Origin of the sequence: Phocaeicola salanitronis DSM 18170, assembly GCF_000190575.1 — a bacterium.
GTDB classification, from domain to species: Bacteria; Bacteroidota; Bacteroidia; order Bacteroidales; family Bacteroidaceae; genus Phocaeicola; species Phocaeicola salanitronis.
Genome location: NC_015164.1, coordinates 3,527,980 through 3,585,650 on the forward strand (window position 1 = coordinate 3,527,980; position 57,671 = coordinate 3,585,650).

40 protein-coding genes (1 of these 40 running past the window's edge) are annotated in these 57,671 nt (G+C 49.3%); 22 read left to right on the forward strand and 18 right to left on the reverse strand.

Annotated features, from left to right (window positions below; all coding sequences use genetic code 11):
• From BACSA_RS15035 to rhaM, 5 genes are all read left to right on the forward strand, one after another.
• On the forward strand, positions 1–132 hold the end of the coding sequence (locus BACSA_RS15035; protein WP_013618888.1) for an exo-rhamnogalacturonan lyase family protein. The gene continues 3,105 nt to the left of window position 1, outside the view; only the last 132 of its 3,237 coding nucleotides appear in the window; the start codon falls outside the window, past its left edge; the stop codon is at positions 130–132.
• A gap of 213 nt (positions 133–345) precedes the next feature.
• Positions 346–3,294: a glycoside hydrolase family 2 protein gene (locus BACSA_RS15040; RefSeq protein WP_394358869.1), complete on the forward strand. Its 2,949-nt coding sequence runs from the start codon at positions 346–348 to the stop codon at positions 3,292–3,294.
• 162 nt (positions 3,295–3,456) lie between these two features.
• Positions 3,457–4,776, forward strand: coding sequence for an alpha-d-galacturonidase (locus BACSA_RS15045; RefSeq protein ID WP_245546604.1), 1,320 nt, complete (start codon positions 3,457–3,459; stop codon positions 4,774–4,776).
• Positions 4,777–4,855: 79 nt separating this feature from the next.
• On the forward strand, positions 4,856–6,445 hold the full coding sequence (locus BACSA_RS15050; protein WP_085929113.1) for a rhamnogalacturonan acetylesterase: 1,590 nt from the start codon (positions 4,856–4,858) through the stop codon (positions 6,443–6,445).
• Between the two features lie 266 nt (positions 6,446–6,711).
• Positions 6,712–7,026, forward strand: coding sequence for an L-rhamnose mutarotase (gene rhaM / locus BACSA_RS15055; RefSeq protein WP_013618892.1), 315 nt, complete (start codon positions 6,712–6,714; stop codon positions 7,024–7,026).
• 99 nt (positions 7,027–7,125) lie between these two features.
• On the opposite strand, the gene fabD is transcribed toward rhaM, so the two are convergent.
• Complete coding sequence (fabD, locus tag BACSA_RS15060) at positions 7,126–8,010, reverse strand: ACP S-malonyltransferase (RefSeq protein WP_013618893.1); 885 nt, start codon at positions 8,008–8,010, stop codon at positions 7,126–7,128.
• A gap of 138 nt (positions 8,011–8,148) precedes the next feature.
• Positions 8,149–8,982: a bifunctional hydroxymethylpyrimidine kinase/phosphomethylpyrimidine kinase gene (thiD, locus tag BACSA_RS15065; protein ID WP_013618894.1), complete on the reverse strand. Its 834-nt coding sequence runs from the start codon at positions 8,980–8,982 to the stop codon at positions 8,149–8,151.
• A gap of 463 nt (positions 8,983–9,445) precedes the next feature.
• Between thiD and BACSA_RS15070 the strand changes: the two genes are divergently transcribed.
• The 6 genes from BACSA_RS15070 (at position 9,446) to BACSA_RS15095 (ending at position 17,061) form a co-directional block, all read left to right on the forward strand.
• Positions 9,446–10,183, forward strand: coding sequence for an NUDIX hydrolase (locus BACSA_RS15070; protein WP_013618895.1), 738 nt, complete (start codon positions 9,446–9,448; stop codon positions 10,181–10,183).
• A gap of 65 nt (positions 10,184–10,248) precedes the next feature.
• Complete coding sequence (locus tag BACSA_RS15075; RefSeq protein WP_013618896.1) at positions 10,249–11,736, forward strand: xylulokinase; 1,488 nt, start codon at positions 10,249–10,251, stop codon at positions 11,734–11,736.
• A 177-nt stretch (positions 11,737–11,913) separates the two neighbouring features.
• Entirely contained in the window at positions 11,914–13,230 is a 1,317-nt protein-coding gene (gene xylA / locus BACSA_RS15080) for a xylose isomerase (protein ID WP_013618897.1), read from the forward strand.
• A 115-nt stretch (positions 13,231–13,345) separates the two neighbouring features.
• Positions 13,346–14,824: a D-xylose transporter XylE gene (xylE, locus tag BACSA_RS15085; protein WP_013618898.1), complete on the forward strand. Its 1,479-nt coding sequence runs from the start codon at positions 13,346–13,348 to the stop codon at positions 14,822–14,824.
• Between the two features lie 196 nt (positions 14,825–15,020).
• Entirely contained in the window at positions 15,021–16,085 is a 1,065-nt protein-coding gene (locus tag BACSA_RS15090; RefSeq protein ID WP_013618899.1) for a mannose-1-phosphate guanylyltransferase, read from the forward strand.
• 64 nt (positions 16,086–16,149) lie between these two features.
• Complete coding sequence (locus BACSA_RS15095; RefSeq protein ID WP_013618900.1) at positions 16,150–17,061, forward strand: DUF368 domain-containing protein; 912 nt, start codon at positions 16,150–16,152, stop codon at positions 17,059–17,061.
• A gap of 247 nt (positions 17,062–17,308) precedes the next feature.
• Here the strand turns inward: BACSA_RS15095 and BACSA_RS15100 are convergent, their stop codons facing one another.
• From BACSA_RS15100 to BACSA_RS15115, 4 genes are read right to left on the reverse strand one after another with little or no spacing between them, the layout of a single operon-like run.
• Positions 17,309–18,700, reverse strand: coding sequence for a glycoside hydrolase family 88/105 protein (locus tag BACSA_RS15100; protein ID WP_013618901.1), 1,392 nt, complete (start codon positions 18,698–18,700; stop codon positions 17,309–17,311).
• 24 nt (positions 18,701–18,724) lie between these two features.
• Entirely contained in the window at positions 18,725–20,662 is a 1,938-nt protein-coding gene (locus tag BACSA_RS15105; protein WP_013618902.1) for a rhamnogalacturonan lyase, read from the reverse strand.
• A gap of 38 nt (positions 20,663–20,700) precedes the next feature.
• Positions 20,701–22,131 (reverse strand): rhamnogalacturonidase, encoded by a 1,431-nt coding sequence (locus tag BACSA_RS15110; RefSeq protein WP_013618903.1) that lies wholly within the window; start codon positions 22,129–22,131, stop codon positions 20,701–20,703.
• Positions 22,128–22,760 (reverse strand): DUF4450 domain-containing protein, encoded by a 633-nt coding sequence (locus BACSA_RS15115; RefSeq protein WP_013618904.1) that lies wholly within the window; start codon positions 22,758–22,760, stop codon positions 22,128–22,130. The genes BACSA_RS15110 and BACSA_RS15115 overlap by 4 nt, the downstream gene beginning before the upstream one ends.
• A gap of 212 nt (positions 22,761–22,972) precedes the next feature.
• On the opposite strand from BACSA_RS15115, the gene BACSA_RS15120 reads away from it, so the two are divergent.
• Positions 22,973–25,033, forward strand: a complete 2,061-nt coding sequence (locus BACSA_RS15120; RefSeq protein WP_013618905.1) for a beta-galactosidase — start codon at positions 22,973–22,975, stop codon at positions 25,031–25,033.
• Positions 25,034–25,729: 696 nt separating this feature from the next.
• Here BACSA_RS15120 and BACSA_RS15125 read toward each other — a convergent pair.
• Complete coding sequence (locus BACSA_RS15125) at positions 25,730–29,749, reverse strand: alpha-L-rhamnosidase (protein ID WP_013618906.1); 4,020 nt, start codon at positions 29,747–29,749, stop codon at positions 25,730–25,732.
• 154 nt (positions 29,750–29,903) lie between these two features.
• Here BACSA_RS15125 and BACSA_RS20290 point away from each other — a divergent pair, with 154 nt between their 5' ends.
• Together BACSA_RS20290 and BACSA_RS15130 are read left to right on the forward strand one after the other, a co-directional pair.
• On the forward strand, positions 29,904–30,056 hold the full coding sequence (locus tag BACSA_RS20290) for a hypothetical protein (RefSeq protein ID WP_169311462.1): 153 nt from the start codon (positions 29,904–29,906) through the stop codon (positions 30,054–30,056).
• A gap of 9 nt (positions 30,057–30,065) precedes the next feature.
• On the forward strand, positions 30,066–34,355 hold the full coding sequence (locus BACSA_RS15130) for a hybrid sensor histidine kinase/response regulator transcription factor (protein WP_013618907.1): 4,290 nt from the start codon (positions 30,066–30,068) through the stop codon (positions 34,353–34,355).
• 147 nt (positions 34,356–34,502) lie between these two features.
• On the opposite strand, the gene BACSA_RS15135 is transcribed toward BACSA_RS15130, so the two are convergent.
• A complete protein-coding gene (locus BACSA_RS15135) occupies positions 34,503–35,633 on the reverse strand; it encodes a glycoside hydrolase family 88/105 protein (RefSeq protein WP_041584067.1) in 1,131 nt (376 codons plus the stop codon).
• 414 nt (positions 35,634–36,047) lie between these two features.
• Between BACSA_RS15135 and BACSA_RS15140 the strand changes: the two genes are divergently transcribed.
• Together BACSA_RS15140 and BACSA_RS20295 are read left to right on the forward strand one after the other, a co-directional pair.
• On the forward strand, positions 36,048–37,382 hold the full coding sequence (locus tag BACSA_RS15140) for a rhamnogalacturonidase (RefSeq protein WP_013618909.1): 1,335 nt from the start codon (positions 36,048–36,050) through the stop codon (positions 37,380–37,382).
• Between the two features lie 31 nt (positions 37,383–37,413).
• Positions 37,414–37,584: a hypothetical protein gene (locus BACSA_RS20295; protein ID WP_169311463.1), complete on the forward strand. Its 171-nt coding sequence runs from the start codon at positions 37,414–37,416 to the stop codon at positions 37,582–37,584.
• A gap of 99 nt (positions 37,585–37,683) precedes the next feature.
• Here BACSA_RS20295 and BACSA_RS15145 read toward each other — a convergent pair whose 3' ends face one another.
• The 3 genes from BACSA_RS15145 to rplS form a co-directional block, all read right to left on the reverse strand.
• Positions 37,684–38,694: a virulence RhuM family protein gene (locus BACSA_RS15145; RefSeq protein WP_013618910.1), complete on the reverse strand. Its 1,011-nt coding sequence runs from the start codon at positions 38,692–38,694 to the stop codon at positions 37,684–37,686.
• A gap of 179 nt (positions 38,695–38,873) precedes the next feature.
• Positions 38,874–39,329 carry an HU family DNA-binding protein gene (locus tag BACSA_RS15150; RefSeq protein WP_013618911.1) on the reverse strand — a complete coding sequence of 152 codons (456 nt, stop codon included), beginning with the start codon at positions 39,327–39,329 and terminating at the stop codon, positions 38,874–38,876.
• 472 nt (positions 39,330–39,801) lie between these two features.
• Entirely contained in the window at positions 39,802–40,152 is a 351-nt protein-coding gene (gene rplS, locus BACSA_RS15155; protein WP_013618912.1) for a 50S ribosomal protein L19, read from the reverse strand.
• 198 nt (positions 40,153–40,350) lie between these two features.
• Between rplS and BACSA_RS15160 the strand changes: the two genes are divergently transcribed.
• The 6 genes from BACSA_RS15160 (at position 40,351) to BACSA_RS15180 (ending at position 48,388) form a co-directional block, all read left to right on the forward strand.
• Entirely contained in the window at positions 40,351–41,106 is a 756-nt protein-coding gene (locus BACSA_RS15160; RefSeq protein ID WP_013618913.1) for a 5'-nucleotidase C-terminal domain-containing protein, read from the forward strand.
• Positions 41,107–41,122: 16 nt separating this feature from the next.
• The gene (locus BACSA_RS15165) at positions 41,123–41,965 is read left to right on the forward strand and encodes a bifunctional metallophosphatase/5'-nucleotidase (protein ID WP_013618914.1); all 843 of its coding nucleotides are present in this window, start codon (positions 41,123–41,125) and stop codon (positions 41,963–41,965) included.
• Positions 41,966–42,007: 42 nt separating this feature from the next.
• Positions 42,008–44,971 carry a glycoside hydrolase family 3 N-terminal domain-containing protein gene (locus BACSA_RS15170; RefSeq protein WP_013618915.1) on the forward strand — a complete coding sequence of 988 codons (2,964 nt, stop codon included), beginning with the start codon at positions 42,008–42,010 and terminating at the stop codon, positions 44,969–44,971.
• Positions 44,972–45,091: 120 nt separating this feature from the next.
• Positions 45,092–45,259: a DUF362 domain-containing protein gene (locus BACSA_RS19495; RefSeq protein ID WP_013618916.1), complete on the forward strand. Its 168-nt coding sequence runs from the start codon at positions 45,092–45,094 to the stop codon at positions 45,257–45,259.
• 311 nt (positions 45,260–45,570) lie between these two features.
• The gene (nagB, locus tag BACSA_RS15175; RefSeq protein ID WP_013618917.1) at positions 45,571–46,362 is read left to right on the forward strand and encodes a glucosamine-6-phosphate deaminase; all 792 of its coding nucleotides are present in this window, start codon (positions 45,571–45,573) and stop codon (positions 46,360–46,362) included.
• A 40-nt stretch (positions 46,363–46,402) separates the two neighbouring features.
• Positions 46,403–48,388 (forward strand): glucosamine-6-phosphate deaminase, encoded by a 1,986-nt coding sequence (locus BACSA_RS15180; RefSeq protein WP_013618918.1) that lies wholly within the window; start codon positions 46,403–46,405, stop codon positions 48,386–48,388.
• Positions 48,389–48,605: 217 nt separating this feature from the next.
• On the opposite strand, the gene BACSA_RS15185 is transcribed toward BACSA_RS15180, so the two are convergent.
• The 7 genes from BACSA_RS15185 to BACSA_RS15215 all read right to left on the reverse strand — a co-directional run bounded on the left by BACSA_RS15185 (position 48,606) and on the right by BACSA_RS15215 (position 57,304).
• Positions 48,606–49,715, reverse strand: coding sequence for a sulfotransferase family protein (locus BACSA_RS15185; RefSeq protein WP_013618919.1), 1,110 nt, complete (start codon positions 49,713–49,715; stop codon positions 48,606–48,608).
• A 91-nt stretch (positions 49,716–49,806) separates the two neighbouring features.
• Entirely contained in the window at positions 49,807–51,312 is a 1,506-nt protein-coding gene (cysN, locus tag BACSA_RS15190; protein ID WP_013618920.1) for a sulfate adenylyltransferase subunit CysN, read from the reverse strand.
• A 111-nt stretch (positions 51,313–51,423) separates the two neighbouring features.
• The gene (cysD, locus tag BACSA_RS15195; protein WP_013618921.1) at positions 51,424–52,335 is read right to left on the reverse strand and encodes a sulfate adenylyltransferase subunit CysD; all 912 of its coding nucleotides are present in this window, start codon (positions 52,333–52,335) and stop codon (positions 51,424–51,426) included.
• 115 nt (positions 52,336–52,450) lie between these two features.
• Positions 52,451–53,053 (reverse strand): adenylyl-sulfate kinase, encoded by a 603-nt coding sequence (gene cysC, locus BACSA_RS15200; protein ID WP_041584068.1) that lies wholly within the window; start codon positions 53,051–53,053, stop codon positions 52,451–52,453.
• 106 nt (positions 53,054–53,159) lie between these two features.
• Positions 53,160–54,725, reverse strand: coding sequence for an SLC13 family permease (locus BACSA_RS15205; RefSeq protein ID WP_013618923.1), 1,566 nt, complete (start codon positions 54,723–54,725; stop codon positions 53,160–53,162).
• The gene (gene cysQ, locus BACSA_RS15210; RefSeq protein ID WP_013618924.1) at positions 54,722–55,555 is read right to left on the reverse strand and encodes a 3'(2'),5'-bisphosphate nucleotidase CysQ; all 834 of its coding nucleotides are present in this window, start codon (positions 55,553–55,555) and stop codon (positions 54,722–54,724) included. The genes BACSA_RS15205 and cysQ overlap by 4 nt, the downstream gene beginning before the upstream one ends.
• Before the next feature lie 90 nt (positions 55,556–55,645).
• Entirely contained in the window at positions 55,646–57,304 is a 1,659-nt protein-coding gene (locus tag BACSA_RS15215) for an amino acid permease (RefSeq protein ID WP_041584069.1), read from the reverse strand.
• Positions 57,305–57,671 lie beyond the last annotated feature (367 nt).

Genomic DNA, 57,671 nt, shown 5'->3' on the forward strand with positions numbered 1-57,671 from the left:
CCTATGACGGTAAGGAAGATCTTGCCTCCCGAAGTGCCTGCTCCGTTGGATGAATGCATGCCGATTAGTACCAATGATGCGGCATTGTGGAGCCTGGACGCCATTTATATGCAGGAAGTCATCCCGCAATAGGTATATTTTTCCTGCTTTTCAGGGTTGCATCCGGAAGGATGCAGCCTTTTGCGGTATGTTATGATTTGCCGTGTACGAATTTCTATATATAAATACAAAAATCCATAGGCAGAACTGATTTTATCCCTAATTTAGCGACGCATAATTTAACCGGACATTGATATCATGAAAATGAAGCGTTTTATTGTAGGCATCGTGTTGTTTGCCGTGGCAATGGGGATACAGGCAAGCGAACGGAAGAAGTATAATTTCAACAGCGACTGGCTGCTGAAGATTGGAGATATGGAACGGGCAGAGTCGCCCAAGTATGCGGATGGAGATTGGGAGAAGGTGACGCTTCCCCATGCGTTCAATGAAGACGAGGCTTTCCGCGTAAATATAAAAGACTTGACCGATACTATCGTGTGGTACCGCAAGCATTTCCGCCTTCCGGCAGAGGCAAAAGGGAGGAAGGTGTTTATCGAGTTTGAAGGGGCACGCCAGGGCATCGACCTGTATGTGAACGGGAAGCTGGTGGGACAGCACGAGAACGGGGTGATGGCTTTCGGATTCGACCTGACACCTTATATTCATTCGGGAGAAAATGTGATTGCCGCCCGTATTGACAACGACTGGGATTATGCGGAGCGGTCTACGGGCGTGAAGTACCAGTGGAGCGACCGCAATTTCAATGCCAACTACGGCGGTCTGCCCAAGAACGTATGGCTGCACGTGACCGGAAAGGTTTATCAGACCCTTCCGCTTTATAGCAATCTGAAAACGACAGGAGTGTATGTCTATGCCGAAGATATCCGGGTACAATCGCGTAAAGCCGTTGTGCATGCCGAATCGGAAGTGAAGAACGAGACAAAGAAGGTGCAGACGGTAGGTTATGAGGTAGAGCTGCTGGACCGTGACGGCAAGCTGGTGAAGCGTTTTTCGGGTAAAGAGCAGACGGTTCCGGCAGGCGGCACAGCAATATTGTCTGCTGAGGCGGAAGTGGGCGGACTGCACTTCTGGAGTTGGGGATACGGGTATCTGTATACCGTGAAGACCGCTTTGGTAATTGATGGGAAGAAAACCGACGAGGTGGTGACGCGTACCGGATTCCGCAAGACCCGCTTTGCCGAAGGCAAGGTGTGGCTGAACGACCGGGTGATTCAGTTGAAAGGCTTTGCCCAGCGTACCAGCAACGAATGGCCTGCCGTGGGCATGTCGGTTCCGGCATGGCTGAGCGACTATAGCAACGGGCTGATGGTGGAAGGCAATGCCAACCTGGTGCGCTGGATGCATGTTACGCCCTGGAAACAGGACGTGGAGTCGTGCGACCGTGTGGGGCTGATTCAGGCGATGCCGGCAGGTGACGCTGAAAAAGACTGTACAGGCGTGCGTTGGGAACAGCGTAAGGCTGTGATGCGTGATGCCATTATTTATAACCGCAACAATCCGAGCATTCTTTTCTACGAGTGCGGCAACGAGTCCATCAGCCGTGAGCACATGCTCGAAATGAAAGCCATACGTGACCGGTACGATTATCATGGAGGCCGTGCCATCGGTTCGCGCGAGATGCTGGATATCCGTGATGCGGAATACGGGGGCGAAATGCTTTACATCAACAAGAGTGCGCACCATCCGATGTGGGCGATGGAGTATTGCCGCGACGAGGGATTGCGTAAGTATTGGGACAATTATTCGTATCCTTTCCATAAAGACGGTGAAGGGAATACGGCATATCATTCGGCTGCTACGGGCAAGACCCAGAAGCATGCCGATGCCAGTGTGTATAACCGCAACCAGGATTCGTTTGCTGTAGAGAATGTCATCCGCTGGTTCGATTATTGGCGCGAGCGTCCGGGGACGGGGCGGCGTGTCAGCTCAGGCGGTGCGAAAATCATCTTTTCGGATACGAATACCCATTTCCGCGGGGTAGAAAACTATCGCCGGAGCGGAGATACCGACCCGATGCGCATCCCGAAAGACTCGTACTATGCCCATCAGGTGATGTGGGACGGCTGGGTAGATACGGAACAGCCCCGTATCCATATCGTAGGGCACTGGAACTACGATGCCGGTGTGGTGAAGCCGGTATATGTCGTTTCGAATACAGACAGTGTCGCCTTGCTGGTCAATGGAAAAGCGGTGGAAGGCGTTCACCGTGACTATCATTTCCTGTTTACCGCCGACAGTGTGGCTTTCGAGGCAGGAACCCTGGAGGCTATTGGATATAATGAAGGCAAGGAAGCGGTGCGTACCCGTCTGGAAACAGCAGGCGAACCGGCTGCAATCAAGCTGGCCGCCATTCAGAACCCGGACGGCTGGAAAGCCGATGGTGCCGATTTGGCTTTGGTGCAAGTGGAGGTGGTCGATGCACAGGGGCGCCGTTGCCCCTTGGCAAATGACTTGATTCATTTCACCTTGGATGGACCTGCCGAATGGCGTGGAGGCATTGCGCAGGGACCGGACAATTATATCTTGTCGGAAGATTTGCCGGTGGAGTGTGGCGTGAACCGTGTGCTGTTGCGTTCGCACACCCGGTCCGGACGAATCGTGCTGAAAGCCGAAGCCAAGGGATTGCAGCCTGCCGAACTGGTATTATCAACTGAAAGCATAGAAGTGGAAAATGGGTTGAGCACATATATACCGGGAGATTGTCTGGCAGGCAGGCTTACCCGTGGCGAAACGCCGGATACGCCTTCTTATCGTGACCGTGCTGTAGATGTGGCGGTTCTCTCTGCCCGGGCGGGAGCTCATACCGAAAAGGCAAGCAACAGTTTCGATGATAACGAATTGAGCGAGTGGCGGAATGACGGGAAAGCTTCTACCGCCTGGATTACTTACCGGTTGGAACGCATCGCGCGGGTAGATGAAGTCTGCCTCAAGCTGACGGGCTGGCGCATGCGCAGCTATCCGTTGGAAATCTATGCCGGAGACACGTTGGTATGGAGCGGCGAAACCGACAAGAGCCTGGGGTATGTGCATCTGAATGTGAAGCCAGTGCCGGCTTCGGAGATAACCATCCGCCTGAAAGGCAGCAGTAAGGAAGACGATGCATTCGGCCAGATAGTCGAGGTTGCCGCACCGGTTGCGAACGAACTGGACTTGTTCAAGGCAAAGGGCGGTGCCGAGACCGGACACGAGCTTCGGATAGTGGAAATAGAATTTAAAGAACATCTGAACCGTTGAACCGTTACAAATTTCCAGTTTTGTACATGAATTTCCATGTTTGCGTATTGATTTTGTTCGTATCTTAGCGGAGTAAATTCGTTTAGTAACTTTAAAGATAATCGTATGAAGAAGAGAAATCTGATTTTATGGCTTTTGGGGATTATCCCGTTTGCGGTTTCTATGGCTGAAGGGCGCTCGTATGAACGGGTACCGGTAGAGGCACCTTTCCCGATGGATTCGGTTACGTTGTGTTCGTTTCCTGACCGGGACTTTGTAATTACAAAGTATGGCGCTTCTCATGCGGATAAGAAGAAGAATACCCGTGCGCTTGCCAAGGCTATCGAGGCTTGTAACCGTGCAGGAGGAGGAAGAGTCGTGGTTCCTGCCGGCGAATGGTTTACAGGACCTGTGCATTTGAAGAGCAATGTCAACCTGTATCTGGAAGAAGGGGCGGTACTGCGCTTTTCTGATGATCCGGCTGATTACCTTCCGGCGGTGATGACTTCGTGGGAAGGTTTGGAATGTTATAATTACTCTCCGTTGGTTTATGCGTTTGAGTGTGAGAATGTAGCCATTACGGGAAAGGGTGTATTGGCTCCTGATATGGATACGTGGAAAATATGGTTCAAGCGTCCGCAGGCGCATTTGCATGCATTGGCACAGCTTTATTCGATGGCGTCTACTGACGTGCCGGTCGAATTGCGGCAGATGGCAAGAGGGGAGAACCACCTCCGCCCGCACCTGATTCATTTTAACCGTTGCAAGCATGTCCTCTTGGATGGGTTTAAGATTCGGCAAAGTCCGTTTTGGACGATTCATCTCTATATGTGCAATAGCGGAGTGGTCCGTAACCTTGACGTGCAGGCTCACGGGCATAATAACGACGGCATCGATTTTGAGATGAGCCGCAATTTCCTTGTGGAGCATTGCACATTCGACCAAGGTGATGATGCCGTGGTTATCAAGTCGGGGCGAAATCAGGACGCATGGCGGCTGAATACGCCTTGCGAGAATATTGTGGTACGGCATTGTGCCATCCGCAAAGGGCATGTCCTGCTGGGTATCGGAAGTGAAATGTCGGGAGGCGTACGCAACATTTACATGCACGACTGTACGGTGCCTGAATCGGTGCAACGCCTCTTTTTCTTGAAGACCAATCACCGGCGCGGCGGATTTATCGAGAATATTTATTTGGAGAACATCGAGGCGGGTGACATGCTCCGTGCCTTTGAAATCGATACCGATGTGCTTTACCAGTGGAAAGACCTCGTGCCGACGTATGAGCGGAAGCTGACACGCATCAAAGGCATATACATGAAAAATGTACATTGCAAGTCGGCAGATGCGATTTACGAACTGAAAGGCGAGAAGGAAGAACCTATCCGGGATGTCTTTATCGAGAATGTAAAGGTCGATACGATCCGCCAGTTCGTCAACCGGATTGAGCATGTAGAAGGCTTGCATGCGAATGACGTAAGCTATGGGGTGATTAAGAATTAAAAGTTAAAAAATAAAAGTGGATAAGATGAAACAATTATGGAAAGGAGGACTGCTGGGCTTGCTTTTGGCTTGCGGAGGCATGGTATGTGCCCAAAATCAAGTGGCAGCTCCGATGGAAGATGTGAACCAGGTAACTGACCTTACCTTGGATAGTTTGAATAAAGCCAATACGGTGCGTCCGGTTCCGGGCTCCAGCCGGAAAGGAGATAATCCGGTTTTGTTCTTAGTGGGAAACTCAACCATGCGTACCGGTACGTTGGGCAATGGGAACAACGGCCAGTGGGGCTGGGGGTATTTCGCCCATGAATATTTCGATGAAGACCGGATTACGGTAGAGAACCATGCCTTGGGAGGTACAAGCAGCCGTACCTTTTATACCAAGTTGTGGAAGGATGTACTGAAAGGCGTGCGCAAAGGCGACTGGGTTATCATTGAGTTAGGGCATAACGATAACGGTCCGTACGATAGCGGACGGGCACGCGCTTCTATTCCCGGTATCGGTAAAGACACCCTGAATGTGACGATAAAGGAAACGGGCGAGAAGGAAACCGTTTATACGTATGGCGAATACATGCGCCGTTTTATCCGGGAAACCAAGGAAAAGGGAGCTTATCCGGTTCTTTTCTCTCTTACTCCGCGCAATGCATGGGAGGATGCCGACAGTACCATTATCACGCGTGTGAATAAGACCTTCGGCCTATGGGCGAAGCAGGTTGCCAAGAAAGAACACGTTCCGTTTATCGACCTGAACGAGATTACGGCGCGCAAGTTCGAGAAGTTCGGCAAGGAAAAGGTAAAGACGATGTTTTATATCGACCGTATCCATACCAGCACGTTCGGTGCGCGGGTCAATGCCGAATCGGCAGCGGAAGGCATCCGTGCTTGCAAGGGACTGGAGCTTGCCAAGTACCTGAAGCCTGTAGAAAAAGATACCGTGACAGGCTCAAGCCGGAAGAAAGGATGCCCGGTGCTTTTCACCGTGGGCGACAGCACAGTGCGCAACCAGGATGAAGACGAGAACGGACAATGGGGCTGGGGCAGTGTCATTGCCGAACTCTTCGACCTCGACCGCATCTCGGTAGAGAATTGCGCAAAGGCAGGACGCAGCGCACGTACTTATTTGGAAGAAGGGCGTTGGGATAAAGTTTATCATGCGCTTCAGCCCGGTGATTTTGTCTTGATTCAGTTCGGACATAACGATGCCGGCGATATCAACACGGGCAAGGCACGTGCCGAACTTCCCGGTGCGGGAGATGAAAGCAAGGTTTTCCTGATGGAAGCGACACGGAAGTACAACGTGGTTTATACCTTCGGATGGTATTTGCGCAAATTCATTATGGATGCGAAAGAGAAAGGTGCTATTCCTATCGTATTGAGCCATACGCCTCGCAACATGTGGGATAACGGCAAGATTCAGAGCAATGCCGATTCGTTCGGAAAATGGACGAAAGAAGCAGCCGAAAGAGCCGGTGCTTATTTTATTGACCTCAATAAGATTTCGGGCGATAAACTGCAGAAGCTGGGTTATGAAGAGGGCTTGAAAGAAGTGATGCCTTATTTCTGCAAAGACCATACGCACACTTCGAAACAGGGTGCGCGCCTGAACGCGAAGAGTATCGTTGAGGGCTTGCAACAGACCGATTGTGCATTGAAAGAATACTTGAAATAATTAACAATTAACAATTAATAATTAATAACGGTGTGTTTCACCACAGATTACACAGATTAAAACAATTAATCATCATAAGTATCCGCATTTTACCCCATTGCCTTGTAGGGGCAGGGTTCGCCTGCCTGAAAACATCTACGTGGATGCATAGGGGTGGGCTGATCCCGCCCCTACATGGGATGTTTGTGGATATTCATTTAATTTTTACTTATTCCAATCTGTGTAATCTGTGGTGGAAAAACACATAAACTTAAAAACGAAGAACCATGAAAAGAGAAGCATTTAAAATGTATCTGAAGCCCGGATGTGAGGCTGAGTACGAAAAACGGCATGCGGCTATTTGGCCCGAAATGAAAGCCTTGTTGGCAAAGAACGGTGTGTTTGACTATTCCATTTATTGGGATAAGGAAACCAATATCCTTTTTGCTTTCCAAAAGACAGAAGGTGAAGCCGGCTCGCAAGATTTAGGCAGTCAGGAGATTGTGCAGAAGTGGTGGGATTACATGGCAGACATAATGGAAGTCAATCCGGATAACTCACCGGTATCCATTCCGCTGAAAGAGGTGTTCCACATGGACTGATATTAAATAAGAATGAGGAATGAAGAATGAAGAAACAACGTTCGGCGTTAGCCAATTCCATGCGGATGAAATAATTCTTCATTCCTCATTTCTCATTTTTTAGATTCCGTGTGCGTTCGCTTCCTTGTTGATTTTCTTAATCAATCCCTGCAATACGGCACCCGGTCCGCATTCTACGAATTCAGTGGCTCCGTCGGCAATCATGTTTTGTACAGTCTGTGTCCAGCGTACCGATGCGGTCAATTGGGCTACTAAGTTGGCTTTGATTTCAGCCGGGTCTGTATGCGGTCTGGCATCTACATTTTGGTAGATGGGGCATTTCGGCGCATGGAATTCCGTGGCGTTGATAGCCGCTTCCAGTTCTACTTTAGCCGGGTTCATCAACGGAGAATGGAAAGCACCGCCTACCTTCAGCGGAAGGGCACGTTTCGCTCCGGCTGCCTTCATCAGTTCGCAAGCCTTGTTGATGCCTTCGATAGAACCTGAGATGACGATTTGTCCCGGGCAATTGAAGTTAGCGGCTACGCATACTTCGCCCTCCTGGCTTACCTGTGCACAGATTTCTTCCACTTTCTCATCGGGCAAAGCGATGATAGCCGCCATGGTAGAGGGTTGCATTTCGCAAGCCTTCTGCATCGCCATGGCACGGGCATATACCAGCTTCAATCCGTCTTCGAACGACAAGGCTCCGGCAGCTACCAGTGCCGAGAATTCGCCTAATGAGTGTCCGGCGGTCATTTCGGGCTTGAACTCATCGCCTAAACACAATGCCGAGATAACCGAGTGCAGGAATACGGCAGGCTGGGTCACCTTGGTCTGGCGCAAGTCTTCGTCAGTGCCGTTGAACATGATATCCGTAATGCGGTATCCTAAGATTTCGTTCGCTTTCTCGAATAATTCTTTCGCCAGTGGAGAGGTCTCGTAAAGGTCTTTTCCCATACCTACGAATTGTGCTCCCTGGCCGGGGAATACAAATGCTTTCATATTGATTGTTTTTTAAGTTAATGTTTGGGACAAAGATAGTGATTTTAATGAAGAATGAAGAAGGAAGAAGGAAGAAACAATGTTCGGCGTTAGCCAATTCCGTGCGGAGAGGGAATACATAAGCCAATTCTTCATACTTCATTCTTCATTTACCCTTAGGGGAACCGGCGCAAAGAAATGGTTCAGCGGTCCGTGCCCTTCTCCGATATGCACGTCTTTTCCCGACAAAATACCTTGATAGACGTATGCCTTGGCTTTCCGGACCGCTTCTTCCAAGGGTTCTCCCAAGGCAAGATACGTGGCAATGGCAGAGGAAAGGGTGCATCCGGTGCCGTGCGTGTTGCGGCTTTCGATTTTGGGCGAAGAAAACAGGTGAGGCCGGTCTTCTTCTTTTATATATAGCACGTCGCACATTTCCGCCTCGTTCAGGTGTCCGCCTTTGACCAGGACCGCCTGGCTTCCGAAGGCGAGCAATTCTTTTGCGGCTTTTTCCATGTCGGGTATCGTGGCGATGCGTTTTCCCGTCAGCACTTCCGCTTCGCTCAGATTGGGCGTGATAAGGGTGGCGAGGGGCATCAGCAAGGAGGTCAGTGCTTCGATGGCATCGTCTTCTATGAGTTTGCACCCACTGGTTGAGACCATAACGGGGTCGAGCACGATGTATTTATAATAAGGTGTAAACCTGTGCAGGGATTCGGCTATGGCACGGATGGTTCCGGCGTCATTCAGCATGCCTATCTTTACGGATATAGGTGGGATGTCCGTCATAACCGCTTGGATTTGCCCTTGGATATAGGTGGGAGGCACGGCGTGGATGCCTGTTACTCCGCAGGTGTTCTGTACGGTGATGGCGGTTATGGCACTTGCCGCATAGGCTCCCAAGGCAGAAATGGTCTTGATGTCTGCCTGTATGCCGGCTCCTCCGCTGCAATCGGAACCGGCGATGGTCAATATGCATGGGTACTGTTTCATGTCTCTGGTGTCTGGATGATTCAGGTTGCAAAGGTAGGAAATTTCCCGTTATCTTGTTCGGACCTGCCTTAAAACGTCTGTCCGGCAGGTTGATATGCCTTATGCAGCAGGCTATGTTTTATATTCCGCCAGCCGGAACGTACATTCCACGGGCTGGAATGTATATTCCATGGGCTGGAATGTACGTTCCATGGGCTGGAATATAAAAGTAAGGTGGTTTCGAAGGGAAATATAGCCGGCTGGCAGGATAAACAAACCTGTCCGAAAGAAGAAACGCGGGAAGCTGGAAGCAGGGTCTCATCCTTTTTGTATTTGATACGATAAAGGTGTGTTTTGTTGTTGTATGGTGTACGAAAACTATTTGTTTGAAGAATAATGTTTTATAACATAATAAATAATCGGATATTTTTGAATATCGTATTGAAAAACAATCTATATTTGCAATGTTGAAAGAAAAAGAACCATGGAAAAGCAAAACGGAAATAATCAGGTGATTGATATCCACGTGTCGGTGGATTGCGTAGTGGTCGGGTTCGATGGCGAGCAGTTCCGTGTGCTTTTGGTCCGGCAGGTCGGCAAGCAGACGGACGGGCAGTTCAATGACTGGAAATTGCCGGGAAGCCCGATTTATGTAGATGAGGATTTGGACGATGCTGCCAAGCGTGTGTTGACGGAGCTTACAGGGCTGAAGAATATCCGGATGAACCAGTTTAAGGCATACGGCTCGAAGGAGCGTACGGCAGATCCCCGTGACGTGATGTGGCTGGAACATTTCCATCTGATAAAGGAAGGAAGGGTGGGGCGGATTGTCACCGTGGCATATCTTGCCTTGCTGAAGATTAACGAGCATAACAAGCATCTTTCCGCCACATACGATGCCCGTTGGGCTCCGGTATCGGAAGTCGGTACGTTGGCTTTCGACCACAATCGGATTCTGAAAGACGCGATTGAGGTTATCCGGCATTATGTGGAAAGTTCCCCTTCGGCAATGTTCGACCTGCTGCCCCGGAAATTTACGGCGTCCCAATTGCGCGTGCTTTACCAGCTGATATATAATAAGGAGTTCGATGTACGCAATTTCCATAAGAAGATAGCGTTGATGCCTTACGTGGTTCCGCTTGAAGAGAAGGAGCAGGGCGTGGCCCATCGGGCTGCAAGGTATTACCGGTTCGACCGGAAAATTTATAATAAGACAAGATGAGCCGGAGCCAGTCCGGCATGCTTTAATTATTGATTATTAATTGTTAATTATTCGTTGTGTGAACTATGTATTTGTTAGGGTATGATATCGGGAGTTCTTCGGTGAAAGCCAGTTTGGTGAACGCCGGGACAGGTAAATGTGTGGCTTCGGCTTTCTATCCCAAGACGGAAGCCGAAATTATCGCCGTTCATCCGGGCTGGGCTGAACAGAAGCCGGAAATGTGGTGGGCAAACTTGAAGTTGGCTACGGAAGCTATCATGAACGAAAGCGGGGCAAAGAAAGAAGAGATTGCCGCCATCGGCATTTCTTACCAGATGCACGGGCTGGTATGCGTAGACAAAGAGCAGCGTGTGCTTCGTCCGGCTATCATTTGGTGCGATTCGCGTGCTGTCCCATACGGTGAGAAAGCTTTTCAGACATTGGGCGAAGAGAAGTGTCTTTCGCATTTGCTGAACTCTCCGGGTAACTTTACGGCTTCCAAGCTGGCATGGGTGAGAGAGAATGAACCCGAGGTCTTCAGCCGTATCTATAAGGTGATGCTTCCGGGCGATTACATTGCCATGAAGCTGACCGGTGAAATCTGTACAACGGTTTCGGGACTTTCGGAAGGGATGTTTTGGGATTTCCAGGCAAACGATGTCGCTCAGTTCTTGCTTGATTATTATGGCATCGACCGCTCGCTGATAGCCGACATCCGTCCTACCTTCTCCGAGCAGGGGAGGGTGAATGCGGTTGCCGCCGCTGAATTGGGATTGAAGGAAGGCACTCCGGTGACTTACCGTGCAGGTGACCAGCCGAACAATGCCCTTTCATTGAATGTGTTCAATCCGGGCGAGATTGCTTCTACCGCCGGCACATCAGGTGTGGTGTATGGCGTGAACGGTTCGGTAAATTACGATCCAAAGTCGCGCGTCAATACGTTTGCCCATGTGAACCATACAGCAGACCAGACCCGTCTGGGCGTGTTGCTCTGCATCAACGGTACGGGTATCCTGAACTCTTGGATAAAGCGTACGGTTGTGCCCGAAGGCGTATCGTATGCTGAAATGAACGACTTGGCGGATCAGGCTCCGATTGGGGCAGGTGGTATCAGTATCCTTCCTTTCGGTAACGGAGCGGAACGTATGCTGCAGAACAAAGAGGCGGGATGTTCCATCCACGGCGTCAACTTTAACCTCCATACACGCAATCATCTTATCCGTGCTGCTCAAGAGGGCATCGTCTTCTCTTTCAAATATGGTATCGACATTATGAAAGGCATGGGAATGGATGTACGGAAAATCCATGCCGGGCATGCCAATATGTTCCTTAGCCCGATATTCCGCAACACGCTGGCTGGCGTAACGGGAGCGGTCATCGAACTTTATGATACCGACGGATCGGTAGGTGCGGCAAAAGGGGCAGGCATGGGTGCCGGTATTTATAAGGACAACAACGAGGCATTCGCTACATTGGACAAGCTGGCGGTTATCGAACCTGCTGAGGCCGATAAGGCAGCATACGAAGATGCATATCAGCGCTGGCTGGAATGGATGCATAAGGTAGGTTTTTAAGTTTTTTAGTTGGATGCTTTTTCGGCATTATTTGTGCATTTTGTTGGTATCATCATCGTAGAGACGATGTGCACACATCGTCTCTACAGAAGGTGCGAATAAGCACTTACAAACTCAAGAACTTACAAACTCACAAACTTAAGAATTCAATATATTAACTTTTAAAATAAAAAGACTATGGCAACAAAAGAGTATTTTCCTGGTATTGGTAAAATCAAGTTCGAAGGTGTAGAAAGCAAGAACCCGTTGGCTTTCCGTTATTATGATCCTGAAAGAGTGGTAATGGGTAAGAAGATGAAAGACTGGTTGAAGTTTTCTATGGCGTGGTGGCACACACTTTGCGCAGAAGGTGGCGACCAGTTCGGTGGCGGTACAAAACAATTCCCGTGGAAAGGAAATCCTGATAAGGTACAGGCCGCTAAAGACAAGGTTGATGCAGGATTTGAATTCATGCAGAAAGTGGGTATCGAGTACTATTGCTTCCACGATGTAGACCTTTGCGATGAAGCGGATACCATCGAAGAATATGAAGCAAACCTGAAAGAAGTGGTGGCTTATCTGAAGCAGAAACAAGCAGAAACAGGCATCAAGCTGTTGTGGGGTACGGCTAACGTATTCGGTCATGCACGTTATATGAACGGTGCAGCTACCAATCCCGACTTTGATGTAGTGGCACGTGCAGCCGTTCAAATCAAGAACGCTATCGATGCGACCATCGAACTGGGCGGTACCAACTATGTGTTCTGGGGCGGACGTGAAGGCTATATGTCATTGCTGAACACCGACCAGAAACGTGAAAAAGAACACTTGGCGCAAATGCTGACTATCGCTCGCGACTATGCACGTGCCAAAGGCTTTACAGGTACCTTCTTGGTAGAGCCGAAACCGATGGAACCGACCAAACACCAATATGATGTAGATACCGAAACCGTTATCGGCTTCCTGAAAGCTCATAATCTGGACAAGGACTTCAAGGTGAACATCGAAGTGAACCACGCTACTTTGGCAGGCCATACCTTCGAACACGAATTGTGCGTAGCCGTAGACAACGGCATGTTGGGCTCTATCGACGCCAACCGCGGTGACTATCAGAACGGATGGGATACAGACCAGTTCCCGATTGACAATTACGAACTGACTCAGGCGATGATACAGGTTATCCGCAACGGCGGATTCGGCAATGGCGGTACGAACTTCGATGCCAAGACCCGTCGTAACTCTACCGACTTGGAAGACATCTTCATTGCACATATCGCAGGTATGGATGTAATGGCACGTGCCTTGCTGAGTGCAGCCAAGATGCTGGAAGAGTCTCCGTACAAGAAGATGCTGGCAGACCGTTACGCTTCGTTCGATGCCGGAAAAGGTAAGGAATTCGAAGAAGGCAAGCTGACACTGGAAGACGTGGTTGCATACGCCAAGACCGTAGGCGAACCGAAACAGACCAGCGGCAAGCAGGAACTGTATGAAGCCATCCTGAACATGTACTGCTAATTGAATGAAGAATGAAGAATTAAGAATGAAGAATTGGTTGACATCAACCATTCTTCATTCCTCATTCTTCATTCTTGTTTTTTAATTCTTCATTCTTAATTTTTAATTTAATATCATGGATTATACAGAAAAAGGCAGTAAAGCCTATCTCTTTTCGATTGTACTGGTGGCGGTAATCGGCGGACTGCTCTTCGGGTATGATACGGCTGTTATTTCCGGAGCGGAAAAAGGGCTTCAGGCTTTCTTCATGGGGGCGACCGATTTCTCTTATACCGATGCGGTACATGGCATTACTTCTTCCAGTGCTTTAATCGGATGCATTATCGGAAGTGCCGTTTCCGGTTTTTTTGCTTCGCATTACGGACGTAAGAAAACCTTATTTATCGCAGGATTGTTGTTCTTGATTGCAGCATTGGGAACATACGACCCTGAATTCCTTTTCTTTGAACACGGGAAACCGACTTTCCCGTTGCTTATCGCTTTCAACATTTACCGTATTATTGGCGGAATCGGTGTCGGTCTGGCTTCGGCTATTTGCCCGATGTATATTGCGGAGATAGCTCCGAGCAATATCCGCGGCACGTTGGTTTCGTGGAACCAGTTTGCTATTATCTCCGGTCAGTTGATTGTATATATCGTTAATTTCCTGATTTTGGGCGATAATGTCAATCCGGTGATAAAGATGGTAGAAGGTGTGAATCAGATTTTGAATCCGGGCGAAGCAGCATGGACCATTGAAACCGGATGGAGGCTGATGTTCCTGAGCGCAGGTGTTCCTGCCGCAATTTTCTCATTCTTGGTTTTGCTGGTTCCTGAAACGCCCCGTTATTTGGCGATGTGCGGGAAAGACGAGAAAGCCTTGCAGGTGCTTGCCCGCATCAATGGCTTGACACAGGCGAAGTCTATTTTGGCAGATATCAAAGCGACGGCTGAAGAGAAAACCGAAAAGCTTTTCACTTACGGCTGGCTCGTTATATTCGTAGGCATTATGTTGAGCGTGTTCCAGCAGGCGGTGGGTATCAATGCCGTGCTTTATTTCGCGCCTCGCATTTTTGAAACGATGGGCATGAGCAGCCCGATGGTCCAGACGGTGTTTATGGGCATTGTCAACCTGTTGTTTACCTTGCTTGCCGTATTTACGGTAGAGCGTTTGGGACGCCGTCCGTTGCTGATTACAGGCTCTATCGGTATGGCAATCGGCGCTTTCGGGGTAGCTTGCTGCAATTTGGTTTCAGGTCTTCCTCCCATTCTGTCTGTTGTCAGCATCATGGTGTATAGTGCTTCCTTCATGTTCAGCTGGGGGCCGATTTGCTGGGTGTTGATAGCCGAGATATTCCCCAATACCATCCGTGGGGCAGCTGTAGCGATAGCTGTGGCGTTCCAATGGATATTCAACTTCATCGTATCGTCTACCTTCTTGCCGATGTATAACATGAGTGCGGGAGATATGGGCGAGAAGTTCGGTCACATGTTTGCATACGGTCTGTATGGCATCATTTGCATTCTGGCTGCTCTGTTCGTATGGAAACTGGTGCCCGAAACCAAGGGAAAGACGCTGGAAGATATGAGCAACTTGTGGAAAAGCAAGAAATGATTCGGAACAGTTAGGTTAATTACTTTTCTTCATGAGAAAGGGGGTGCCATTCGGTTGGCATCCTTTTTCTTTTGTCGCTTCCCGATAAAATAACTCACTGATTTACTTTGTTCTTCTGCAAATATTTATGCAAAAGTTTTTCTATTTTACACAAAATACATATATTTGCGATATGTAAAATTGTAAGAGGCTCAGTATGAATCAGAGTAATAATCATGTAGTAGTGATGGCGGGAGGAGTAGGAAGCCGTTTTTGGCCGATGAGCACTACTGATTTTCCCAAGCAGTTTATTGATGTATTAGGGTGTGGAAAGACCTTGCTTCAGCTGACGGTGGACCGTTTTCGTGAAGTGTGCGAACCGGGGAATATGTGGGTTGTTACCTCGGCGGCTTATGCCGATTTGGTGAAAGAGCAATTGCCCGATATCGATTCGGAGCATATATTGCTTGAACCTTGCCGGAGAAATACGGCTCCGTGTATTGCGTACGTAAGCTGGAAGATAAAGGCGCGAAATCCGCGAGCCAATATCGTGGTGACTCCGAGCGACCATATCGTACTGGACCAGCGTGAGTTTGTACGGGTCATTAATTCTGCCTTGAAGTTTACGGCAGATTCGGATGCTGTGGTAACGCTGGGCATGAAGGCTACCCGTCCTGAAACAGGCTATGGCTATATCGAAGGAGACCTTTCGATGGCATGTCCTTCCAATAAGGAAATCTATCGGGTGGATGCGTTCAAGGAAAAGCCGGACTTGGAGACTGCCAAACGTTATTTGCAACGGAAGAATTATTTTTGGAATGCAGGGATATTTATATGGAACGTGAATACGATAGTCAACGCCATGCGGGTTTACCAGCCTGCAATGGCAAAGACATTTGAAGGTTTGCTTCCTTATTATTATACCGATAAAGAGCAAGAACTGATAGACGAGCATTTCCCGATGTGCGAGAACATTTCCATCGATTATGCCATTATGGAGAAAGCCGATGAAATCTATGTATTCCCGGCGGCATTCGGTTGGAGCGATTTGGGTACATGGGGGTCGTTGCATGATAATATGAAGAAAGATGCGCATAACAATGTGTGCATCGGCGAGAATATCTATCTGCATGAAAGCCGGAACTGCATTGTACACACCACACAAGAAAAGAAAGTTATCGTGCAGGGGCTGGACGGGTATATCATAGCCGAAAAAAATGACCGCCTGTTGATTTGTCGCCTGAGCGAGGAGCAACGCATCAAGGATTTTGCAAGCGAGTGATTCGGTAGAGTAGAGAGGCGTGGTGCGTCATGCCTCAATTATTCGCATGAATAACAAGAATACAATGAAACGTAAAATGAAAGATTATGCCCTGTTGACATTGAAGGGCATATGTATGGGGGCAGCCGATGTCGTTCCCGGAGTATCGGGCGGTACGATTGCTTTTATTGTAGGAATATACGATGAACTCATTGATTCCATCAAAAGCATCAACCGTGAGAGTCTGAAGATGTTCTTCACGGGCAAATGGAAGACATTTTGGCGGATGATTAACGGGAATTTCCTGTTTTCTCTTTTATTGGGCATCGGTATCAGTATTTTTTCGTTGGCGAAGCTGATTACGTGGCTCTTGGTTGCTTATCCGATATTGGTATGGGCGTTCTTCTTCGGGCTGGTGCTGGCGTCTACGTGGTTTGTGGGCAAGGATATTAAGGAATGGAACTGGAAAACCCTTACCGGATTTGTGCTGGGGGCTGCAATTGCCTATTATATTACGGTGGCTACACCTGCCGAAACACCTTCCAATCTGTTGTTCATTTTCTTATGCGGAGCGATAGCCATTTGCGCCATGATTCTTCCCGGCATTTCGGGTAGTTTCATTTTGGTGTTGCTGGGCAAATATTTTTTCGTGATGGAAGCCGTAAAGACATTCAATCTGAAGATAATCCTTGTTTTTGCTGCCGGTGCATTCTTGGGTATCACCAGTTTTTCGCGTGTATTGTCGTATGCCTTGAAGCATTTCCGTAACATCACGCTGGCGGTGCTCACCGGTTTTATGTTGGGCTCGCTTAATAAAGTGTGGCCCTGGAAAGAAACGGTAAAGACTTTTGTCGACAGCCACGGGGTTACCAAACCCTTGATTGAGGTGAATGCAATGCCTGACCAGTATATTCTCGAAGCTGCACTACTGGCTCTTGCAGGCTTCTTTTTGGTTTATGTGCTCGAGAAACTTTCTTCCCGAAAAAGTGCCGGATAAGTTATACTTCCGCATTTTGCCTAATTAGCTGTAGGGGCGTATCGCATACGCCCTGAAGACATTCGCATGGAGAAGTGGATGCATTCGGGCGTATGCGATACGCCCCTACATGGGATGTTTGCGGATATTCAATTAAGTTATATTTCTCACAGCATTCATTGTGCATTTTGTATAGGTTATGTAGAGACAATGTGATGACACATCGTCTCTACATAAAACGGCGCAAACAGAGGATTATCTTTGTTCGTTATTCTTCGCTAAAGATAGGTTCTGTAGTCTGTTGAGGCGTGCGGTAGAACAGTACGGCACTGTCGTTTGAACGAATGTGCTGCTGGCGGATGAGCTTAATCATTTCGGCTCCTGCCCAAAGTGCCGGACCGTATCCGTGGGCGGCATAGACGTTGACCGGGCGGTAATAATAGAAAGCGGGGTCGAATCCCATGCCGGTGCCTACACAGACTCCTTCTACTTGTCCTTTGTCGTTAATTGCCGAAGATACGGCGTGCCAGCCGAGGGTGACTACCGGTCCGTATGCCATTGCATCAATCCAGCCCTTGTTGATGGCATGTGCCATGCAATAGACGTACAGGGCTGTAGCAGATGTCTCTTCATACGAATCATTCCGGTCAAGCAGCTGGTGCCAGAAGCCGTTCTTGCCTTGGCATGCTGCCAACCCGCGCACATGAGCACGAAGCAGGTTGATGATTTTGTCACGTCCGGCAAAATCTTCAGGCAATACATCGAGCACTTCGCACATGGTGAGGATTGCCCAACCGTTGGCACGTCCCCAATGGAATGCCGGATGATCGGCCATGCTTTCTACCCAGCCGTGACGGAACAAGCCTTTTTCAGGCACAAACATGCGGTTTGCAAACTGAAGGACTTGCTTGACGGCCTCTTCGTAATAGGTTTGGCTTTTGCTTTTGTCGTAGCTTCCCATCAGTGCAACGGAAGGGATTCCCATAAACATATCGTCCAGCCACAGGCTGTTCTTGTAGGGGCGAAGGCGGGCGAATGTTCCGTCGGAAAGGCGGTATTCTTTGTTGATGATAAAATCAAAATAATTGTCGATGAGGGCATCCGTTTTCAGTCCGGGGTCTTTCAGCTTGGCTTTAATCATCGAAGCGCATACGGCTCCGGCGTCATCGAGTGCATGAGGCATCAGTATCTGGCGCATCTGAGGGTCGATGTCTTTGCCTTCATCTGCCAGTTTGCGGAAGTGAGGAGCCACTTCGGCAAGGAAGTTGAAGCGGTTGTAGGCATAATTCCGGTAAGCTTCGTCGCCCGTAGCGTCGAATGCGGAAAGCATGGCAGAGTAGGTCACTCCCCATTCGTAACTTGCCAGACGGAAGGCTCCCCGTTCTAATTGTGAGTGTTCGTCTATCTTGGCATAATCCGTAATAACACTACCCGTCCGGCTGTCTACAACCCGTGTGGGTGTATTGTTTTCCAAATAATGCAAGATACGGTCCATGTCTTGTTTCACTTCCTCGGCGGTCACTACACCGTATCCTTTCTGATAGGCGGGCTTCAGCAGATGAAGGGGCGTGTTCGAGTCATTGACGGGTTGATTGCTCTCTTGTGCTGCGGCTATGCTTCCTATACAAAGCAATGCCGTTAGTGCGGTGTTTCGTAACATAGTCTTATTCTTTTTTAGTATGAATTATTCATTGAATGTATATCCCCGGAAAGTTCCTTTCAGGTCGGGACCGATATAGAATCCGGGTTGTGTGGGTTGGTTGTAAGCCACGTTTTCCGTAGCCATGCTGATGCGGTATGCCGGGTCTTCCAAGAATGTATGGAAACGGTAGACGGTAGGAATCGTGGTTACGTAAAGCCGGAGCGAACGGTTGTCATTCGTGCGGAGCAACACTTCTTCGCGCCAGTCTCCGGTGATGTCGCCTTGCAAGGCAGGAACTGATTTCGTGCCGTTGTTCGAATCGCATCCTTCGAACGTGGCAATCACATCGCAACGCTTGTTTTCCCAATCGTATTTGCTTATCCGGTTTTTATCCAATAACTCCCGGAGCAGGTCGCCGTCCCACCATACAGCCATGTTGTAGCTCAGTCCTTCCACTTCGTTGGCAACGATTTCTCCCTTGATGTTACGGATGCCTTGCGAAGCCAGCGACCACATTTCCACGCCATAGTTGGTTGGGTCGATATCCGCAGCCATGCAACGTCCTACGTCTGATTTGTCGGGAACTTGGAACAGGACTTTGCCCGTCCGTGCATCGCGGAAGCTGGAACCGTCTTTATGATTTTCGTGGCATGCCCATACTTGCAAGTCGGGTTTGGAAGGGTCGAACTGGGTGAGGTGAAGTGCATCGCCGTGTCCCATGCCGGTAGAGTAAAGTCCTTTGCCGTCATGGTCGATGGTGCAGGAACCGTAGATGATTTCATCGCATCCGTCTCCGTCTACATCGGCTACACGCAGGTTGTGGTTTCCCTGACCGGAATACGCTTCCCATTCGGGCTGGTAGCTGTCAAAGAACCAATGCGGGGTCAGCTCTTTTCCGTTCCAGTCGAATGCGGCAAGCGTGGCACGTGTGTAATATCCCCGGCACATCACTACACTGGGATGAATGCCGTCCAGGTAAGCGATGCATGCCAGGAAACGGTCGCTCCGGTTGGCACGGGTATCGCCCCAGTCTTGCAGGTCTCCACGTGGAGGAATGTAATCGATGGTTTGCATGGCTTCACCGGTCAGCCCGTTGAATACGGTCAGGTATTCGTTTCCGGTCAGGATTCTTCCCTGATTGCGTGGAGGTGCTCCGGCGTTCATTTTGCTTCGCGGGTCATTGGGGGAAAAGTCTCCTCCGCGCGGTGCATTGGGGTCGCCTTTTTCCCGATAGTCGGCATTGGCGTTTCCGATAACTTTCCCTTTGCCGTCTACGGTACCGTCAGAAGTCTTCATCACCACTTCGGCACGTCCGTCTCCGTCCAAGTCGAATACCATGAATTGGGTATAGTGCGCGCCGGCACGGATGTTCCGGCCGAGGTCAATACGCCATAGCTTTTCGCCCGTGAGGCGGTAGCAATCGAAATAGACATTGCCTGTATAGCCGTCGTGGGCATTGTCGTGAGCGTTCGAAGGATCCCATTTCAAGATGATTTCGTAGTTGCCGTCTCCGTCTACATCGCCGATAGAAGCATCATTGGGCGTATACGAATAGGTATCTCCGGCAGGAGTTGTTCCGTCGGCTGGCTTATCCAATGGAATGTCTATGTAACCCGAAGGCGCATGGGCAGGCAGGGTATAAGTGCCTCCTTCGCTTTCTTTTCCGTCTACAACGGGTCTTACCGTATATTCGGCAGGCTGCGTTCCGGTATAAGTATCTGTATAAAATGTTCCCGTTCCGGCGGGCACGCTGGCGATTTTAGTCCCGTTCCGATAGAGGTTGAACGTGGTCTGCATCGGGTCGGACGAAAGATAGCGCCACGATACGGCTACTTGGTTCGGGTTTTGCCGGACAGCTACTACACCCCGTCCCAGTTTTTCCTGCTGGAGGCGGGTAAAGTCATAACGGGGCTGCGCAAGCCCCATGGAAGCAATGCTGCATAAAGCAAGCAGCAGCAATCCTTTTCGTTGTGTTTTCATGTCTTATCTTTCTATTTTATTTGTAATTATTTGTAACTCTATTCTTTTTCGAGGAGCCTTCCGTCTACGCGTATGTCACGGTACAGGATGTTCTCGGCATCATCTGTTACGAATAGCGGACGTTCATCGGGCTGTTCGAAATAAAAGTTGATTTGATTGAAAAATACATTCTTTGCATGACGGATGTAAAAGCCTTTAGCCGGAATGGTTCCGAACATCCACGGTTCGGGATAAGCCTTCTCCTGTTCGGGGACAATGCTGGGAGCGTCTTCTGCCCGGTATCCTCCTTTATAATATAGGTTGATGTCGGTCAGTGTCACGTCTTCGATGATGCCTCCGGGCACTCCGCTGATAATCGAGGCATAGCGGGAGTCTACGTTGTAGGCATTGACATGGCTGATGCGGATGCGTTTCATCGAGCCTGCCGGAGTGCCTTCGGGGCTGCGCATCCGCGCTCCCAGACGCAGGAATATGCCGGCATTGACAATGTCGCGCATCGTGATGTTGCTGATGACGATGTCCTCCAGTCTGCCTCCGTCTACAGTTTCCAGCGCCAAGCCCCGGCAATGTTCGAAGATGCAGTTCGTAATGGCGATGTTCCGGAAACCTCCGCTCGATTCGGTGCCTATCTTGATGCGCCCCGTGCGGAATCCATGGTCGGGCGCTTGCGGCTCGTCCAGCTCCCATGTGGCATTCAGCATCGTGCCCCGGTCGTAGCCGCTCACGTAGCAATCGGATATCGTGACGTTTTCGGTATCTCTGAACTTGCCCAGCGTATACGAGGCTTTCAGAACGATGGCATCGTCCCAAGGGGTATTGACACTGCATGCATGGATGCGTACGTTCCGGCAACAATCTATGTCGAACCCGTCGCGGTTGGTATCGGCTTTTACGTTGTAAACCGTCAGGTTGTCCACCCCTGTGGCAAGCAGGGCAAAATGGCCGCAATGCAGCATGTTCAGGTCTTTTATCGTCACGTTCTTGCAATCTTTCAGGCTGATGGCTTTGTTCCCCACACCGTCCAGCCGGCTTTCTTCGCGGGTCAGCCCTTTCCCGTAGATGGTTCCGGGTCCGCTGATGGTGATGTCTTCCAGCCCGATGCCCCATAGGAGCGAGTTTTTCCAATGGCTGTGCCCGAAGTCCTGGTAAGCGGTATGCTCGTTGGGTTCGGGCGAATCGTATCCTTGGGTTTCGGTGGGGAAGGCTCCTACGATGGTTGCACCTTGCTCTAAGTGCAGATGGATATGGCTGGCAAGGCGTATGGAGTAGCATGCATATTCTCCTGCAGGTATATGCACGGTCCCTCCTCCCTGGGCTGCGGCGGTTTGGATGGCTTGGTTGATGGCTTCGGAATCGATGTGTATGCCGTCTCCTACGGCTCCGAAGTCCTTGACATTATAGGTGTCTGCCTGTGCGTTTAGGATGCCTAAGCCGAGGAACAGGCAAATGAGTGCGATGCTCTTTTTCATGGCTGTACGGTTAAAGATTGAACAAGACGGGGCAACATATAATAGGTATAGTCCGCGCTCCGGTTGGGTTTATATAGACAAAGGTAGGCTTTCTCTCCTTTCTTTATCGAGGTGATGCCGCATAAGACCGGCGCGTCTGTCTTTTTCCCTGACTGGAAAAGCGTCATTGGCGTGTCTTGTTTTCTTCCGTTGCACAGGCGGATGTCCGGGCAGGGCGGAACCAGGGCTTGCGTCACTTTCAGCTGCATGACTTTGCCGTGATAGACCGTTATCAGATTCCCTTCTACATTGAATACATTGTCTTTGCAATATTCCGGAGCGATGCGGGTGCCGGCTTGGGGTGAATCAAATCCGCCGATGGCCCATGCTATACGGGCAGAGTCGGGAAGAGAAAGGTTGGTGATTTCGAGAATGAATCCTTGCGTGTCCTTCAGCGGAATGTGGCGGATGCCGAGCCTCTTTTCCTTGACCAGCGTGTCTTCTTTGTCCAGCCACCTGTCGGCGCTGTTTCCTGTCGTCCCTATGACGAGCGTGCCTGCTCCGTTGGGCATGGAATATGCCGCAGGAGTTTGTGCTTGTACGATACAGCCCGCCATAAGGCAAAGCAATGTACAGATTAGGTTTTTCATGTGTTCTGTCCTTTAATTGGATGTTGTCTATGTGTTTTTGGTACAAAAGTACGACATTTATGGATGCGCATACATGGAATATTGTACAGAAGCCATGATATTTGTGTAAAAAACGGGTAGGGAGACGGCATCAATCAAAAATCTTTTTAGCTTTGCGTCCGGATAATCTTAATTTATGATACGATATGGTTTATAGAAAAAAGACACGATGGATGGCTTTGGCACTGGGATGTATCTGTTCGGTGCAAGGGCTTTTTGCCCAGCAAGCCTGGTTCGATGAGAAAGATTTGACGTTGACCGGTGCTTATTATTATCCCGAACATTGGGACGAAAGCCAGTGGGAACGCGACTTAAAGCAAATGCATGAGTTGGGTTTTGAGTTTACACATTTTGCCGAGTTCGCTTGGGCGCAATTGGAACCGCAGGAAGGAGTGTACGACTTTGCGTGGCTCGACCGTGCCGTGGCTTTGGCGGACAAATACGGCCTGAAGGTTGTGATGTGTACCTCGACCGCTACCCCTCCCGTATGGTTGAGCCGGAAATATCCGGAGATTCTGGTAAAGAACGAAGACGGGACGGTGTTGGACCACGGGGCACGCCAGCACGCCTCTTTTGCCTCACCGCTTTACCGGGAGCTGGCATCGCGCATGATAGAGGCATTGGCACGCCATTACGGGAACGATCCGCGCATCGTCGGGTGGCAATTGGATAATGAGCCGAATGTGCAGTTCGATTATAATCCGAAAGCCGAAGAAGGGTTCCGCCTGTTCCTGAAAGAGAAGTACAACGGCAACATCGCGGAGCTGAACAAGGCGTGGGGCACCTCGTTCTGGAGCGAAGTGTATGCGTCGTTCGATGAAATCACGCTCCCGAAGATGAAGCAGATGTTTATGAACGCGCATCAGATACTCGATTACAAGCGTTATGCGGCAAAAATGACCTGTGATTTCCTGGACGAGCAATGCGGACTGATTAAGAAATATGCGAAGAACCAGTGGGTGACGACCAATTACATTCCGGATTACGACCGGGGAATCATCGGCGGAAGCCAGTCGCTTGATTTCGTGAGCTACACCCGCTATATGGTGTACGGCGACAATGAAGGCATCGGTAGAAGAGGATACCGTGTAGGGAATCCGCTTCGGATTGCAATGGCGAATGACTTCTTCCGTCCGATAGACGGGACGTATGGCGTGATGGAACTCCAGCCGGGACAAGTGAACTGGGGAAGCATCAATCCCCAGCCTCTGCCCGGAGCGGTACATTTATGGCTTTGGAGCGTGTTTGCCGGAGGTTCGGACTTTATATGCACCTACCGGTACCGCCAGCCGCTTTACGGTACGGAGCAATATCATTATGGCATTGTGGGTACGGACGGGGTAACGGTGACGCCCGGTGGAAGAGAGTACGCCCAGTTTATCCGTGAAATCAAGATGTTGCGCCAAGAGGCGGAGGCATTCGACGAGAAGCCGGATGATTACCTGAAACGCACCACCGCCATTCTATGGAATCCGGAGAATTACTGGAGCATGGACCGCCAGAAACAAAACCGCACGTGGGACACTTTCCGTCACCTGAACCATTATTACCGGGCATTGAAAGCGTATGGAGCGCCGGTGGATATCATTTCGGAAGAGAAAGACTTTGCCCGGTATCCCGTACTGATTGCGCCGGCATACGAGCTGGCGGACTCAGCATTGGTAGACCGCTGGAAAGCGTATGTGGAGAACGGAGGAAACCTTGTATTGACTTGCCGTACCGGATTGAAAGACCGTTTCGGGCGTTTCCCCGAAGCACCTTTCGGAGCCATGATAAAAGACTTGACCGGCAATGAACTGGAGTTTTATGATTTATTGCTTCCGGAAACACCCGGCACCGTTTCGATGGACGGGACCGATTATGCCTGGAATACGTGGGGCGATGTATTGAAGCCGGACGCTTCGAATGAAATTTGGGCTACTTATAAGGAAGAGTTCTACGAAGGGAAGCCTGCCGTGACCTTCCGGAAATCAGGAAAAGGGAGCGTTACTTATATCGGTGTAGATACGCAAGACGGAATGTTGGAACGGAAGGTGCTGGATAAGCTCTATGCCCGTTTGCAAATCGGTGTCATGGATTTGCCGTATGGCGTCACCTTGGAATACCGCAACGGATTGGGCATCGTGTTGAATTATAGCGACAAGCCTTATCGTTTCCCGCTTCCCGAAGGAAGCAAGGTTTTGGTAGGGACGCCCGATATCCCTACGGCGGGTGTGCTGGTGTTTAAGTATTGATGGGGAAATAGAACACAGAGACACAGCGTTTTTCTTTGAGTGTTGATGTTTTCGCAGGCCTGCGATTTGCTGCCCACGTTGTGGGGAAGCTTTCGCAGGCTTGCAATTTGCTGCCCACGTTGTGGGGAAGCTTTCGCAGGCCTGCAATTTGTTGCCCACGCCGTGGGGAAGCTTTCGTAGGCCTGCAATTTGTTGCCCACGCCGTGGGGAAGCTTTCGCAGACCTGCAATTCGTTGCCCACGGTGTGGGGAAGCTTTCGCAGGCCTGCAATTCGTTGCCCACGGTGTGGGGAAGCTTTCGCAGGCCTGCAATTCGTTGCCCACGGTGTGGGGAGGCTTTCGCAGGCTTGCAATTCGTTGCCCACGCCGTGGGGAAGCTTTCGCAGACCTGCGGTTTCTTTGATTGAACACAGAGACACAGAGGCACAGAGAATCAATAAGAGAGGACAAAGTTCACAGAGTCTGTCTTTTTCTCCGTGAACATTGTCCTCTCTAAAAATAAAACTTTGTCACGCTGGATTTGTAATCCAGCGTAATTATATGTGCGGATTTGTAATCCGCATCGTCAGCTAATGGTTCCGGATTGCAAATCCGGTTCTTTTATTACGCCAGATTGCAAATCCGGCGTGACGGGGAAAAAATAAAACTCCGTGTCTCCGTGCCTCTGTGTTCCAATTTTTTTCGCAAACTATTTAAATTAATTCCCGTCCGGCTTCTCTATTTCCGTGAAGGGGCTGTTGTCCCATTTGAACTCGTCCGGATTATCGGGACGGGCCGGGTCGAAACTTTGATAATCGGGTCTGAGGTATTGCGTCAACGGAAGGTCCAGTTGCTTCATTCCTTCGATGACACATTTCGCGATTTCGTAGGCTCCATACGGATTGAAATGGGTATTGTCGGCTAATTCCCGGTCTTGTCCGGGATATGTTCCTGCCGGATAATGTACGAACGCTTTCTTCGAGTTTTCCACTCCCAAGGTTTCATAGAACGTGCGGGTCATGTCGTGCAGTTCGAGCACGGGCACATTCTCGCGCCCTGCCACCCAACGCATGGCGTCGGGATAATCTTCGTGCGTCTCTTTTATCTTTCCGTTTTCATCGAACGAGCGGCGCTGGGTAGGTGTGACGAAGATCGGAATGCCTCCCTTCGAGCGTACTTCATCTACAAATGTCTTCAGTTGGGTGGCAAAGAAGTAATAGGCGCCTTTTCCCGCGCCTTTCAGTTTCTGGTCGTTGTGCCCGAACTCGATGAACATATAGTCGCCCGGCTTCATTTGGCTCAGCGCTTTTTTCAGCCGTCCGGCCTTGATGAACGTGTCCGCGCGTTCTCCGCTCTCTGCGTAGTTGGCAAAGCAGATACGCTCATCGAAGAAGCGGGGAATCATTTGCCCCCAGCTTGCCCATGGCTCGTTGTCCTGGTCTACTACGGTCGAGTTTCCGGCAAGGAATACCGTCGGGACGTTTTCTATCCGTTCGATTTCCAGACGTGCCAGACAAGGGGCGCTTCCGTTAAACTCGAACGTAAGCTTGTCGTCCCAGTTCAGCTTGCCTTGTTCGCGCTTCTTGATTTGCACTTTCTCTTTTCCGGATATGAGGGTATTGCGCTTGTTGATGGTAAAGGAATAGGTCTTGAACTCTCCTTTGCGTGTGGCGATGTTTTCCAGGAACAGACGCCGGGATTCTCCGCGTACGGTGGTGACTCCGGCTTGTTTCTTGCTTCCTAACGTGACCGTAACCCGATAGTTCCCGTCGGGTACATTCACCGAGAAGAAGAAAGGCTGGTTGGATTTGCTTTCGGGAGCCGGAAGCAGGTCGTAGCCGAATCCGTCCGCACCGGGATAGACCGATTCGGAAGTGATGGAGATACATCCGTCCGAAGCTTTTCCCGAAGGGTTGAATTGGAAGCAATAGTCTTGAGCCGTTCCGTTTGTAGCCGGAGCCGTTTCGGATGCATAATTGACCGGAATCAGCCGCACGTTTCCGTTCAGTCCCGAAGGCATGGGCTCCAGGTGGCTGTAGTCTCCTTTCTTATAATTAAGCTTGACCATGTTGATTTCCTTGAATATGCGCCATTTGACTCCCTGGCGGTCCATTTCGGAAATACGGTTGCACGGAAGGTTGGTCACCTCTATTTCAATCGTGTTCTTGCCCGGCTTCAGCCATTTGCCTATGGATAAGCGGAACGGAACCGCCCATGCGGTACCGGCATCGTTCCCGTTGATGCGTACCCGTGCGCTTTCGCGTACGTCTCCTAAGTCAAGTATCCAGTCGTCCGCTTTCAGTGTGGGGCGGTCGATGGTCAATGTATAGCGTCCTGTGCCCATGTTGGTTTTCGCGTCGGGATGCTCCAGTTCGGTCCATGAGGTGGGCGTGTCGATGTCGAACTCTCCTTCGATGGCAGGCGTACTTTCGATGAAGGTGAGTTTCCATCCATGGTCCAAGCTCAGGCTGAGCGGTTGCTCTTCGATGTATTTCCATGCCGTTTGTCCCTCCGGTTTCTTTTCGAAGGTCTGCACGATGATGCTTTCTCCCGATTTCAGTTGCAGCCTGATTTCCAGGCGTCCGTCTTTCATGCGGGTTTGTGCCAGGCCCTTTTCTCCGTTCATCGGATTGAAGAGCATAGCCGAAGGCTCGCCTACGTTGAGCGGTATCCAAGCGTCTACATCCTTGCTTTGCAGGCAGGAGATGAAGTAATGGTGTCCGGTAGGGTTCGCGCGGCGGATGAATTGGAGGCCGTAGCGTGTCTTCATTTCTTCGGCCGGGGTTCCGGTCGCTTCCAACACCTGATGATAGTCGGACCCGATGATGATGCGTCCCTTTCCGATGGGATAGTCTTGTGTCTCGTCGAAGGAAGCGGTTTCGGGAAGTTCAGCCAAGACAGAAGCAAAGGCTTTCCGGTTCTTTTCCAGCTGGCTGTATCCGGGCACGTCCTCGGGATATTGGTCTACAAACACGACCGTTGCTCCTTGGCGCGCCAGGCTCACAAGCTTTTTGAGTGTAGCTGCCGGCATAAGGCGGGCGGCGGGCACGACCAGTGCCTTGTAATGGGTTCCTCCGCTTGTCACCAGTTCCGTATTCTCGCACCGGGTGGTCTTTATAAAGGCATCCGAGATGTAATCCACGTCGAATCCGCCGGCTATAATCGTCTGGATGGTCTTGATGAACTTGGGCGCATATCGGTCCATCTTATGGATGTCGAACATCACCATGCGTCCGGGCAGTTCGTCCCATATGTCATAAATGGGCAGGTAAACCAGGAAATCGTTGTCCGGTTGCCCCATCTGGAGGAAAGACTGGCATCGGGTGATGTACTGGAAGAAAGCCGGAGCATCCCGCCATATCGTGTTTGTGGGCGACATGTTGATGCTGGCATAGAAACGCCATCCGGGCCATGCGGCTTCCTGGGGCGAATAAGGTGTGCCGTGGAAGAACATGTGGTTCACTCCCGAAACAAACATCAGGTCCATGTCGGGCTTGCATTGCGACAGGGACGTGCGGAAGTGGTCGGTGAGCCACGTAAATGTTTCCGAGGAAACGTAAGGCTTTCCCGATATGTGCGCCGCCGATGAGGCATATTTCAGCATCGAGATATCCGAGAAGTTCGGGCGGGTCAGCGAGTCTTTGCGCAGGCCTTTGATGTGGAAATCGGTCAGGCCGAATCCTTCGATTTCGGGGATGTCCACCGATGCGTAGGTATCAATCAGGTTGGCGGGAGACCCGTGCGCCTGGTTCCGGGTGGTGCTTCCGTGGCTGTGCGCCCATTGTGTCCAGGGAACGGTAAAGTTGTCTATCAGCATTTCGCCCATGGTTTCCCGATAGTCCGAAACAATCCGACGGGTTGTTTCCGGGCGGATTGTATCCAGAAATTCCGGGAAATGCTCTTCCAGCTTATATCCTCTCCGCTTCTCGAATTCTTCTAATAAGCTGGGAGTCCAGTCGGCTCCGTACACCTCGTAAGAGTCGTTGAAGAACGAGCGGGGATAAGACGCCTGGCTTCCCTCGAAAGCATGGTCGAACTTGCTGAAATAATCCTTTACCGCCTGAGGGTTCAAGTGGTCCATTACGTATCCTTCTCCTCCGGGAGCGGCACGCTTTACCTTTTGCAGCGTCTTGCCAATGAAGAGAGCCACCAGTTCCCATTCTCCTTCGGGCGCGTCCCAAACCAGCTTCCCGTCACTCACTTTCGAGGTCAGGTCGAGGCAGGTGCCTTTCCCGTCGTATGCCATAAGGCGGTTCAGGCGGGCGATTCCCTTTTGCCGTTTGGCTTCTTTCGGGTCGCTTATCCGGATATCCAGTGTCACTTTTTTGCCCCCGTCTGCCTGCCAGGTCTCGAACAAGGCTTTCGAGGCGGCTTCTTCTATGGTGACTTCCGGACCTCCGAAGGGCCATCCGGTTCCGGTATTCATATCGATGTCGATGCCGTTCTTTTTCCCTTCGGCTTGGGTGTAACGGAGCATTTCCATCCATTTGGGCGAGAGGAAATCGATGTCGTTCTTGTCGTTCCCTTGCACTCCGTAGATGGGAGTAATCTCCAGGCTTCCCAGTCCGGCGCTGCCGTATTCCGCTAAGTTATAGGAAAGGTTTTTCTCGTCGACTGCACTCCCCAGCCACCACCAGCGGCTTCCGGGTCTGGCTTCCGGCAGTACTTCGGGCCAGTCTTGGGCTTGTGCGATGCCGCCCAAAAGCAGGAATGCCCATAAGAGGTTGTTCTTTTTCATGTGTTCTTGATATTAGTTAGATGATTGAGAAAGCAAAATTAGCGCGTTTTTCTTAATTATCCTATGTATAAAAGTACATATTCATAGATTATTGTACCGTTATGTACATGAAAATCGTTGGCATTGTTAATTCTTTCTTGTATATTTGCATTTTATGCACAATGGGACGCGCTTGAAAACGCAGGCGGCTGCATGGACCGACGCAAGCGGTTGCATGAGCCGATGCGGGCGGTTGCGTAAGCCAACGCAGGCGGTTGTGTGGAAAGAGGCTTACGGAGGTGTGAAAACTATATTATATAAGGAGTAAGAGAGAGACATGAGTGAGTTGTCGGAAAAGGTAAGAATAGGGGTATGCCTTGTCCTTTTGTGGATAGGGCTGATGCCGGCTTATGCTACGGTTGAAGTACGTTCGGAACGTTTGACTACGGCAGACGGGTTGGCTAATAATTCTATCCGGTACATGTATCAGGACAGCAAGGGCTTTATCTGGATGGCTACCCTGAACGGACTGAACCGGTATGACGGGAATTCGTTCATCACGTTCCGTCCCCAAAAGACATCCGGCATATCGCTTGCCGACCATCGGGTAAAGATGATTCATGAGGACAGGCACGGCTTTTTATGGATAACCACCTCGGCCGACCTGATAAGTTGCTATGACCTGAAACACGACTGCTTCGTGGATTTTACGGGATGCGGCGAATACCGGGACCATTATCGGGAAGCGATGGTGCTGGATGATGCCGTATGGCTTTGGGGGGCTGTCGAAGGGTGCAGGCGCATTGAATATCAGGAGGGGAAGTTCGTTTCGCAAGCGTTTACCGAGGGTAACGGCTCCTTGATGAGCGATGACGTGTGTTTTGTGCGGCAGGTAGGGGACAAGATTTGGATAGGCACCCGCAAGGGGGCGTATTATTGGAAAGAAGGCAAGCTGGTTGCGGTAGACCGGACACACTCTTTCTGGAAAGCCCTGTCGCATGGACGGACGGTCTTGCTGGTCTCGTCCGAAGGGGAGCTGTTCCGCATGGAGAAAGATACGCTGGCAAGTGTGGGGCGCCTGCCCAGGCATACGCAAGACTGGGCGATGACCGGCCTGTTCCGCATCGGAAAGAGGCAGTACGTGCTGACCTCCGAGGGGACATTGGAAATCGACATGGAAACTTGCCGGGTGCGGAAGGCTTCGGAGTATTACGACATACCGGGAGGCTCTTCGCGGAAAGACAACCGGGGAAATTATTGGATTTATAACCGTTCGGGCAGGCTGTATTATATCGAGGCGGAGACGGGCAGGAAGAAGGAATTTGAAGTGATGCCTCCCGACAAGCTGGGCTTTATCGACAAGGAACGGTATTACATCGTGCACGATAGCCGGGACATCATTTGGATATCGACTTATGGGAACGGGCTTTTCGCTTACGATGTGAAGACGGAAAACTTTCAGCATTTTAGCGCGGACGCTTCTTCATCGGGAGTATTGGCATCCAATTATTTGCAATGTCTGATGGAGGACCGTTCCGGGAGTGTATGGGTAAGCTCGGAGTTTGCCGGCTTATCGAAACTGGATGTCCTGAACGAGGGAGCCGTCCGCATCTGTCCCGAAAAAGAAGAGATGTATGACCGTTCGAACATGATTCGGATGATGTCGCCTGCATCTGACGGGGACATTTGGATTGGAACACGGAGCGGAGGCCTGTATCTTTATGATTCGGATTTGAAGGTGCAAAAGGAAAGGCATTATTCAGACATCAATACGTATGCGATGCATGAAGACCGTGCACACCGGAAATGGATTGCTACGCGCGGAAAGGGATTGACCGTGGATGGGGTTTCGTATCAGAACGATAAGTCGGACCCTCGTTCCTTATCGAGGGATAATGTCTTTTGCCTCCTGGAAGACCGCAAGGGAAGGATGTGGATTGGTACATTCGGCGGGGGATTGAACCTGGCGGTGCGGAAGGAGGACGGAAAGTATGAGTTCCGGCACTTTATTAACCAGACCAATGCGCAGAAAGAGACGAGGGCGTTGTGCGAAGACCGGAACGGATGGATATGGGCGGGCACCAGTGAGGGCGTTTTTGTCTTCCATCCCGATTCTTTGATTCGGAATCCGAAGGCTTATAAGCATTATTCGTTTGATAACGGCAGGCTGGAGAGCAATGATATCCGGGCGATTATCCAGGACAGGCAAGGGCGTATGTGGATAGCGCAATCCGGGTATGGGCTTTGCATGGCTATCGTAGGAAAGGGCTACGGGCAGGTTGAGTTTACGCATTATACGCTGAAAGACGGGCTGGTGAGCATGATGGTGCAGGCATTGGTCGAAGACGGCGAGGGGATGATTTGGGTATCTACCGAGTATGGGCTTTCGTGTTTCGACCCGGATTTGATGACGTTTAAGAATTACTTGTTTTCCAATTCTATTTTAGGGAATGTATATAGCGAGAACAGTGCGCTTTGCCTGGCGGACGGGCGCTTGGCTTTCGGTTCGGGGCAGGGAATCGTTGTGGTTGATCCCCGGCAAGCTTCGGCAGAAGAGCAAGCTCCGCACATCAGCTTTACCGACTTGCGGCTGGGAGGCTTGTCGGTGCGTCCGGGAGATCCGGACTCCCCGCTTGAGTCTTCTCTGGCATACGCCGATGAAATCCGGCTGAGCTATCATCAGAATTCTTTTACCGTGGCTTATTCTACGTTCGAGTATGCCGAATCCGATTTGTTGAAATATATGTACCGGCTGGAGGGCTACGAGAAGTCCTGGAGCGTTCCGGAGTCCTTGCCTTTCGCTTCGTATAAGAATCTGCCTCCGGGCACGTATTCTTTACGTGTGAAGGCATGCAATGCGGCGGGGGTCTGGGGGGATGAGAGTGTGCTGAAGATAATCATCGTGCCTCCCTTCTGGCAAACTTCATGGGCGTTTCTTGTGTATTTCCTCTTGGGCTTGCTTGCGCTGTATATCGCTTACCGGATTGTGGGCAAGATGAACAGCTTGCGGAACAAGATAAAGGTGGAAGAGCAGCTCACCGAGTACAAGCTGATGTTCTTTACGAATATCTCTCATGAGTTCCGTACGCCGTTGACGTTGATATTGGGGGCTTTGGAGCGCATGCACCGGGTGAAAAAGGTTCCGGCGGAATTGAGCCGTTCCATCCGTCTGATGGATAAGAGCACCCAGCGGATGTTGCGCCTGATTAACCAGTTGCTTGAGTTCCGGAAAATGCAGAACAACAAGCTTTCGCTGGCTCTTGAAGAGGCTGATGTCATCGCTTTCTTGAACGATATCTGTTCGAACTTTACCGAAGCGGCCCAGTCGAAGCGTATGGATTTCGCGTTTGTCCCGTCTTGTCCGTCTTACCGGATGTTCATAGACAAGAGCTATTTGGATAAAATCGCATACAATTTATTATCGAATGCGTTTAAGTACACACCTTCGGGAGGGAGGATTCAATGTATTGTGACGATAGACGAGCCTTTGCATAAGTTGATACTGAAAGTGACCGATACGGGGGTAGGAGTGCCTGTGGACAAGCGGGATGAATTGTTTAAGCGTTTCATGCAAAGCAGTTTTTCGGGAAGCAGCATGGGAGTGGGATTGCATCTGACTCACGAGCTGGTGCAGGTGCACAAGGGAACCATTATGTATGAAGAGAATCCGGGAGGAGGTTCCATCTTTACGGTGACTCTTCCTACGGATGTTTCGGTATACGAGGAAAAAGATTTTCTGGTGCCCAACACCTTATTAGAGGAAGAGGCGGAAGTGGCTGAAAGGCAGCATAGCCTGGACAGGATAGAGGATGAAGCAGGCGAAGAAGAGGAGGCTTCTCCGTTGAACAAACGGAAAGTCTTGGTCGTGGAAGACGACAATGACGTGCGTGAGTTCTTGAAGGAAGAATTGAGCCCTTACTTTGAAGTACGTGCAGAAGCCGATGGAAATGCAGGCTTGGAATGCGTCAAGACATTTGATGCGGATTTGATAATCAGTGATGTCCTGATGCCGGGATGTTCGGGATTCGAATTGACCAAGAAGTTGAAGAATGATTTTAATACCAGCCATATCCCGATTATCTTGCTTACCGCGTTAAACACGCAGGACAAGCATTTGGAAGGCGTTGAGGCGGGTGCCGATGCGTACATAACCAAACCGTTCAGCAGCAGCCTGTTGCGCGCACGTGTGTTTAAACTGATTGAGCAACGCGATAAGTTGCGCGAGAAGTTCTCGAAAGACCCTCAATCGGTGCGTCCTTCGCTTTGCTCCACCGATAAGGATAAGGACTTCGCCGATAAGTTGGCTAAAACATTGGAGTCGCATTTGTCCGACCCCGACTTTACGATAGACGATTTTGTATTGAAGATGAAGATGGGGCGTACAATCTTTTACCGCAAGGTGCGGGGAGTCACCGGTTATTCGCCGAATGAATATATCCGTGTCATGCGCATGAAGAAAGCTGCCGAATTGTTGGCAGAAGGGGAATATACGGTTTCAGAAGTGGCGTATAAGGTCGGCATGAACGATCCGTTTTATTTCAGTAAATGCTTCAAGGCACAATTTGGTGTGGCTCCTTCGGCATATTCGAAGGGGGAAGAAGGCAAAGAAGGAGGAATGGAAGCATGAAGCGGCATGATGCAAAAGAGCCCTGCCGTGACTCTTTGTAGAGAGTCGGACAGGGCTCTTTTACCAAACAGTTACATGAATTTGTAACGGTTTTAGAGAAGGCATTGGAAACCGAATGCCTGAATCCTGAAAACAATACTCATCTTATTATTGTAGTTTATAAATTTCTGATCCTGCCAGCAAGAAACATCCGGTACCGAAGTCATCGAAATCGGGTTTGCTATCGTAGGTAACGGGCTGCCCGTCTTTCGGTTCTTTGCCGGTTCCTTGTACATAGCCCAGGTATCCGTTCGGATGTACGGCATCTTTTACCATAGCGTTCCATGCTTTCAATACTACGGGGAGATATTCGTTGCGGTCAAGCAATCCGTTGCGTATGCCCCATGCCATTCCGTACACGAACAAAGAGGTACCGGTCAGCTCTTTTCCTCCAAAGTTGCTGGGGTCATGCAAGCTGACGTTCCAAAAGCCGTCTTCGCGTTGGCATGCTTTTAATGCCTTGCTCATGGTCAGGAAGTCATTGATGTAATCCTGGCGGTGTGTCTCGTTTGCCGGAATCTCGTCCAATACACGCAACAGGGCGGCATATACCCATCCGTTTCCGCGGCTCCAATAACAATCTTCACCGTTCGGCTCTTTGTAGGGAGGGTCGAAATCGGCGTCTCTCCACCATAATCCGTCTTTCAGATTGAACATGCCGTTTCCGCCCAATTGGTTTCGGGTGTATTCGTACATCTGCCACATCTTGTCGAAATACTTTTGTTCTCCGGTCAGTTTGCCCATTTTGGCGAATCCGGGCATACCCATTTGAATCGCGTCTATCCATGTCCATTCATTTACCTGAGGCGTGTTGAGCAACATGTTCAGGTTCGCTTTCGCATGGCGCAGTACTTCCGGGTCGGGGCAGAGGTTATACATATCTATATATACCTGGGTACATGCGTAGTTGTCGGCATGGCGCGTCCACGTTTCTTGGCGTACCATGTTCCAGTTATGGAAGTCTCCCCATTCATAAGCATATTGATAATATTTCTCGTCCGGATAGATGGTGTACAGAGCCAGCAAGCCTTCGTAATAAATGGTGCGGGTCCAGATGTTGCTGGGACGCATCTTGTTTACGTAGCTGGGCTGGCGGCAGTCCGGGTTGTTTTTCATGTAGAAATCATTGACCTTAATCAAGGTCTTCAGCGTCTCTTTCTGGTCGGGCAAAGTTTGTGCTTTCAATGCTCCGGCACTGCTTAGGAAGAGAGCCAATGCGGCAATCATTACTTTTTTCATGGTTTCTGTATTAAAATGAATGAATTATCTTTCGCAAAAGTAGGGAATATTCTTGATATAGGAAATGGAAAATAATACATATTCCTTTATTATTATCCACATGAAGGGCGGATATGGGGATTCTTTTCCGGGAAAAGGCAAAAAAGGCTTCCGCGAAAAGCGTGTATTGCCGCATGCAAGTAGTTTCATGTCCTTATGAATATAGGTGCGCCGGCTTTCGGAACTGCCTTCGTTTCCCGATGAAACTATATGTAATTTTGTATGTTTGGGCGTGTACATTCTGACAGGTTCGGGCGAAAAATGGAATTTGTGTACAATTTATTAGGTTTGTGTATGATTTTCCATTTGGAAAACGGCTTTAATCTTTTATATTTGTGGAAAATATGTTCAATCAATCATTAAAAGAAGAATATCATGAATAGCTTATTGAAAAAAGGAGCGCTTTTTGCTTGTTTGGCATTAGGCGCGTTGCAGGCTTCGGCAGAAGACTTGTTCCCTGACGGCACTCCGATTCCTGATTGGTTCCGTCAGACGGAAATTGTGAAATGGCAGGATTTGGGAAAGGCTTACCGCATTACAGATTACGGAGTGGTAAACGATAGCACGGTGATTCAGACCGAACGGATACAGGCCGTTATTGATAAGGCTTCCCAGGCAGGAGGCGGAGTGGTGTACATTCCGCAAGGCACGTATTTGAGCGGGTCTTTGTTTTTCAAACCGAACACTCATTTATATATAGAGAAGGGCGGTACGTTAAAGGGAAGCGATGATATCAGTAATTTCAAGGTGATTGATACCCGTATGGAGGGGCAGAACCTGAAGTATTTCGCGGCGTTGGTGAATGCAATCGGCGTAGACGGGTTCACGATTTCGGGCGAAGGGCGGATTAACGGAAACGGCCTGCGCTATTGGAAATCTTTCTGGTTGCGCCGGCAAGTGAATCCGAAATGTACAAACTTGGAAGAGTTGCGCCCCCGTCTGGTTTACATAGCCGATTCGAAAGACGTACAGCTTTCGGGTGTCCGTTTGGAAAACTCTCCTTTCTGGACTACCCATCTGTACCGTTGCGAGAATGTCAAGCTTTTGAATCTTTCTATCTTTGCTCCGTATGCTCCGGTCAAGGCTCCTAGTTCGGATGCCATCGACATTGATGTCTGCACCAATGTATTGGTGAAAGGATGTTATATGTCGGTCAACGATGATGCCATTGCCTTGAAGGGCGGGAAAGGTCCTTGGGCTGACCAGGATAAGGAAAACAACGGTTCGAACCGCAACATCATCATAGAAGATTGCATCTATGGGTTTTGCCATAGCGCATTGACTTGCGGAAGCGAATCCATCCATGACTATAACATCGTGCTCCGCCGTTGCCGGCTGGATAATGCCAAACGTTTGCTTTGGCTGAAGATGCGTCCCGATACTCCGCAAAATTACGAATATATTACGGTGGAGGACATTACAGGTACGGTTTCCAGCTTCTTGTATGCCAAACCTTGGACCCAGTTCTTCGATTTGCAAGGACGTAAGGATGTTCCTTATTCTTATTCAAGCCACGTGACGATGCGCAACATTACGATGGAGTGTGATGTCGTGTTTGATGTGGTGAAGTCGGAAGACCAATATAAGTTGTCTGACTTTACTTTCGAGAATTTGAGCCTTACCGCCAAGAAGAAAGCTGAAATCCAAAAAGATTGTGTGGAAGGGTTTACATTGAAGAATGTAATGGTGAACGGGAAGAAGGTGGAATAAGATTAAGAAGCTGTTTTGAATTTATCGTGCGATGATTTGGGATGAGTTTTTGAGGCATTTTCGCTTCTGTGATGAGGAAGATAGCGGGCTATCTGACGAAGAACAGGAGCGAAAAGGACCAAAAAAATCGCCCAAAGCACACACGGAAACGGATACATCAAGCCAAGAAAAACTTTTTGGAGAAATTCAAAACAGCTTCTAAATATCACAACATCTCCTGTAGGGGCGTATCGCATACGCCCGAATGCGCCAACTTATCTGCGTGGATGTATTCGGGCAGGCAAAACCTGCCCCTACAGGTTTATTCCTTGCCTAATAACCCTCTAAGCTCCTTGTCGAAGTCCGAATCAATGGGTTGTGTACGGTTAAATATATCATATTCGCTTTCGGCTTTTGCTTTTGCCTGTGCTGCGGATATGCGTCCTTTGTCGGGCAATATTTTATAATCATTGAATGTCAGGAATTTGTCTACACTTGCGGCAAATTGCTCCATGTTGAACAGGTTTTTACGCTCAATTTGATTCTCTATATAGTCAAAATAGGAAGTTACCGTACGCTCCAGTTGGCGGATTTGTTTCTCGTCCAGATAGTTTTTCGCTATGGATACATCCGATTTGAGTATTCGCCCATTAGGAGAATTTTTCCATGTCGTAAGCCCCATGTGTTCTTTCGTGTGGTCTGCTTTTGAGTAGATGATTTCAGCAACCGTTTGTCCGGTAATGGCATAATGAAAGCGGTTTTGCACCATAGCGTAAAATTCTTTTGTTGTGGGAGAATTGCGGTCGTAGTCGGTACTGCATTCGGCGTAAATATCCGTAATTTGTTGCCAAATGCGGCGTTCACTTGCCCGGATAGAGCGTACTCTTTCAAGCAACTCGCGAAAGTAGTCTTTCCCAAACACAGCCGTCCCTTGCTTCAACCTGTCATCATCCAATACGAAACCTTTACGGATATACTCGTTGAGTATCTTTGTCGCCCACTGGCGGAATTTGGTTGCTCTCATTGAATTCACCCGATAACCAACTGCAATAATGGAGTCAAGATGATAAAAGTCTACTTTCGAGGTTTGAGTCTTACCCTCCATCGCTCCATGCCGAGTGGTTATTTCCATTTTGGAAACAACCACTTCTTTTCGAAGCTCTCCCTCTTCAAAGATATTTTTCAGATGCTTGCTGATAGCAGGCACTCCAACCCCAAAGAGTTGTGCCATTGCCTTTTGGGTACACCAAATCGTTTCGTCCTTGATGACGACTTGCACCTTGCCTTCTTCATTGGGCATATTGTAAAGCAGAAATTGTATCTCGTTTGCCATGGGTATGATTTATTTATGACTTTGTATTTGACAAATAATGATTGACGAGAATCATAGGATGATTATTCGTAACAAAATTACGAATAGTTTGGGGCATACCTTCTTATGAAATAACTATAAGCCTGAATCAAAATAACATAGGGTTCAGCATTACGCTTATTTGCCAAATGCGCAATTTCTCATTTTCCCAGTTCCAATGTAGATTCCCCTTTGCGTTCCGCCTGCAATAATTTGCGTTCCGTGCGGCGGTCTAAGGTTTCCTCGAATGTTGCTCCCTGGCGGAGGTTTTTAAAGGCATCGCTGGGTGTCCAGTGAACCCGCAACTCTTTGATGTGCTCGTTCGGGTGGAAAGCCTCCATGCTTTCTGCGCCTTCGCAATCCAGTGTGACGTAAAATTCGCCAAGTTCGTCCAATTCTACGCGATAGCCACTTTTCAACAAGTCTGCCGTAGCTTGTGCCAGCATATTGGCTATGGCCAGGAAATCGCCCACGCTATATGCGCAACCATGTTGTTTTATGTACTTAGCCACCTCTTCCAGCGACATTTTCTTTATACTTTGCGCCGAAGCGAAAGCCCGCTTCGGAAGTTCCGGATTACCCGGTTTGCCACGCATCACTAAGCTGTATTTTATCATAATCAGTTTGATTTAGGAGCTGTTTTGAATTTATCGTGCGCTGATTTGGGATGAGTTTTTGAGGCATTTTCGCTTCTGTGATGAGGAAGATAGCGGGCTATCTGACGAAGAACAGGAGCGAAAAGGACCAAAAAAATCGCCCAAAGCACACACGAAAACGAATACATCAAGCCAAGAAAAACTTTTTGGAGAAATTCAAAACAGCTTCTTAAAGTTCAACATATATATCTTCTCTTCGCAACGGACTTATTTGCGGTGTTTGCACGATTACTAATCGTGCGGCTGTACGATTACTAATCGTCAGCTTGTACGATTAGTAATCGTACCGGTAGCGCAGCTATATTGAGCGTGCGGTGCAGCTATGTGCCTGCCGTTTCCCAGTTGCTTGCGTCAACCGCCGTAAAGATATAAAAAAAACCGGCACTCCATGTAGAGCGCCGGTTTTTTATGTAAGGAAATAATAGAATCAGTATTAGTTAGCACGCTTTTCCTGGATTCTAGCTTTCTTACCGGTAAGTTTACGCAGATAGTACAATTTAGCACGGCGTACTTTACCGACTTTGTTAACGGTAATGCTGTCGATAGCCGGAGATTCCAAGGGGAAGATACGTTCTACACCTACAGTTCCCGACATTTTGCGTACAGTGAAACGTTTCTTTTCGCCGTGTCCGCAGATTTTGATAACGACACCGCGGTACATCTGAACACGTTCCTTGTTACCTTCAACGATACGGTATGCTACTGTAACCGTGTCACCTGCTTTGAATGAAGGATGCTGTTTGCCAGTAGCAAATGCTTCTTCTGCAATTTTAATTAAATCCATTGTTTTTTTTGAAATTAAATTGTTTGATCGTACCCAACGCAACATACCAAGTAACTCTTCTTGACAGCGATTGCGCGGAAGCGGTGCAAAGTAAGCGATTTTTTATGACATGGCAAAGGCTTTGCGCTTTATTTTGCTTGAAATCTTGTCTTCATGGGCTTTTTTACCTACCTTTGGACGGATTTAATCAAAAAGGATATGAGAAAAACGCTTTTATATAATATATGTGCCGGAATGCTTGCTTTGTCAGCCTGCAGTTCGGGATATTCGCTGGTATCGGCAGAAGGAGGACGGGTACCGATGACCAATGTGTACGATACAGACCAGGACATGAAGGCTTGGCGTATCCTGCAATCTTACCAAACCCGGGTAGACAGTATCATGAAGCCGGTAATCGGGCATGCCGGGCATAAGCTGGAGGCATACCGTCCGGAATCTCCCTTATCGAATTTGCTTGCCGATATCTTGCGGGCGAGCGCCGAGGAGAAAGCGGGCATAAAGGCGGATGTGGGAGTGATGAATATGGGAGGCATCCGGAGTTTGCTGAATCAGGGGGATATTACGATAGCATCGGTATACGAAATCGCTCCTTTCGAGAATGCGTTGTCGGTAGTTACCCTGAAAGGGAGCGATTTGCAGGATTTGTTTTCTCAAATGGCTTCAGTGCATGGCGAGGGGATAAGCGGAGCCAGGCTGATAATCTCGAAAGAAGGGGAATTGTTGGACGCTAAAGTCGGCGGGAAGGCTATCGAACCGGAAAGAGAGTATCAGGTAGCTACGATTGATTATCTGGCTGAGGGCAATGACCATTTGGAAGCGTTTAAACGGGCTACGGCAAAGGCAGAACCGGAAGATGCCACCTTGCGTGACTTGTTTATAGAATATGTGAAGCGGTGCGAAGCGGAAGGAAAGATGGTAGACGCTAAAACGGAAGGGCGTATTGTAGAACGGTAAAAAGAAGGAATCGAATATGAGAAGAATCTGTTTCATTTTATGGGCATGCTTGTTTTCGGGAGTGATAGCAGCCCAATCAACCAAAGAGTTGTATTTGTTCCATACGAACGATATGCATAGCCGGATAGAGCCTTTTTCGGAAGAATATCAAGATACGTTGCTTGCCGGGAAAGCCGGAATGGTGCGCCGGGCTACGTTTGTCCGCCAGCAACGCGAATTGCATCCCGATTTGTTGTTGTTCGACTGCGGGGACTTTTCGCAGGGTACACCTTATTATAATATATTCAAGGGGGAAGTGGAAATCAGGCTGATGAACGAGATGCATTATGATGCCGGGACTATCGGGAACCATGAGTTCGATTTCGGCTTGGATAATCTGGCACGTTTGTGTAAGTTGGCGGAATTCCCTATTGTATGCGCCAACTATGATGTGACAGGTACCGTATTGGAAGATTTGGTAAAAGAATATATCCTGTTAGAGAGGGATGGTGTAAAAATAGGCGTGTTCGGACTGGGGGCACAATTGGAAGGCTTGGTGGCTAAGGAATCGTATGGAGATGTAAAGTTTGAAGACCCGGTATCTGAAGCGCAACGGATTGCCGATTTGTTGAAAGCGCAAGAGAAATGTGACCTGGTTATCTGCCTGTCTCATTTAGGCTGGAAAGGAGAACCTTATTCTGATGTGGAATTGATAGAGAATACGCGCAATATAGATGTCGTGTTGGGCGGTCATTCGCATTCTTTTTTTGAAGAGCCGGTGTATTATCGTAATTTGGACGGTGAGGAAATCCCGCTCCAGCAAATGGGCAAGCATGCCGCGTTTGTAGGGAAAATGGTTCTGCGCATGACGAAAGATTAACAAAGGAAAATGTAGCCATTCATCTCTTATGAATTGAAAAACATGAAAAAGACAATCATTCTATGCATTGCGGTGCTTGTATCGGTTTCGATGTTTGCGCAAACCGCTATACTGAGCCAGATAAAAGACACGGCAGATTGCCGGAAGTGGGTGGAAAGCCAATTGGAGAACATGACCTTGAAACAAAAGATAGGCCAGTTATTCATTCATACCGTAGAGCCGAGCCTGATGCAACGGAACAAGGCGAATATCCGGAAAGCCATTGAAGAATACGGGTTGGGAGGGCTTCTCTTTTCAAAAGGGAAAACAGAAGACCAGGTAAGGCTGACCAACCTTGCCCAGCAATGGAGCGAAGTGCCTTTGCTTATTACGTTTGATGGGGAATGGGGACTGGCGATGCGCTTGAAGGATACGCCCGATTTCCCGAAGAACCGGATATTGGGATGCATCGAGAATGATTCGTTAATCTATCTGTACGGGAGAGAAGTGGCGCGCCAATTGCGTGAAATCGGAGTGCAGGTAAATTTTGCTCCGGTGGCTGATGTCGACAATAACTCCGCCAATCCGGTGATAAATGTCCGTTCTTTCGGAAGCGGTCCGAAAGAAGTGGCTCGTAAAGTGATAGCATACGCCCGCGGGCTGGAAGACGGAGGTGTTCTTGCCGTATGCAAGCATTTTCCGGGGCATGGCGATACGGAAACCGATTCACATCAGGCGTTGCCGGTATTGAATTTCGACCGCGCACGTTTGGACTCTGTCGAATTGTATCCGTTCCGTAAAGCGGTGGAGGCAGGCATCGGAGGGATGATGGTGGGGCATTTGCAAGTGCCTGAGATAGAAGATAAGCCGGCATCTGTTTCTCCTGGAGTCATTACTTCCGTCTTGCGCAATGAGCTCCGGTTCTCGGGGCTGGTATTTACCGACGCCCTCGAAATGAAAGGCATCCGGCATGCCGAAAATGTATGTGCGCAGGCCTTGATAGCCGGAAACGATATGGTGCTGGCTCCGCGTAATCTGAAGCGGGAAATGGCAGGTGTTTTGAGTGCCGTTAAGAAAGGCTTGCTTAGCGAGGAGGCTATCACGGAAAAATGCAGGAAAGTGCTGGCTTATAAATATGCGCTCGGATTGAAAGAACGTCCTTTGATAAATGAAAAAGGAATTGCCCGACGGATTTCCACGCCCGAAACCGATAGTTTATTGGCTGCATTAGACAAGGCGGCGGTGACGGTATTGAAGGATTCCGTTGAGACGCTTCCGCTGGAACTTTCTTTGTCCGGCAATGTCTTGCTTAGCGTATCTCCTACACTTGCCGAAGCCTATCCGTTTTATCACGAGTTGAAAGAAGCGCTGTCGGTCAGCTGGGTTCATGCAAAAGCTGATTCTTTGGCATCCATTCGGGAACGGCTCCGCACGGCACAACAAGTTATCGTAGCCCTGCATCAAAAGGATTGCAAGGCTTATCTTCCATTGGTTCGGGAGTTTGCCGAAGACAAGCCTTTGGTGGTCGTATGCTTCCAGCCCCAAGATGCACTGGAGGAGATGGCGGAAGGGCTTCAGAAGGCTTCCGCGATTGTCCTTGCCCACACAGACAAGGACTATATCCAGCGGTATGTAGCTGATGTCATGACGGGAAAAGCCAAAGTAACGGGCAAAGCATCGGTAGGCATTGCCGGTCTGTGTCCGGCAGGTACAGGCATTGTGATTGATCCGGAGCATCCGCATTTATACACTCCCGAAGATTTTGGCATGGATTCACGCACGTTGGCACGTATCGATACAATAGCCGAAGAGGGTATCGAGGCGCAAGCTTATCCGGGATGTCATGTGTTAATCCTGAAAGAAGGCTGCCCTATCTATAATAAATGTTTCGGGAGGTATACTTATGATGCCGCTTCGCCCGAAGTGAAGGAGAATAGTTTATACGATTTGGCATCGCTGAGCAAGGTCACCGGAACCTTGCTTGCCGTAATGAAATTGTACGATGAAGGCAAGTTCGGGCTTACCGATCCGATAAGCCGTTATTTGCCTTGGCTGGAAGATACGGACAAGAAAGACATTACGATACAGGATTTGTTGTTCCACGAATCAGGCTTGCCCGCTTATTGGCCCTTCTATGAAGAAGCTCTCCGGATGGAGTCTTGTAAAGGAGGTTTGTTCCGGAAACGGAAGGACAAGCATCATCAATTGCAGGTAGACGAGCACCTGTATGCCTGCACCGGTTTTTCTTATGATACGGAATGGGTATCTGCGCTTCCTTCGGCGAAGTACAACCTTCCGTTGTCGGATAGCCTGTATTTGAATGCCGGATTCCGGAACAAGATACGCGGGCAATTGGCAGAAGTTCCTTTGAAAGGGCATTCCTATCGGTATAGTTGCTTGAACTTCATGCTGTTGCAGGAAATGGTAGAAGAGCTGGCACGGATGCCGATGGATGTTTATCTGGATAGTGTGTTCTATAAGCCGATGGGGTTGATGCATACGGCTTACAATCCTTTGCGGCATTTCCCGAAAGCGCAGATAGTGCCTACGGTAGAAGAAGATTTCTTGCGCAAAGGGCGGGTGCAAGGCTTTGTACATGACGAGATAGCCGCCTTTATGGGAGGCGTTTCGGGCAATGCCGGACTTTTCTCTACGGCTCATGATGTAGGCATTATTTTCCAAATGCTATTGGATAAAGGCGTGTGCGGAGACCGGCGCTACCTGAGCCGCGCTACGTGTGATTTGTTTATCAATGTACAATCGAATATCAGCCGTCGGGGATTGGGATTCGACCGCCCTGATGCCGATAATACCTCGAAAAGCCCTTGCGCCCGGGAGGCGCCTCGAAGCGTGTTCGGGCATACCGGCTTTACGGGCACATGTGCTTGGGCAGACCCCGATAACGGGCTGGTGTTCGTTTTCCTGAGCAACCGCATTTATCCGCGTGCATTCGACCATAAGAACTTGATGAAGCTGGATATACGTTCACGCATGCAACAGGCAATGTATCAGTCTATAAAGCGCTGAATCTATTTAGACTATGTACAAATTATGTAAATATTGCTATGTAGACGTTACAACTTCGCATAAAAAGTTTACCTTTGCATTATCAAATTAGTACTAATAATAACTTTAACTTTTACTACAATGGCTTACGTAATTAGTGACGATTGTATCGCTTGCGGTACTTGTATCGATGAATGCCCGGTTGGCGCAATTTCTGAAGGTGACAAATATTCTATCAATCCGGATATGTGTACAGAATGCGGCACTTGCGCAGATGTATGTCCTTCAGAAGCAATTCACCAAGGATAATCGGTCGCGTCAGTTTAAGATTTTTATAAGAGGATGTTCTTTTCGGAGAACATCCTCTTTTATTTCCGGAAACTTTGCCTCCCCTGTTTAAGGCAACTATATGCGCAGGCGCTTTCATAAGGCTGGATTCCCGTGTGCAAATATGTGCGTCTGATGTTTGATATACGAAGAGTGGGGAGGATGATGGAATGTATGAAAAAATCATGCTTTTGCATCTGTTGGGTATTGTTTAGTTGTTAAATTCTCAATATCTTTGCATAAGAGTAAGTTCTTTCTTGTTACACCATATATTAAATTAAATCTAGGAAATTATGAGAGTTATTATCGAACGTGATTATCAGTCGCTTTCTGAATGGGCAGCTAATTATGTAGCCCAAAGAATCAATCAGTTCCAGCCATCTTCCGAACGTCCTTTTGTATTGGGCTTGCCTACGGGCTCTTCCCCATTGGGCATGTATAAGGCGCTGATTGAACTGAACCGAGAGGGAAAGGTGTCTTTCCGCAATGTGGTGACTTTCAATATGGATGAATACGTGGGCCTTCCCGAATCGCATCCGGAAAGCTACCATTCGTTTATGTTCAACAACTTTTTCAACCATATTGACATTCCGAAGGAAAACATCCATATCCTGAACGGGAACGCTTCCGACTTGGAGGCTGAGTGCGGGAATTATGAAAAGCAGATTGCATCGTATGGGGGCATCGACCTGTTTGTGGGCGGCATCGGTCCCGACGGTCACATCGCGTTCAACGAGCCGGGCTCTTCCCTGACTTCGCGCACCCGTGTGAAGACGCTGACCACCGATACGATTGTGGCAAATTCGCGTTTCTTCGATAACGATGTGGACAAGGTTCCCAAGACGGCGCTGACCGTAGGGGTGGGTACGGTAATGGACGCCAAAGAGGTACTGATCCTTTGCAACGGGCACAATAAGGCGCGTGCCTTGCATCATGCCGTTGAAGGAAGCGTAACGCAGATGTGGACCATCAGTGCCTTGCAGATGCACCGCCACGGCATCATCGTATGCGATGAGGCGGCTACGGACGAACTGAAAGTGGGCACATACCGCTACTTCAAGGACATCGAGCGCAACAACCTGTAATCCATTGTTAATTGTTAATTATTAATTGCTAATTATAGCCATGAGAACCAATCTGAGTTCGCAGATATCCCTTAACAGGGTATCGCCTAAATATTACAAGCCGGAGAATACGATTGACCGCTCCGTGCTGACCCGTTTTGAGAAAATCCCGACCAACATCTATGAGACGGTAGACGAGGGCGTGAAGTGCATAGCCGATGAGGTTATCCGCAAGATACAGGAACGCCAGCATGACGGCAAGTTCTGTACGTTGGCTTTGGGCACGGGGGCTTCGCTCCGTCCGCTTTACGCCGAACTGGTGCGCCGCCATAAGGAAGAAGGCGTCAGCTTCCGTAATGCGGTGATATTTAATCTGTATGAATACTATCCTTTATCGGAGCAGGGGAGCAGCAGCATCGGCCAGCTGAATGAGCTTTTCCTGAACCAGGTGGACATCGACCGGCAGAACGTGTTTACTCCGGACGGCACGATTCCTCAGGATGCGGTCATAGACCATTGCCTGCTGTATGAACAGCGCATCAAGACCTACGGCGGACTGGACATCGTCCTTATGGGCATCGGCAGGGAAGGGAATGTCGCCATGAACGAGCCCGGCTCTACGGCGGCTTCCATTACGCGCCTGATATTTGTGGACAGTACTTCCCGCTCGGAAGCGGCGCATAACCTGGGCGTGGACAACCTGCCTCCTTGTTCCATTACGATGGGCATCAATACGATTATGGAAGCCCGCCGTGTTTATCTGCTTGCCTGGGGCGATGACAAGACCGATATTATCAAGCAGGCGGTAGAGGATAAGATTTCGGATACGCTTCCCGCTTCTTACCTCCAGATGCACCAGAATGCGACCGTCTGCATCGACTTGCCCGCAGCTTCACACCTGACGCGCATCCAGCGCCCGTGGCTTGTGACCAGCTGCGAATGGACGGACAAGCTGATCCGGAGTGCCATCGTGTGGCTTTGCCTTTTGACCGGAAAACCGATTCTGAAGCTGACCAACAAGGATTATAACGAGAACGGCTTGAGCGAGCTGCTGGTGCTTTACGGCTCTGCCTATAATGTGAACATCAAGATATTCAACGACCTTCAGCATACCATCACCGGCTGGCCCGGCGGCAAGCCCAATGCGGATGACACCTACCGTCCGGAGCGTGCCAAGCCGTTCCCCAAGCGTGTGGTCGTCTTTTCTCCGCATCCCGATGACGATGTGATATCCATGGGCGGCACCATCCGCCGTCTGGTGCAGCAGGGTCACGACGTGCATGTGGCATACGAGACTTCGGGCAATATTGCCGTAGGCGATGAGGAGGTGGTACGCTTCATGCACTTCATCAACGGTTTCAACCAGCTTTTTGATGAGAATCAGAACGAGACCATCCGCAAGATGTATGCCGACATCAAGCAGTTCCTGCTTCAGAAGAAGGAAGGCGACATCGACACGCGTGACATCCTGACCATAAAAGGGCTGATCCGTAGGGGAGAGGCACGCACGGCATGCACGTATAACCGCATCCCGCTGGACCATGTGCATTTCCTCGACCTTCCTTTCTACGAGACCGGACGCATCGAGAAGAACCCCATTAGCGAGACGGATGTGCAAATCGTCCAAAAGCTGTTGCAGGAGGTGCAGCCTCACCAGATTTATGTAGCCGGCGACCTTGCCGACCCTCATGGCACGCACCGTGTATGTACCGATGCCGTACTGGCAGCTATTGACGAGGAGAAGAATGCCGGTGCCGCATGGTTGAAGGATTGCCGCATCTGGATGTACCGCGGGGCATGGGCGGAATGGGAAATCGAGAACATCGAGATGGCTGTGCCGTTCAGTCCCGAAGAGCTTCGTGCGAAACGGAATTCCATCCTGAAGCACCAGTCTCAGATGGAGAGTGCCCCGTTCCTGGGCAATGACGAGCGCCTCTTCTGGCAACGCAGCGAGGACCGCAACCGTGGCACCGCTTCGCTTTACGATAAATTAGGGCTTGCCTGCTACGAGGCGATGGAGGCGTTTGTTGAGTATAAGCCGTTGTAGAGGGTGAGAGATGAAAGATAATAAATATTCTTGAAAATAAAATGGCATATGAAGATGACCGGTTATAATCACTTCATATGCCGTTTTTTATTATGATTTCTGAATTATCAAATTTATTTATGAATATCTGCAATTAGCCTAAACAATGATATGCCCGGTGCAGGTATGTTTACTTTACCGTTTCTCTATTGGAATAATGATAAATCAGCTTGTTTAATTATTCTAAATGATAATTCCACTCGTCAAGTGCGAAACGCCAATGTTTTTCTACCAGTTCTACTGTTTCGGGCTTGTATTGATACTTGTTTTTCTTATAGCCCTTTTTCTTATTGACGTATGCTTCGATAGCGGGACGAGCTTCTTCGAATCCGGGTAAAGAAAGCTTTTGATAAATTTCCTGCGTCAGGTCGAACGCATTCTTCTCATAATCTTCAAAACGTACTTCTACCAAGTTTCCTTCGGGTATAAAACGCTTGTCAGCCTCGTACTTATGATACAACTTGGCATAAACCGAAAGAATATTTTCCTGAAGTTCCTCGGGGCTGATGCTTTGCAACTGAAGAGGCTTGATGGTGTTGGTGAAAAAGCTTCGGGTAGATTCGAATACCGTATAAGGATTGCGCATCAGGTAGATGAACTTGGCATTGGGGAACATTTTCACCAACTCTTTCACACGTCCTGTATGCGGAGGGTTCTTACTCAGGAACTGGGTGCCGTTCGTATTCCAAAGTGATATCTTGATGAGTTTGGTAAAGGTTTCTTCGAACACTTTCAGTTCATCATTCGTAATATCTTCGAAAAGCAAATACTTGTCGGCATACTCTTGCATGTGTTTGGGCAGGAACCAAAAGTTATAATACGTATAAGGCATCATATTGGTAAGGGCAAACTCTTCTTCCTGAGGCAGGTCGACGGCAAGCTCCATGTTATCGGTAGGGCGCTTGTCGGGCATTAGCCAGCTCATGTTTTTCTTAAAGAAAGGTTGCCCCCACATCATCAGATGCGGGAATACGGTTTGGTATGTAGTGTTATAGCCAAAGTGCTTATCACACGAAAAGACGTTGTGCATGAAGGTGGTTCCGCTGCGCCAATGTCCGAGGATGAACACCGGATCGTGTTCAAGAGGTTTGGATGCCAAGAGTTTCTCGTACTTTTTATCCTGCAAGGGTTTTAGTACGGAAAGCAAGCGGCATACGGCTTTGGTCAAACGGTATTTTCCTCGATAATCCGGGTCAATCACCCGTCCGCGTGTTATCTCATTGAATGTTTTCCAGTCGGCTCCCACTAACGTGTTTACCGGTAGTTTGCTGAATTCTAATAAGCCCATATTGTAAATGAAAAATTAAGAATGAAGAACTAAGAATGATGTGAACCAGTCAAAATTCTTCATTCTTAATTCTTCATTCTTCATTAAAAACTTATTTCTTTATCTCTATTGCATATCCACGGCGTTCCAATTCCTTTACTGCGGTTTCAATGGCTTCATAGTGCTCGGGAGCAATGCCTAACTTGGGCAAGTCGAGTACTGGGATTTCCATCGTAGTATGCATGTCTTTGTCTTCTACCCGGTTGATAATCATGCCGGCAGCACTGGTGTTGTTGGTAATCGGGTCGATAAGGATGAACGCGCCTGTAGCCTTGTTTTGGGTGTACGGGTCGAAGAACAATTCCTTCGATGAGGTGAGCACGACGTGTGCGATTTGGTTCAATTCCAAAGGCATGTCTTCCTTACGGAGTTTTCCGTTCTCTACACTCAAGTGCTCCATGGTGTTGACATCCACCTTGTACTTGATGCTGTCGATACGGGTACGGCTGGTGTTGGTAGTTTGTTTCAGGAAGAATGATTTCTCCATATCCATTTTTTCCTCGTCCATCCATACCAGCATTGCCTCGAAGTTGCGTCCTACCATGGGGACATTGTCGGGGTGTACCAACATTTCGCCACGTGATACATCTATTTCGTCTTCCAATGTCAGGGTGACAGACATGGGCGGATACGCATAATCACATTCTCCGTCGGGAGAATAAATAGCTTTGACGCGCGTTTTCTTTCCCGAAGGAAGTGCCATCACTTCATCTCCTTTGCGTACGATGCCCGAAGCCACTTTGGATGAGAATCCGCGGAAATCAAGATTCGGGCGGAGCACATATTGTACGGGATAGCGGAAATCAGTCAGGTTATGGTCATTCCCGATATGTACGGTCTCGAGGAATTCCAGCAAGGAGGGGCCTTCGTACCATGGAGTACGTGCGGACTTTTCTACCACATTGTCTCCATCGAGTGCCGACAAAGGAATGCAGGTCACATCAGGTACGCCCAGCGGACTGATGAACGCTTTATAATCCGCTACAATCTTATCGAATATTTCCTTTGAGAAGTCTACAAGGTCCATCTTGTTCACCGCCAATACCACGTGCTTGATGCCCAATAATGAAACAAGATACGAGTGGCGTCGGGTTTGGGTGATGACTCCGGCACGTGCATCGACAAGGATAACCGCCAGATTAGCGGTAGAGCCTCCGGTAATCATGTTGCGTGTGTATTGTTCGTGTCCCGGAGTATCGGCAATAATGAATTTGCGGTGGTTGGTAGAGAAATACCGGTATGCCACATCGATGGTGATGCCTTGTTCACGTTCGGCTTTCAGTCCGTCGAGCAAAAGGGCATAATCGATATGTTCGCCCGCATTGCCTACGCGCTTGCTGTCGCGTTCGAGTGCGTCAAGCTGGTCTTCGTAAATCTTCTTGCTATCGAAAAGCAAGCGTCCGATAAGAGTGGATTTACCGTCGTCCACCGAACCGGCGGTAAGAAAGCGCAACAGGTCTTTTTCCTCATCCTTTTTCAGAAACTCTTCAATTGACATACGGCCTCTGGCTTCGCCTTCCATCGGGTTTCCTGATTTGGTTTTATCTATTTCTTCCATTTTTCTTCAATTAATAATTAACAATTAATAGTTAATAACGGTGCATGAATAGGTAATGAACAACAAACGAATGTAGGAATCGTTATTAATTATTCATTATTAATTGTTCATTTAAAAGTATCCTTCCCGTTTCTTTTCCTCCATGCTGGCTTCTTGGTCGAAGTCGATGACACGGGTAGTGCGTTCGCTTTTGGTGGTGGTCATCATCTCTTCCACAATCTTTTCGATGGTGTCCGCCTCGCTTTCAATGGCACCGGTCAAGGGCCAGCAGCCCAATGTGCGGAAACGGATTTTCTTCATCTCTATCTTGTCGCGGTATTTCTCGGGCAAGCGGTCATCATCGGGCATAATCAATTGACCGTCGATATTGACCGTAGGGCGTACTTTTGCGAAATAAAGCGGAACGATAGGAATTTTTTCCAAGCGGATGTATTGCCATACGTCCAGTTCGGTCCAGTTGCTCAAAGGGAACACACGGATGCTTTCGCCTTTGCGGATGCGGGTATTATAGATATCCCATAATTCGGGACGCTGGTTCTTGGGGTCCCATTGATGAAACTCATTGCGGAAAGAGAATATACGCTCTTTGGCGCGTGATTTCTCTTCATCCCGGCGTGCACCTCCGAAAGCCGCATCGAATTTGTATTTATCGAGGGCGTGAAGCAGGGCTTGGGTTTTCATCAGGTCGGTATGTACTTTGCTTCCATGAGTGAAAGGTCCCACTCCGGCACGGAACGCTTCCATATTGCTTTCTACTATCAGTTTCCAGCCATGCTCTTTGGCATACGTGTCGCGGAACTGAAGCATTTCCTTGAATTTCCATTTTGAGTCGATATGCATCAAGGGGAAAGGCGGCCTTCCCGGCGCAAATGCCTTCTCGGCAAGCCGTACCATTACGGATGAATCTTTTCCGATGCTATAGAGCATTACCGGATTTTCAAATTCGGCAGCCACTTCACGGATGATATGGATAGATTCCGCTTCCAGTTCTTTCAAGTGGCTTAAATTGTATGTTTCTTCCATAAAATATTGTTGTTTAATCTATTCTTTTTTATGAACACAAAGGCACAGAGACGCCGGGTTTTTATTTAATGGCACAGATAAAAATTATTTTTCTGTGTCTTTGTGTCTCTGTGTTTTATTCTATATTACTTTTCACTCTTGGCAGTATTAATTCCAAAAGCCGGTTTACGGATTCTTCCAGCGAGAGCTTGGATGTATCGAGCGAGAGAGCAGGGGATTCGGGTGCCTCGAAAGGAGCCGATATGCCTGTGAACTCTTTGATTTCGCCCCGGCGTGCCTTGGCATACAGTCCTTTTACGTCCCGGCGTTCGCATTCTTCTATCGGGGTGCTGACATATACTTCCATAAAATCATCCTTGCCGATAATGCGTGATGCCATTTCACGCAATTGGTTGTTCGGACTGATAAAAGCGGCTATGGTGATGATACCTGTATCTACAAACAGTTTCCCCACTTCGGCTATCCGGCGGATATTCTCTACGCGGTCTTCGGGCGAAAAGCCTAAGTTGTTGTTGATGCCGCTCCGGATGTTGTCTCCGTCCAGAATGCGGCAAAGCAATCCACGTTTTTGCAGTTCGCGCTCAAGGGCAATGGCAATCGTGCTCTTTCCCGAACCGCTTAGCCCTGTGAACCAAACCATCAGCCCGTGTTGTCCCAGCAAAGCTTCCTTATCGTCACGGGTCAGCATCTTGTCAAATATCGGATAAATGTTATTCATCTTTTTTGATTGACAATTGATGATTGACAATTGACAATTGCCCTTCGGCATTGTAATTTTCAATATCCATTGTCTTTCTATTATTTAAGTTAGTAATTATCAATTATCAATTGCCGAACGGCCATATCAATGGGATAAGCGTGATGGAAAGTATCATCACGATGATGTCCATCGGAAGCCCTATCTTTACGAAATCGGTGAACTTATAGTTTCCGGCACCTTGTACGATGAGGTTCGTCTGGTATCCTATCGGAGTGGCAAATCCTGCTGATGCGGCGATACAGATGGCAATGAAGAACGGCATCGGGTCTACTCCGAACTGGCTTGCGGTCTCTAATGCCAATGGAAAGGCGAGTGCCGCCGCGGCATTGTTCGTTATCAGCTCGGTGATTACAAGCGTGACGAAATAGAGCAAAGCCAATGCACCCCAAGCTCCTAACGAGCCGGATACGCTCTTGATGAATTCGGCTATCAATGATGCCAAGCCCGACTCTTCCATCGCAGCACTGATGGCAAAGGCACAGGCAATGGTAATCAGGATGTCCCAACTGATGTACTTGGTGTATTTCTTAGGCGGAAAAATCTTGAGCCAGGCCATTACTACCGCCGTGACCGCCGCAAAGAAGAACATATCCATCTTCACGTTCGGAAAACGTTCCTGGAAATACGGAAGTTCGCCGATAGTGGCTCCGATAATCATAATGAGCAAAAGAGCCAGAGCCGTCCATTTTTTCCATACCGGCATGGGGCGCGAAGGGATTTCCTTTCCGTTGGTCATCATCAGGAAGACCGAAGAGTCTCCCCATGTTTTGGTGAAGGCCTCGTCGGCAAGCAATACCAGCGTGTCGCCTTCTTGCAGGCGCACTTCACCCAAGTTTTCGGTAATGACCTGTCCGCCTTGGCGTATCTCTTTGATTTCGGCACCATAACGGCGCTTGAAGTCAAAGCTCTTCAGCTTACGCTTCAATCCCGGGAAACGGGAAGCAAGCACTACCTCTACGATGTGCTTTCCGCTTTCTTCCGCCGCATCTGCTTCTTCCTCTTCGAAATTGTCAGGACGCTCGGCAGGAAGCAATTTCTTCGAAGTCAATAGGATAAAGAGCAGGCCGACTATGGTGATAGGGATGCCGATAAAGGCAAGGTCGAACATCTTCAGCCCCGGCAATCCGCGGTCAATCATCATACCGTGTACCACCAGATTGGTAGAGGTGCCGATGAGTGTACACAAACCGCCTAATATCGTGGCATACGATAGGGGAATGAGGAATTTGGTGCATGACAAGCCTACTTTTTTCGCCCAATTCTTCACAATCGGCGCAAAGATGACCACTACGGGCGTATTGTTTAAGAAAGCCGAGAAGGCACTTACCACCGGAAGCAGGCGGAGCTGGGCTTGCGTTACAGACATCTTCCGTTCGGGGAGAAGCTTTTTTATGACGGTTGCCAACGCACCGCTCTGGCGCACGCCTTCGCTTACCAGGAAGAGCAATGCCACCGTAATCATGCCCCGGTTGCTGAATCCTGCCACCATCTGTTTGGGCGTGATGATGCCTGCCGCCATAAATACCACGACCAGCGAGAGCAATACGATGCCCGGACGCATTTTGTCCATGATAAGGGCGACCAGCATGCCTATCAGCCCGACCAATACAAAGATTATCTCGAAATTCATGACTTTCTCTTTTTAGGATACGCAATAAACCACGGATTCAATAGGTCTTCCTTATTATATAATAAAGGAGTGTCAGGATGTTCCGCCTGATATACTTCGCCTCCCGATGCGCGGACTATGGCATGGCCTGCCGCCGTGTCCCATTCCATGGTAGGGGCGAAGCGGGGATATACGTCAGCCTTGCCTTCGGCTATCAGGCACAGCTTCAGCGAACTGCCTCTTGACACCGTTTCCACCTTCGGATACTTCTGTTCCATTTCGGATATATATTGTCCGGTCTCCGCACTCAGGTGCGAGCGCGATGCCACGATAATGAATGTGTCATCGGAAGTATCTTCGGAATAAGGCAAACGGTGCGCACGTGCCTGCAAAGACTCCAACGTCTCGCCGGTATCCAAGGCGGTGATATGCTCTACCTTGTAGGCGCCCAGAGCCTTGTCGGCAAAATAAAGCTCTTCTCTTACAGGGATATAGATGACGCCCGTTTCGGGTTTCCCTTCGCTCACGAACGCGATGTTTACCGTAAACTCTCCGTTGCGCTTGATGAATTCTTTTGTGCCGTCCAGCGGGTCGACTACCCATAAGTTTTTCCATCCCATCCGTTTTTCGGCAGGTATGGCTTTCCCTTCTTCACTCAATACGGGATAGGGCAGCGTCGACAAGCGGCGCATAATCACTTCGTTCGAACGCTTGTCGGCAATGGTGAGGGGCGAATTGTCCGCCTTCCGTTCTATTTCAAAATCCGCGTTCGGATCGGTATATACGTTCATTATTGCTGCACCCGCTTCCAGTGCGGCACGGATGGCCAGCATCAGTTCTTCTTTTTCCATATCTGTCTAATTTGGCGTAAAATAACAGCTTTTTCTTTTATTATCAATAGTTCATATCTCGTTTTTTGTGTCACTTCTTAATTTTATTTATTATCCATGCGCTTTTGCCTGATGCCAAAGCCTCCACATATAGTAGGCACAATGGGTAAAGGCGAAGACAAAGGATATGACAAGCAGGGTCTTGTCCGCCTCCCAGCCTACGGTCTGCTGGTGCCATAATCCCGTGATGACGCTCAATACTGCCAGCACCAACCCCAGCACGTTCAGTACGGTATCTCCCTTACGGTATGCCCTGTCAGGCTCCAGCTGGCTGTGTTTCCGTCCGTAGCTGGCATAGATATCCAGCCCTACCAGCATCCAGAGCACCAGCCGTATCCATGTGTCTGCCGGAAGGAAACACATCATGCACAGGCACGTAAGGATGCCCATGATGGGGACAAAGGGTACGAAGGGCGTCTTGAACGCCCGGTGCACATCGGGCATCGTCTTGCGTACGATCAGCACAGCCGCGCATACCAGGGTGAAGGCGAGCAGGGTACCGATACTGGTCATTTCGCCCGCTACCTGAGCCGGAACAAATCCCGCCAGGAGGCTTACCACTATCATAAACAAGAAATTGCTATGCACCGGTGTGCGGAAGCGTGGGTTGATGCGTGAGAAAAACGGAGGCAGCAACCCGTCACGGCTCATGCTGAGGAACACGCGGCTCTGGCCGAGCAAAGTCACCATGATTACCGAACAATAGCCGAACAGGATAGCGAGGATAATCGCCTTGTTCAGCCATGGATAAGCCGGTGTGATGATTCCTTGGGCGTCCTGTTCGCCCATGTGTGCGATAGCTACAGCTACCGGGGCGATTCCTTCTTGTCCGTCGAACTCGGTATAATGTGCCACGCCTGTCATGACGTGCGCAAACAAGATATATAAAACCGTACAAACCAAAAGAGAGACCAGAATGCCGATGGGCATATCGCGTTTGGGGTTCTTTGTTTCCTGAGCCGCCGTGCTTACCGCATCAAATCCCAGAAAAGCGAAAAACACAATGGCAGCTCCTCGCAAGATGCCTGATAAGCCGAACTCTCCCAGACGTCCGGTATTCTCCGGAATGTAGGGCACGTAGTTTTCTGCCTCAATGAACTTCCATCCTAAGAACACGAAAACTAAGATAACACTGATTTTCAGGAATACAATCAGACCGTTGAAGAAGGAGCTTCCTGCCGTTCCCCGCATCAGAATCAGGCTCATCAGTACCACAATCACCATGGCGGGAATGTTGACAATGCCTCCGTCCCACGGACATGCCGTCCATGCGTGAGGCAAATCGATGCCCGCTCCTTGCAGGAACACTACCAGATACCGGCTCCAGCTGATGCTGACCGTAGTAGCCGCCACGGTGTATTCCAGTACCAGATCCCATCCGATAATCCAGGCAATCAGCTCGCCCATGGTGGCATACGAATAGGTATAGGCGCTTCCCGCCACCGGAATCATCGAGGCGAACTCGGCATAGCACAGGCCTGCGAAGCAACACCCGATAGCGGCGATGATGAACGAGAGTGTAATGGCAGGTCCGGTATATTCCGAAGCCACCGTTCCCGTAATCGAAAACAGCCCTGCCCCGATAATCACGCCTACGCCCAGAGCCACAAGGCTGACCGGTCCTAACACCCGTTTCAGGGTCTTTGCGCCTGTCTGCCCTGCCTCTGCCTGCAATGCGTCTATGCTCTTTCTGACGAATAATCCTTCCATGTATTTGTAAGCCGTATTGGTTTTAGGGTGCAAACTTACGGATATTTTTTTGTATATGAGACGATTTCAACAAGAAATTTATAGCAGACCCGAATTGGTTTGCGAAAATACGGCAAACACGAAATCGCAACGTGCGAAAGCTTCCTGCCGGCGGCAGCGCGAAATCGCAGGCCTACGAAAGCTTCCTGCCGGCGGCAGCATGAAATCGCAACGTGCGAAAGCTTCCTGCCGGCGGCAGCACGAAATCGCAGGCCTACGAAAGCTTCCTGCCGGCGGCAGCATGAAATCGCAGGCCTACGAAAGCTTCCTGCCGACGGCAGCATGAAATCGCAACGTGCGAAAGCTTCCTGCCGGCGGCAGCGCGAAA

Bases quoted from the DNA above. Each gene is read 5' to 3' on its own strand.
- BACSA_RS15040 (WP_394358869.1), top strand. From the start codon at position 346: ATGGGGATACAGGCAAGCGAACGGAAGAAGTATAATTTCAACAGCGAC.
- BACSA_RS15045 (WP_245546604.1), top strand. From the start codon at position 3,457: ATGGCTGAAGGGCGCTCGTATGAACGGGTACCGGTAGAGGCACCTTTC.
- BACSA_RS15050 (WP_085929113.1), top strand. From the start codon at position 4,856: ATGGTATGTGCCCAAAATCAAGTGGCAGCTCCGATGGAAGATGTGAAC.
- rhaM (WP_013618892.1), top strand. From the start codon at position 6,712: ATGAAAAGAGAAGCATTTAAAATGTATCTGAAGCCCGGATGTGAGGCT.
- fabD (WP_013618893.1), bottom strand. From the start codon at position 8,010: ATGAAAGCATTTGTATTCCCCGGCCAGGGAGCACAATTCGTAGGTATG.
- thiD (WP_013618894.1), bottom strand. From the start codon at position 8,982: ATGAAACAGTACCCATGCATATTGACCATCGCCGGTTCCGATTGCAGC.
- BACSA_RS15070 (WP_013618895.1), top strand. From the start codon at position 9,446: ATGGAAAAGCAAAACGGAAATAATCAGGTGATTGATATCCACGTGTCG.
- BACSA_RS15075 (WP_013618896.1), top strand. From the start codon at position 10,249: ATGTATTTGTTAGGGTATGATATCGGGAGTTCTTCGGTGAAAGCCAGT.
- xylA (WP_013618897.1), top strand. From the start codon at position 11,914: ATGGCAACAAAAGAGTATTTTCCTGGTATTGGTAAAATCAAGTTCGAA.
- xylE (WP_013618898.1), top strand. From the start codon at position 13,346: ATGGATTATACAGAAAAAGGCAGTAAAGCCTATCTCTTTTCGATTGTA.
- BACSA_RS15090 (WP_013618899.1), top strand. From the start codon at position 15,021: ATGAATCAGAGTAATAATCATGTAGTAGTGATGGCGGGAGGAGTAGGA.
- BACSA_RS15095 (WP_013618900.1), top strand. From the start codon at position 16,150: ATGAAACGTAAAATGAAAGATTATGCCCTGTTGACATTGAAGGGCATA.
- BACSA_RS15100 (WP_013618901.1), bottom strand. From the start codon at position 18,700: ATGTTACGAAACACCGCACTAACGGCATTGCTTTGTATAGGAAGCATA.
- BACSA_RS15105 (WP_013618902.1), bottom strand. From the start codon at position 20,662: ATGAAAACACAACGAAAAGGATTGCTGCTGCTTGCTTTATGCAGCATT.
- BACSA_RS15110 (WP_013618903.1), bottom strand. From the start codon at position 22,131: ATGAAAAAGAGCATCGCACTCATTTGCCTGTTCCTCGGCTTAGGCATC.
- BACSA_RS15115 (WP_013618904.1), bottom strand. From the start codon at position 22,760: ATGAAAAACCTAATCTGTACATTGCTTTGCCTTATGGCGGGCTGTATC.
- BACSA_RS15120 (WP_013618905.1), top strand. From the start codon at position 22,973: ATGGCTTTGGCACTGGGATGTATCTGTTCGGTGCAAGGGCTTTTTGCC.
- BACSA_RS15125 (WP_013618906.1), bottom strand. From the start codon at position 29,749: ATGAAAAAGAACAACCTCTTATGGGCATTCCTGCTTTTGGGCGGCATC.
- BACSA_RS20290 (WP_169311462.1), top strand. From the start codon at position 29,904: ATGCACAATGGGACGCGCTTGAAAACGCAGGCGGCTGCATGGACCGAC.
- BACSA_RS15130 (WP_013618907.1), top strand. From the start codon at position 30,066: ATGAGTGAGTTGTCGGAAAAGGTAAGAATAGGGGTATGCCTTGTCCTT.
- BACSA_RS15135 (WP_041584067.1), bottom strand. From the start codon at position 35,633: ATGAAAAAAGTAATGATTGCCGCATTGGCTCTCTTCCTAAGCAGTGCC.
- BACSA_RS15140 (WP_013618909.1), top strand. From the start codon at position 36,048: ATGAATAGCTTATTGAAAAAAGGAGCGCTTTTTGCTTGTTTGGCATTA.
- BACSA_RS20295 (WP_169311463.1), top strand. From the start codon at position 37,414: ATGATTTGGGATGAGTTTTTGAGGCATTTTCGCTTCTGTGATGAGGAA.
- BACSA_RS15145 (WP_013618910.1), bottom strand. From the start codon at position 38,694: ATGGCAAACGAGATACAATTTCTGCTTTACAATATGCCCAATGAAGAA.
- BACSA_RS15150 (WP_013618911.1), bottom strand. From the start codon at position 39,329: ATGATAAAATACAGCTTAGTGATGCGTGGCAAACCGGGTAATCCGGAA.
- rplS (WP_013618912.1), bottom strand. From the start codon at position 40,152: ATGGATTTAATTAAAATTGCAGAAGAAGCATTTGCTACTGGCAAACAG.
- BACSA_RS15160 (WP_013618913.1), top strand. From the start codon at position 40,351: ATGAGAAAAACGCTTTTATATAATATATGTGCCGGAATGCTTGCTTTG.
- BACSA_RS15165 (WP_013618914.1), top strand. From the start codon at position 41,123: ATGAGAAGAATCTGTTTCATTTTATGGGCATGCTTGTTTTCGGGAGTG.
- BACSA_RS15170 (WP_013618915.1), top strand. From the start codon at position 42,008: ATGAAAAAGACAATCATTCTATGCATTGCGGTGCTTGTATCGGTTTCG.
- BACSA_RS19495 (WP_013618916.1), top strand. From the start codon at position 45,092: ATGGCTTACGTAATTAGTGACGATTGTATCGCTTGCGGTACTTGTATC.
- nagB (WP_013618917.1), top strand. From the start codon at position 45,571: ATGAGAGTTATTATCGAACGTGATTATCAGTCGCTTTCTGAATGGGCA.
- BACSA_RS15180 (WP_013618918.1), top strand. From the start codon at position 46,403: ATGAGAACCAATCTGAGTTCGCAGATATCCCTTAACAGGGTATCGCCT.
- BACSA_RS15185 (WP_013618919.1), bottom strand. From the start codon at position 49,715: ATGGGCTTATTAGAATTCAGCAAACTACCGGTAAACACGTTAGTGGGA.
- cysN (WP_013618920.1), bottom strand. From the start codon at position 51,312: ATGGAAGAAATAGATAAAACCAAATCAGGAAACCCGATGGAAGGCGAA.
- cysD (WP_013618921.1), bottom strand. From the start codon at position 52,335: ATGGAAGAAACATACAATTTAAGCCACTTGAAAGAACTGGAAGCGGAA.
- cysC (WP_041584068.1), bottom strand. From the start codon at position 53,053: ATGAATAACATTTATCCGATATTTGACAAGATGCTGACCCGTGACGAT.
- BACSA_RS15205 (WP_013618923.1), bottom strand. From the start codon at position 54,725: ATGAATTTCGAGATAATCTTTGTATTGGTCGGGCTGATAGGCATGCTG.
- cysQ (WP_013618924.1), bottom strand. From the start codon at position 55,555: ATGGAAAAAGAAGAACTGATGCTGGCCATCCGTGCCGCACTGGAAGCG.
- BACSA_RS15215 (WP_041584069.1), bottom strand. From the start codon at position 57,304: ATGGAAGGATTATTCGTCAGAAAGAGCATAGACGCATTGCAGGCAGAG.